This is a genomic window from Kitasatospora sp. MAA4, from assembly GCF_029893355.1.
In the GTDB taxonomy this organism is placed as follows: domain Bacteria; phylum Actinomycetota; class Actinomycetes; order Streptomycetales; family Streptomycetaceae; genus Kitasatospora.
Genome location: NZ_JARZAI010000016.1, coordinates 1 through 57,671, shown reverse-complemented (window position 1 = coordinate 57,671; position 57,671 = coordinate 1). Strand labels below are relative to the sequence as shown.

Annotated in this window: 48 protein-coding genes (1 of these 48 running past the window's edge); 19 read left to right on the top strand and 29 right to left on the bottom strand. The window is 71.6% G+C overall.

All coding sequences use genetic code 11. The features are described from left to right. A protein-coding gene (locus P3T37_RS21815) for a fumarate hydratase (protein WP_280725456.1) crosses the window boundary here: on the top strand, positions 1-1,408 show its 3' portion. The gene continues 263 nt to the left of window position 1, outside the view; the window shows 1,408 of its 1,671 coding nt (coding positions 264-1,671); the start codon falls outside the window, past its left edge; it ends in the stop codon at positions 1,406-1,408. 71 nt (positions 1,409-1,479) lie between these two features. Here the strand turns inward: P3T37_RS21815 and P3T37_RS21810 are convergent, their stop codons facing one another. Continuing rightward, positions 1,480-2,994, bottom strand: coding sequence for an ATP-binding protein (locus P3T37_RS21810; RefSeq protein WP_280725454.1), 1,515 nt, complete (start codon positions 2,992-2,994; stop codon positions 1,480-1,482). A gap of 613 nt (positions 2,995-3,607) precedes the next feature. Here P3T37_RS21810 and P3T37_RS21805 point away from each other — a divergent pair. The 3 genes from P3T37_RS21805 (at position 3,608) to P3T37_RS21795 (ending at position 9,664) form a co-directional block, all read left to right on the top strand. After that, positions 3,608-6,586, top strand: a complete 2,979-nt coding sequence (locus tag P3T37_RS21805; protein WP_280725453.1) for a BTAD domain-containing putative transcriptional regulator — start codon at positions 3,608-3,610, stop codon at positions 6,584-6,586. A gap of 476 nt (positions 6,587-7,062) precedes the next feature. After that, a complete protein-coding gene (locus P3T37_RS21800) occupies positions 7,063-7,809 on the top strand; it encodes a class I SAM-dependent methyltransferase (RefSeq protein WP_280725452.1) in 747 nt (248 codons plus the stop codon). Positions 7,810-7,888: 79 nt separating this feature from the next. Beyond that, positions 7,889-9,664 (top strand): SpoIIE family protein phosphatase, encoded by a 1,776-nt coding sequence (locus P3T37_RS21795; RefSeq protein WP_280725451.1) that lies wholly within the window; start codon positions 7,889-7,891, stop codon positions 9,662-9,664. Positions 9,665-9,669: 5 nt separating this feature from the next. Here P3T37_RS21795 and P3T37_RS21790 read toward each other — a convergent pair whose 3' ends face one another. From P3T37_RS21790 to P3T37_RS21770, 5 genes are all read right to left on the bottom strand, one after another. Next, a complete protein-coding gene (locus tag P3T37_RS21790) occupies positions 9,670-10,434 on the bottom strand; it encodes an SDR family NAD(P)-dependent oxidoreductase (RefSeq protein ID WP_280725450.1) in 765 nt (254 codons plus the stop codon). After that, the gene (locus P3T37_RS21785; RefSeq protein WP_280725449.1) at positions 10,431-11,789 is read right to left on the bottom strand and encodes an FAD-binding oxidoreductase; all 1,359 of its coding nucleotides are present in this window, start codon (positions 11,787-11,789) and stop codon (positions 10,431-10,433) included. The genes P3T37_RS21790 and P3T37_RS21785 overlap by 4 nt, the downstream gene beginning before the upstream one ends. Continuing rightward, positions 11,789-12,730: a decaprenyl-phosphate phosphoribosyltransferase gene (locus P3T37_RS21780; protein ID WP_280725448.1), complete on the bottom strand. Its 942-nt coding sequence runs from the start codon at positions 12,728-12,730 to the stop codon at positions 11,789-11,791. The genes P3T37_RS21785 and P3T37_RS21780 overlap by 1 nt, the downstream gene beginning before the upstream one ends. Further along, the gene (locus tag P3T37_RS21775) at positions 12,727-13,947 is read right to left on the bottom strand and encodes a phosphodiester glycosidase family protein (RefSeq protein WP_280725447.1); all 1,221 of its coding nucleotides are present in this window, start codon (positions 13,945-13,947) and stop codon (positions 12,727-12,729) included. The genes P3T37_RS21780 and P3T37_RS21775 overlap by 4 nt, the downstream gene beginning before the upstream one ends. Before the next feature lie 265 nt (positions 13,948-14,212). Next, a complete protein-coding gene (locus tag P3T37_RS21770) occupies positions 14,213-15,178 on the bottom strand; it encodes a LysR substrate-binding domain-containing protein (protein ID WP_280725446.1) in 966 nt (321 codons plus the stop codon). 199 nt (positions 15,179-15,377) lie between these two features. Between P3T37_RS21770 and P3T37_RS21765 the strand changes: the two genes are divergently transcribed. Together P3T37_RS21765 and P3T37_RS21760 are read left to right on the top strand one after the other, a co-directional pair. Then, positions 15,378-15,929, top strand: coding sequence for a peroxiredoxin (locus P3T37_RS21765; RefSeq protein ID WP_280725445.1), 552 nt, complete (start codon positions 15,378-15,380; stop codon positions 15,927-15,929). 4 nt (positions 15,930-15,933) lie between these two features. Continuing rightward, on the top strand, positions 15,934-16,464 hold the full coding sequence (locus P3T37_RS21760; protein WP_280725443.1) for a carboxymuconolactone decarboxylase family protein: 531 nt from the start codon (positions 15,934-15,936) through the stop codon (positions 16,462-16,464). Positions 16,465-16,470: 6 nt separating this feature from the next. On the opposite strand, the gene P3T37_RS21755 is transcribed toward P3T37_RS21760, so the two are convergent. From P3T37_RS21755 to P3T37_RS21730, 6 genes are all read right to left on the bottom strand, one after another. Continuing rightward, positions 16,471-17,202, bottom strand: a complete 732-nt coding sequence (locus P3T37_RS21755) for an HNH endonuclease (protein WP_280725442.1) — start codon at positions 17,200-17,202, stop codon at positions 16,471-16,473. Next, the gene (locus P3T37_RS21750; protein ID WP_280725441.1) at positions 17,199-18,500 is read right to left on the bottom strand and encodes an AAA family ATPase; all 1,302 of its coding nucleotides are present in this window, start codon (positions 18,498-18,500) and stop codon (positions 17,199-17,201) included. The genes P3T37_RS21755 and P3T37_RS21750 overlap by 4 nt, the downstream gene beginning before the upstream one ends. Before the next feature lie 9 nt (positions 18,501-18,509). Further along, positions 18,510-19,832, bottom strand: coding sequence for an AI-2E family transporter (locus P3T37_RS21745; protein WP_280725440.1), 1,323 nt, complete (start codon positions 19,830-19,832; stop codon positions 18,510-18,512). Between the two features lie 172 nt (positions 19,833-20,004). Next, positions 20,005-20,724 carry a transglycosylase SLT domain-containing protein gene (locus tag P3T37_RS21740; protein WP_280725439.1) on the bottom strand — a complete coding sequence of 240 codons (720 nt, stop codon included), beginning with the start codon at positions 20,722-20,724 and terminating at the stop codon, positions 20,005-20,007. A gap of 385 nt (positions 20,725-21,109) precedes the next feature. Then, entirely contained in the window at positions 21,110-22,444 is a 1,335-nt protein-coding gene (locus P3T37_RS21735) for a PhoH family protein (protein ID WP_280725438.1), read from the bottom strand. A 202-nt stretch (positions 22,445-22,646) separates the two neighbouring features. Beyond that, positions 22,647-23,441, bottom strand: a complete 795-nt coding sequence (locus P3T37_RS21730) for an isoprenyl transferase (protein WP_280725437.1) — start codon at positions 23,439-23,441, stop codon at positions 22,647-22,649. A 343-nt stretch (positions 23,442-23,784) separates the two neighbouring features. Between P3T37_RS21730 and P3T37_RS21725 the strand changes: the two genes are divergently transcribed. Next, entirely contained in the window at positions 23,785-25,371 is a 1,587-nt protein-coding gene (locus tag P3T37_RS21725) for a glycosyl hydrolase family 18 protein (RefSeq protein WP_280725436.1), read from the top strand. 58 nt (positions 25,372-25,429) lie between these two features. On the opposite strand, the gene P3T37_RS21720 is transcribed toward P3T37_RS21725, so the two are convergent. After that, on the bottom strand, positions 25,430-26,134 hold the full coding sequence (locus P3T37_RS21720) for a hypothetical protein (RefSeq protein WP_280725435.1): 705 nt from the start codon (positions 26,132-26,134) through the stop codon (positions 25,430-25,432). A gap of 125 nt (positions 26,135-26,259) precedes the next feature. Next, a complete protein-coding gene (locus P3T37_RS21715; RefSeq protein ID WP_280725434.1) occupies positions 26,260-26,955 on the bottom strand; it encodes an A24 family peptidase in 696 nt (231 codons plus the stop codon). 115 nt (positions 26,956-27,070) lie between these two features. Between P3T37_RS21715 and P3T37_RS21710 the strand changes: the two genes are divergently transcribed. Then, positions 27,071-28,285 (top strand): pyridoxal phosphate-dependent aminotransferase, encoded by a 1,215-nt coding sequence (locus P3T37_RS21710; protein ID WP_280725433.1) that lies wholly within the window; start codon positions 27,071-27,073, stop codon positions 28,283-28,285. 73 nt (positions 28,286-28,358) lie between these two features. Here the strand turns inward: P3T37_RS21710 and P3T37_RS21705 are convergent, their stop codons facing one another. Then, positions 28,359-30,185 carry a phosphoenolpyruvate carboxykinase (GTP) gene (locus tag P3T37_RS21705; RefSeq protein ID WP_280725432.1) on the bottom strand — a complete coding sequence of 609 codons (1,827 nt, stop codon included), beginning with the start codon at positions 30,183-30,185 and terminating at the stop codon, positions 28,359-28,361. A gap of 276 nt (positions 30,186-30,461) precedes the next feature. Between P3T37_RS21705 and P3T37_RS21700 the strand changes: the two genes are divergently transcribed. Further along, a complete protein-coding gene (locus P3T37_RS21700; RefSeq protein ID WP_280725431.1) occupies positions 30,462-31,157 on the top strand; it encodes a hemolysin III family protein in 696 nt (231 codons plus the stop codon). Here P3T37_RS21700 and P3T37_RS21695 read toward each other — a convergent pair. From P3T37_RS21695 to P3T37_RS21685, 3 genes are all read right to left on the bottom strand, one after another. Beyond that, positions 31,128-31,430: a hypothetical protein gene (locus P3T37_RS21695; protein WP_280725430.1), complete on the bottom strand. Its 303-nt coding sequence runs from the start codon at positions 31,428-31,430 to the stop codon at positions 31,128-31,130. The two genes, P3T37_RS21700 and P3T37_RS21695, sit on opposite strands and share 30 nt — an antisense overlap. 228 nt (positions 31,431-31,658) lie before the next feature. Continuing rightward, positions 31,659-32,540 carry a hypothetical protein gene (locus P3T37_RS21690; protein WP_280725429.1) on the bottom strand — a complete coding sequence of 294 codons (882 nt, stop codon included), beginning with the start codon at positions 32,538-32,540 and terminating at the stop codon, positions 31,659-31,661. 10 nt (positions 32,541-32,550) lie between these two features. Next, a complete protein-coding gene (locus P3T37_RS21685) occupies positions 32,551-33,210 on the bottom strand; it encodes a papain-like cysteine protease family protein (protein ID WP_280725428.1) in 660 nt (219 codons plus the stop codon). 257 nt (positions 33,211-33,467) lie between these two features. Here P3T37_RS21685 and P3T37_RS21680 point away from each other — a divergent pair, with 257 nt between their 5' ends. Beyond that, the gene (locus P3T37_RS21680; RefSeq protein ID WP_280725427.1) at positions 33,468-34,400 is read left to right on the top strand and encodes a helix-turn-helix transcriptional regulator; all 933 of its coding nucleotides are present in this window, start codon (positions 33,468-33,470) and stop codon (positions 34,398-34,400) included. Positions 34,401-34,415: 15 nt separating this feature from the next. Here the strand turns inward: P3T37_RS21680 and P3T37_RS21675 are convergent, their stop codons facing one another. From P3T37_RS21675 to P3T37_RS21665, 3 genes are all read right to left on the bottom strand, one after another. Beyond that, the gene (locus tag P3T37_RS21675; protein ID WP_280725426.1) at positions 34,416-35,255 is read right to left on the bottom strand and encodes a GNAT family N-acetyltransferase; all 840 of its coding nucleotides are present in this window, start codon (positions 35,253-35,255) and stop codon (positions 34,416-34,418) included. Between the two features lie 49 nt (positions 35,256-35,304). Further along, complete coding sequence (locus P3T37_RS21670) at positions 35,305-37,353, bottom strand: thioredoxin domain-containing protein (protein WP_280725425.1); 2,049 nt, start codon at positions 37,351-37,353, stop codon at positions 35,305-35,307. Between the two features lie 76 nt (positions 37,354-37,429). After that, complete coding sequence (locus P3T37_RS21665; RefSeq protein ID WP_280725424.1) at positions 37,430-38,212, bottom strand: GntR family transcriptional regulator; 783 nt, start codon at positions 38,210-38,212, stop codon at positions 37,430-37,432. Between the two features lie 259 nt (positions 38,213-38,471). Between P3T37_RS21665 and P3T37_RS21660 the strand changes: the two genes are divergently transcribed. Further along, the gene (locus P3T37_RS21660; RefSeq protein ID WP_280725423.1) at positions 38,472-40,862 is read left to right on the top strand and encodes an alkaline phosphatase family protein; all 2,391 of its coding nucleotides are present in this window, start codon (positions 38,472-38,474) and stop codon (positions 40,860-40,862) included. A 150-nt stretch (positions 40,863-41,012) separates the two neighbouring features. Here P3T37_RS21660 and P3T37_RS21655 read toward each other — a convergent pair whose 3' ends face one another. Together P3T37_RS21655 and P3T37_RS21650 are read right to left on the bottom strand one after the other, a co-directional pair. Further along, positions 41,013-43,400: an ABC transporter permease gene (locus P3T37_RS21655; RefSeq protein ID WP_280725422.1), complete on the bottom strand. Its 2,388-nt coding sequence runs from the start codon at positions 43,398-43,400 to the stop codon at positions 41,013-41,015. Beyond that, positions 43,397-44,092: an ABC transporter ATP-binding protein gene (locus P3T37_RS21650; RefSeq protein ID WP_280725421.1), complete on the bottom strand. Its 696-nt coding sequence runs from the start codon at positions 44,090-44,092 to the stop codon at positions 43,397-43,399. The genes P3T37_RS21655 and P3T37_RS21650 overlap by 4 nt, the downstream gene beginning before the upstream one ends. Positions 44,093-44,327: 235 nt before the next feature. Here P3T37_RS21650 and P3T37_RS21645 point away from each other — a divergent pair, with 235 nt between their 5' ends. The 4 genes from P3T37_RS21645 (at position 44,328) to P3T37_RS21630 (ending at position 48,786) form a co-directional block, all read left to right on the top strand. After that, a complete protein-coding gene (locus P3T37_RS21645; RefSeq protein ID WP_280725420.1) occupies positions 44,328-45,641 on the top strand; it encodes a histidine kinase in 1,314 nt (437 codons plus the stop codon). Beyond that, on the top strand, positions 45,638-46,339 hold the full coding sequence (locus tag P3T37_RS21640; protein ID WP_280725419.1) for a response regulator transcription factor: 702 nt from the start codon (positions 45,638-45,640) through the stop codon (positions 46,337-46,339). The genes P3T37_RS21645 and P3T37_RS21640 overlap by 4 nt, the downstream gene beginning before the upstream one ends. Positions 46,340-46,501: 162 nt before the next feature. Beyond that, entirely contained in the window at positions 46,502-47,833 is a 1,332-nt protein-coding gene (locus P3T37_RS21635; RefSeq protein WP_280725418.1) for a glycoside hydrolase family 18 protein, read from the top strand. A 101-nt stretch (positions 47,834-47,934) separates the two neighbouring features. Further along, positions 47,935-48,786, top strand: coding sequence for a maleylpyruvate isomerase N-terminal domain-containing protein (locus P3T37_RS21630; RefSeq protein ID WP_280725417.1), 852 nt, complete (start codon positions 47,935-47,937; stop codon positions 48,784-48,786). 153 nt (positions 48,787-48,939) lie between these two features. Here P3T37_RS21630 and P3T37_RS21625 read toward each other — a convergent pair whose 3' ends face one another. Then, positions 48,940-49,293, bottom strand: coding sequence for a helix-turn-helix domain-containing protein (locus P3T37_RS21625; RefSeq protein WP_280725416.1), 354 nt, complete (start codon positions 49,291-49,293; stop codon positions 48,940-48,942). A 153-nt stretch (positions 49,294-49,446) separates the two neighbouring features. Here P3T37_RS21625 and P3T37_RS21620 point away from each other — a divergent pair, with 153 nt between their 5' ends. Then, complete coding sequence (locus P3T37_RS21620; protein ID WP_280725415.1) at positions 49,447-50,871, top strand: MFS transporter; 1,425 nt, start codon at positions 49,447-49,449, stop codon at positions 50,869-50,871. A 113-nt stretch (positions 50,872-50,984) separates the two neighbouring features. After that, positions 50,985-51,698 (top strand): SDR family oxidoreductase, encoded by a 714-nt coding sequence (locus P3T37_RS21615; RefSeq protein ID WP_280725414.1) that lies wholly within the window; start codon positions 50,985-50,987, stop codon positions 51,696-51,698. Positions 51,699-51,751: 53 nt separating this feature from the next. Here P3T37_RS21615 and P3T37_RS21610 read toward each other — a convergent pair whose 3' ends face one another. Both P3T37_RS21610 and mca read right to left on the bottom strand, forming a co-directional pair. Further along, positions 51,752-51,946 (bottom strand): hypothetical protein, encoded by a 195-nt coding sequence (locus P3T37_RS21610; RefSeq protein ID WP_035798381.1) that lies wholly within the window; start codon positions 51,944-51,946, stop codon positions 51,752-51,754. Between the two features lie 79 nt (positions 51,947-52,025). Continuing rightward, positions 52,026-52,922 carry a mycothiol conjugate amidase Mca gene (mca, locus tag P3T37_RS21605; RefSeq protein ID WP_280725413.1) on the bottom strand — a complete coding sequence of 299 codons (897 nt, stop codon included), beginning with the start codon at positions 52,920-52,922 and terminating at the stop codon, positions 52,026-52,028. A gap of 120 nt (positions 52,923-53,042) precedes the next feature. Between mca and P3T37_RS21600 the strand changes: the two genes are divergently transcribed. Then, a complete protein-coding gene (locus P3T37_RS21600) occupies positions 53,043-53,459 on the top strand; it encodes a DUF4307 domain-containing protein (RefSeq protein ID WP_280725412.1) in 417 nt (138 codons plus the stop codon). 217 nt (positions 53,460-53,676) lie between these two features. Further along, positions 53,677-54,177 (top strand): transcription elongation factor GreA, encoded by a 501-nt coding sequence (greA, locus tag P3T37_RS21595; protein ID WP_280725411.1) that lies wholly within the window; start codon positions 53,677-53,679, stop codon positions 54,175-54,177. Positions 54,178-54,287: 110 nt separating this feature from the next. On the opposite strand, the gene P3T37_RS21590 is transcribed toward greA, so the two are convergent. The 3 genes from P3T37_RS21590 to ilvA form a co-directional block, all read right to left on the bottom strand. After that, a complete protein-coding gene (locus P3T37_RS21590) occupies positions 54,288-55,151 on the bottom strand; it encodes an ABC transporter permease (protein WP_280725409.1) in 864 nt (287 codons plus the stop codon). Between the two features lies 1 nt (position 55,152). Further along, positions 55,153-56,193 carry an ATP-binding cassette domain-containing protein gene (locus P3T37_RS21585; protein WP_280725408.1) on the bottom strand — a complete coding sequence of 347 codons (1,041 nt, stop codon included), beginning with the start codon at positions 56,191-56,193 and terminating at the stop codon, positions 55,153-55,155. 136 nt (positions 56,194-56,329) lie between these two features. Further along, positions 56,330-57,541, bottom strand: a complete 1,212-nt coding sequence (gene ilvA, locus P3T37_RS21580; protein ID WP_280725407.1) for a threonine ammonia-lyase — start codon at positions 57,539-57,541, stop codon at positions 56,330-56,332. Positions 57,542-57,671: the final 130 nt, after the last annotated feature.

Below are 57,671 nucleotides of genomic sequence, written 5' to 3'. Positions count from 1 at the left end.
GCTGGACCTGCTGAAGAACGTCAACATCTCGGCCGGCGGCATCCTGCCGATGTGCCAGGACACCGGCACCGCGATCGTGATGGGCAAGCGCGGTCAGAACGTGCTGACGGCGGGCGGCGACGAGGCCGCCATCGCCGGCGGCGTCTTCGACGCGTACACCAAGCTCAACCTGCGGTACTCGCAGATGGCCCCGCTGACCATGTGGGACGAGAAGAACACCGGCAACAACCTGCCCGCCCAGATCGAGCTCTACGCGACCGACGGCGACGCGTACAAGTTCCTCTTCATGGCGAAGGGCGGCGGCAGCGCCAACAAGTCGTACCTGTACCAGGAGACCAAGGCGATTCTCAACGAGAAGAGCATGCTGGCCTTCCTGGAGCAGAAGATCCGCTCGCTGGGCACGGCCGCCTGCCCGCCGTACCACCTGGCCATCGTGGTCGGCGGCACCAGCGCCGAGTTCGCCCTCAAGACCGCCAAGTACGCCTCGGCGCACTACCTGGACCAGCTGCCGACCAGCGGGGACGCGAAGACCGGGCACGGCTTCCGCGACCTGGAGCTGGAGGCCAAGGTCACCGAGCTGACCCAGAAGATCGGCATCGGCGCCCAGTTCGGCGGCAAGTACTTCTGCCACGACGTCCGGGTGATCCGCCTGCCCCGCCACGGCGCCTCGCTGCCGGTCGCGATGGCCGTCTCCTGCTCGGCGGACCGCCAGGCGCTCGGCAAGATCACCGCCGAGGGCGTCTTCCTGGAGCAGCTGGAGACCGACCCGGCCAAGTACCTGCCGGAGACCACCGACGAGCACCTCGACGACGAGGTGGTCCGGATCGACCTCAACCAGCCGATGGCGCAGATCCGTTCCGAGCTCTCTAAGCACGCGGTGAAGACCCGCCTCTCGCTCACCGGCACCCTGGTCGTGGCGCGCGACATCGCGCACGCCAAGATCAAGGAGCGCCTGGACGCGGGCGAGGGCATGCCGCAGTACCTCAAGGACCACCCGGTCTACTACGCCGGTCCCGCCAAGACCCCCGAGGGCTACGCCTCCGGCTCCTTCGGCCCCACCACGGCCGGGCGGATGGACTCCTACGTCGACCAGTTCCAGGCGGCCGGCGGCTCGATGGTGATGCTCGCCAAGGGCAACCGCTCCAAGCAGGTCACCGACGCCTGCGCCGCGCACGGCGGCTTCTACCTCGGCTCGATCGGCGGCCCGGCGGCCCGGCTCGCCCAGGACTGCATCAAGAAGGTCGAGGTGCTGGAGTACGCCGAGCTGGGCATGGAGGCGGTCTGGCGGATCGAGGTCGAGGACTTCCCCGCCTTCGTCGTCGTGGACGACAAGGGCAACGACTTCTTCGCCCCCGAGCAGCCGTCCAGCACCTTCGTGGGCAGCATCCCGGTCCGCTCGGCGCAGTAGCGGATCAGTAGGGCAAGACGCCCATCGGTGATACACCCACGGCTGGGGGTACCACCGATGGGCGTCTTCGCTCAGCGCCCGTAGAGCATGTCGATACCGACCAGCAGGACGTCCTCGCGCCGCGCGGCCAGCTGCTCCAGCTCCGGGCTGAAACCTGTGAGGGAGAAGACCGTGAGCATGGCGCCTTCGGCCTGGTGGCCCTCGGTCGTGAGCAACTGCCTGATCCGCTCCAGGCGTTCGATGTCACCGGGTGTGCGGCGCTGCAGCGTCGCCTTCGCCTCGCCGAGCAGCAGGATGCCCGCGCCGCTCGCGCCGGGTCGTTGGCCCGGTGCCAGCGCCACGACGTCGACCTCGTGCTTGGCCCGACCGGCGGCGTCGTGGACCGCGGTGGTCCCCACCGCGCCGACCAGGCGACCATCCAGTGCCTGCGCCCCGGCGAACTCCCGCGTCCAGGTGCGCGCGAGCTCCTCGAAGTGCGGGCCCAGGATCTGCGAGGCGAAGGTCGCCCTGGCGGCCTCCCACACCTGACGCGCCTCGCGCCGGTCCAGCAGGTCCGAATACGGCACGGTGATCAGCTGGTTGAAGCGGATGATCGGATCCGTGACGCTGATCGTCGGATTGCGCGCGTGCAGAAGGTCCTGGGCACGTCGCAGGTATCCCGCCGACTCCAGGACGGACAGCGGATGCGCCAGCGCCGTCCGCTCGCGGCCGATGACACCGCCGATCTTCGTCGGGGTGCCGGCTCCCCCCGCCACCGCGGTGAGGATGTCGTAGTAGAGGGTCCGCCGGGTGATCCTGGGGTCCTCCCGCAGCAGGTGCTCGGTCTCGTTGCGGGTGAACAGGCCGAGGTCGGGGTCGAGGAGGTTCTCCACGACCCAGTCGTCGAACTCCGCCAACGTGCTGGGCGGAGCGTCCTGCACCAACTGCCGGTAGCCGGGCGCCCCACCGAGTACGGCGTGCAGGCGCAGCGCCACCGCAGGCTCGTCCACCTCCCAGAACCGCCCTGCGGCACGGTAGTCGAACGGGCCGAGCCGCATGTCGAGCGCGGCGCGGCCTCGTAGCGCCTTGTTCCCCGACAGCAGTTCCGTCATCACGCTCATCGCCGAGCCGCAGAGCACAAGCCGGCCACCGGGCGCCTGGCCCGCCTGCGAGTCGTCGTAGAGATGTTGCAGCAGCGAGGGGATCTCGGGTGAGTGGTCGAGGAGGTAGGGAAGTTCGTCGATGATCAGCAGGGGTAGTGCGCCGACGGCTCGGCGGCGCTCCACGAGTTCCAGGGCGGTGGTCAGGATCTGCTGCCAGTCGTCGAGTTCCACCGATTCGGCCGGCAGGCCGGCGTAACCGGCGAGGGCGGCCGTGAACCGCTGCTGTGCGGCCAGCCGTCCTTCTTCCTGCACCGCCGTGACGTACAGGCCGCCGGTGGCCTCGGCCAGCGCTCGGAGCAGGAAGGACTTGCCGTGGCGACGCCGGCCCGACAGCAGGCCGATGTGCAGGGCGGGCCCGCCCCGTTGCAGGAAGCGGGTCAGCGAGGACCACTCCTGGTCGCGGCCCATGACCCGGGCGGGCTTGGGGATCGAGGTCGAAGGCATCTTGTATGACTCAATCTATACGGATCTGTATAAGTCGAACTATACAAGTATGGCACCGGCCGATGCCGGACCTTCCGGAGCGCCGCAAATTGACATACCCGACCAATTCTGGCGAATCACAAGGAAGTGCCCCGCACCGGCACATCCAGGGCGGGGCAGGACTGCGCAACAGCGGCCGGATCTAGTGCACGGGCGAAATCAGACCGAGCGGCTTGACATCGCCCTCACGAACGGACTGAGCCGATGCCTCTGCCTCTGCGGGGTCCGCCGTGGGCTGCTCGATAGCGGGCGCCCCACCCTGCGCGGGCACCAGAAGCTCGCCGTCCTCCATGGGGGGCACGGCGATCGCCGACGCACTGGACTCCTGGGGGACTGCGGTCAAGCTCTCGTTCTCGGCCATGGCAAGGCCTTTCTGGTCGTTAGATTCGCTTCCACCCCGATCGGGACCAGCCGGGGCGTAGGGACAGTATTGTAGGAATCGTTAAATGTCTTATAAACAGCCCTCCGCTCGCTCATCTCGCCGCCCGCACCGACCCTCACGTGGTGCGATGCACGACTTGATCGGGGAGGGCAGTGCTTTGTAGATGTACAGCCACCGGCCTCGGGGGATCTCATGGAGCTTCAGGCAACGCCGCACGACGCCGTGCTGCGGTTCCAGGTGCTCGGGCCCGTCCAGGCATGGCGTGGTGACCAGGCGCTGGCCCTCGGATCGCCGCAGCAGCAAGCCGTCCTGACGGCTCTGCTGCTGCACCAGGGCCGCCCGGTCACCACACAGGAGCTGGTGGACGGGCTGTGGGGCGACCGACCGCCGCCGCAGGCCGTCGCGGCGCTGCGCACCTACGTCTCGCGACTGCGGTCCGTCATCGAGCCCAACCGCGAGGTCCGGGCCCCCGCGGAAGTCCTCGTCTCGGTTCGCGACGGCTACGTTCTACGCGTGTCAGCCGACGCGCTCGACCTGTCGGTGTTCAACGCCCGTTCCGCCGATGCCGCGGCGGCCCGCCAGAGCGGAGACGCCGAGACTGCGCATCAGCTCCTGGTCTCCGCGCTCGCCCTGTGGAGCGGCCAGCCGCTGGCCGGCATCCCCGGGCCGTTCGCCGACTCGCAGCGCCTGCGTCTCACCGAACGACGGGTGACGGTCTGGGAGGACCGCTTCGCGGCAGCACTCGACATCGGCCTGCACGCCGAGGTCACCGCCGAACTGAACTCGCTCGCCACCGAGCACCCGCTGCGCGAGCGCCTGCGCGAGCTGCTGATGCTGGCGCTCTACCAGTGCGGTCGGCAGGCCGAGGCGCTCAGCGTCTACGCGGCCACCCGCAAGCTGCTGATCGACGAACTCGGTGTGGAACCGGGGATCGGCCTGGCCGCCATGCACTCCCGGATCCTCTCCGCGGACCCGACGCTGATGTACGCACCGCCGGAACCGCAGGCCCCGACACCCGAGACCGCATATACCGCCCCGACCGCGCCTCCCGCCCAGCTTCCCGCCGATGTCTCGGACTTCAGCGGCCGCGAGGCGCTGGTCGCCGAACTGCGCGGCACTCTGCGCAGCGCCTCCGGCCAAGCAGTTGTGGTCACCTCCCTCGCCGGAATCGGCGGCGTCGGGAAAACCACGCTCGCCGTCCATGTCGCGCATGGAGTCCGGCACGAGTTCCCCGACGGCCAGCTGTACGTGGACCTGCGAGGTGCGGGGGCGACGCCGGCCGATCCAGCCGTGGTCCTCGGCGACTTTCTCTTCGCCCTGGGTGTGGGCGAGGCGCCCGAGCCCTTCGAGCAGCGCGTCGCCCTCTACCGCTCGCTGCTGGCCGACCGCCGGATGCTGATCCTGCTCGACAATGCGCACGACGTCACCCAGATCGCGCCGCTGATCCCCGGGGTGGCCGGCTGCGCGGTGCTCGCGACCAGCCGCTCCCGGCTGGCCGGACTGCCTGGTGCCCATCTCGTGGACGTCGAGGAGCTGACCCCTCAGGAGGCCCTGGAACTCTTCGCGGCGATCGTCGGGCAACAGCGGATCGACGCCGAACCCGAGGCCGCCCTGGCCGTGGTCACGGCCTGCGGCTTCCTGCCGCTGGCCGTCCGGATCGCGGCCGCCCGGCTGGCGAGCCGGCCGCGCTGGAGCGTCTCCGACCTGGCTCACCGGTTAGCGGACCAGCGTCGGCGGCTGGACGAACTCCAGCTGGGCAACCTGGCCGTAGAGACCACGCTCGGTGTCGGCTACGGCCAGCTCCAGCCCGACGAGGCCCGGGCGTTCCGCATGCTCGCGCTGGTCGACAGTCCCGACCTGCCCCTGGCCGCGGTGGCAGCCCTGCTAGGTACGACCGAGGAGCGGGCGGAGGACCTGGCGGAAGCTCTGGTCGAGGCCAACATGCTGGAGTGCTTCACTCCGGGTCGCTACCGCTACCACGACCTGCTCCGGCTCTTCGCGCTGAAGCAGGCCGAAAAGACCAAATCCCAGGAGGAGAAGGAGCCCGGGCTGCTGCGCCTGCTCGACCTGCTGCTGGCCACCCTGCGCAACGCGGCCCAGACCCTCGAACCCGACGACCTGCTGGCAGAATCGCTGCACCACCCCGCGCAGGCGGGCATCCGGTTCGAGACCATCGGAGCGGCCCGAGGCTGGCTGCGGACCGAGTTCGCGCTGCTCCTGGCCGCGATCGAAGGAGCCGTGGAGGACTCCTCCGAACTGATGCGCCGGGCGGTCGACGTGCTCATCATCCTCAAGTCCCTCGTCGAGGAGCGCATCCACGGCGAGCGCTTCCGCCGCATCCTGGACATCGCCGGTCGAAGCGCCGCTTCGCGTGCCGACAACGGTGCGCTGGCCCGTATTCGCTTCGCGTTGGGGGTGCTCGGCATCATGGCCGGCGACTTCCCAGGCGCCGAGGCCTCCCTGCGTGACTGCCTTGACCTGCTGAGCCCCACCGAAACGCCCATTCTCCGTTCGGCCGTCGCCAGCCTGCTGGGGAACGTGCTGATCTCGACGAACCGGCCGGCCCAGGCCCTGCCGTTCTTCGAACAGGCCCGGGAACTGCTGGAGAGCCTGGAGGCCAAGAGCAGCGAGGCCCGGGTGCTCGGCAACATCGCGCGCGCCCACCTCGCCCTGGGCCAGCGTGAACGGGCCGTCAGCTCGGCCGAGTCGGCCCTGGTCACAGCGCGGCTGTCGAACAACGCCTACTGCCTGACCGACACGCTCTACCAACTGGGCGTGGTGCTCGGGACCGCCGGTTCGCCGGCGCAGGCGGCCACCCACCTGCGGGAGGCGTACCAGCGTTACCAGGAGCAGCAGCAGCGGTTCTGGGAGGGGCTCTCGCTCGCCCGGCTGGCCGGCTGCCTACTGACGGACGGCCAGGTCGCCGCGGCCGCCACCGCCGCCGAAGAGGCGCTGACCATTGCCGAGGAGGTCGACAACGCCTACTGCCAGGGCCTGGCGAACGCCGCGCTGGGCGAGGCGCTGCTGCGTCAGGGCAATCCAGGGCGCGGGATCGGCCACCTCCAGGAGGCCCATCGCATCTTCACCCGGCTCGGTGTGCCCGAGGCCCTGTCCGTGCAGGGCCTGATCGATGATCAGCACACCGAGCCCCCTACCACCCCTGCGCCGTGACCACCGGGGCCCCCGTGACCCCCGTCATCCCCGGTCCCCCGCTCGGGAAGCACACCCCCGATTCCCCCTGTTCCCCCCGGAACAGCGGTGACCCCGCAGCCCCCCGGCTGCGGGAGCACCTCTTTGCGCTTCCCCGGCGCTGATAGAACTCTGACACCCGGCGATTGACGTTCGATAAACGACGGCGAAACCACCCACCCCCTCGCGCCACGCGGCGTGCGGCGGTCGGTCTCACCACCCCCGTCCGCCCCAGTGTGCTTCCGTCTCCTGCTGGGTATTCGCCCTGGCGGGCATGAGTTGGCCGGAAACGGACTCCATACCGCGGTGATCACGCATATTCTCAGAGGCCAGGTGGCACGTGCGGCGAGCGAGCGGTACGGGCGCGCGGTTCGGGCAGGGCGGACGGGGAACGCGGGGAGCGGAAGGCCACGACTGTAGCGGCGGTCGGTGCCATGGTGGAAAGGTGCCTCTCAATCGTGACGACGGGACAGATAGCGGACCCCGCCCAGGGCGGTCCGGCCGGCCCGCAGGCCCCCGGGTGCCGTAGCGCCGAGCGCGCCCTGCAGGCGGTGGCCTTCGACGCGATCGGCGCCCGGTACAGCGCGGCGTTCCCCGCCAAGGCCGGCCAACTCGCCGCCGGGCAGAGGCTGCTGGACGAACTCCCGACCGGTGCGGCGGTGCTCGACATCGGCTGCGGGATCGGCGATCCGACCACCCTCCAGCTGGCCGCCGGCGGCCTGGACGTCACCGCGATCGACCTCTCCGACGGCATGCTGACGCTGGCCCGCCGGCACCTGCCCGACGCCGCCCGGTACCACCGGATGGACATGTACGACCTCGCCACCGAGCGTGCCGAGAAGGCCTGGGGCCTGCCGCAGCTCGGCCCGGCCGGGGCCGGCAGCTTCGACGCCGTGACCGCGTTCTTCTCGCTGATCCTGCTCCCGCAGGACGAGATCCCGCTGATGTTGGACCGGATCCGGACACTGCTGCGGCCGGGCGGCCTGCTGGTGCTCGGCATGGTCGAGGCGGACCTCGACCACTATCCGCTGCTCTTCCTCGGCCAGGAGATCCGGATCACCGGCTACCTCAGGGAGGAGCTGGTCCAGCTGCTGCACCTGGCCGGCTTCACCGTCGAGGCGTGCAGCGACCGCCCGTACGCCCCCGCGTGCACCGCACTCCCCCCGGAGGAGCAGCTCTTCCTGCACTGTCGCCGTACCGTCTGAACCCGCCCCCAGCGAAAGCCGTACCGGCCGTACCCGAGTCCGACCCGCCGTCACCCTCGACCAGTAAGAACGGGCAGCCGTGCGCGACCACCTCTCCCCCCAGGCCGGCCAGCCGCCCGCCGTCCCGGCCCAGCGCCGCCCGCCCACCGAGCCCGGGGCTCCGGCACCGCCGTTGAACCTGCGGGTCCGCCAGGCCCTCAACGAACGGCTGGAGTACCTCAACGGCGCCACCCGCCGGATCAACAGCACCCTCGATCCGGACGGCACGGTCCGCAGCCTGGTCAAGGTCCTGGTCCCGGTCCTGGCCGACGCCGCCCTCGTCCACCTGCGCGAGCCGATCCCGGTCAACGAGCGCGAGCGCACCCGTCCGCCGTCCGCGCTGCGGCTGCACCGCGCCGAGGGGACGCGGCTGGGCCGGCGCCGCGAGGCGGTCACCGCGCGACCCGGCGGCGCACTGGCCGAGGCGCTGCTCCAGCAGTCGCTGGTCGGCCCGCTGGTGCTGGGCGGTCGGGGCAGCGAACGGCTCCAGCCGCTCTTCACCGAGCTGTACGGCGCCCGAGCGCTGGCCCGGCTCGCCCGCGGCACCGCGCTGCTGGCCCTGCCGCTGCACGGCCGCGGGGCCGTCCTCGGCCTGCTGGTGCTGATCCGCCGCCCGCGCGCCGGCGACGGCAAGCCGGCCCGCTTCGACAGCGCCGACACCCACACCGCCGCCCACCTGGCCACACTGGCCGGCCTGGCGGTGGACACCGCGCTGCGCTACACCCGCGAGTCGGAGATCGCCGACCAGTTGCAGCGCAGCATGCTGCCCGCGCACCTGCCGCAACCGCACGGCGTCCGGCTCGCCCACCGCTACCTGCCCGGCGAGAGCGACGCCCAGGTCGGCGGCGACTGGTACGACGCGATCCCGCTGCCGGGCAACCGGGTTGCCCTGATCGTCGGCGACGTGATGGGGCACTCGCTGACCTCGGCGGCCGTGATGGGACAGCTGCGGACCAGCGCGCAGACCCTGGCCGCCCTCGACCTGCCTCCGCACGAGGTGCTCTACCACCTGGACGAACAGGCCCAGCGGCTGGGCCGCGAACAGCATCTGGCCACCTGCGTCTACGCGGTCTACGACCCGATCGCCAACCGCATCGTGGTCGCCAACGCCGGCCACATGCCGCCCGCTCTGATCCACCCGGACGGCCGGGCCGAACTGCTCGACCTGCCGGCCGGCGCACCGATCGGCGTCGGCGGGGTCGACTTCTCCTCGGTGGAGCTACCCGCGCTGCCCGGCTCGGCCCTGCTGCTCTTCACCGACGGGCTGGTGGAGACCCGCCGGCGCCCGATCAGCAGCGGCCTGGAGCTGCTGCGCGCCCGGCTCAGCACCGCCCACCACCACTCCCCCGAGCAGCTCTGCCAGGAGGCGCTGAAGATCCTGCCGCCCGGCGACCGCGGCGACGACATCGCGCTGCTGGCCGCCTCCTTCGACGGCATCCCGGCCGAGGACGTCGCCTACTGGTACCTCCAGCCCAAGCACGAGACCCCCGGCCGGGCGCGCCGGCTGGCCGGGCACGCGCTGCGCCGCTGGGGTCTGGAGGAACTCGCCGACAACACCGAGCTGATGGTCAGCGAGCTGGTCACCAACGCCATCCAGCACGCCACCCGCCCGGTCACCCTGCGGCTGGTGCGGACCTCGCACCTGCGCTGCGAGGTCGGCGACGACAGCCCGCAGCTCCCCCGCCGCCGCCCCGCCGGCCCGGAGGACGAACGGGGGCGCGGCCTGCACCTGGTGGCCAAGTTCGCCGAGCGCTGGGGCGCCACCCGGCTGGGCGGCGGCAAGGTGGTCTGGTTCGAGCAGCGGCTGCCGAGCTGAGAGTGCTAGCGGGGCAGCTTGCGCCAGAGCGGGCGCGGGATCAGCCGCATCACGCCGGCCAGCACGCCCATCCGGCGCGGCACCCACACCACGCTCGCGCTGCTCGCCAGCGCCGCCGCGACCGCCGCGCCCACCGCGGCCGCGGTGGTGGACGCCGGGGCGGGCGCCATGCCGGCCGTCATCCGGCCGATCACGAAGCCCGGCCGGACCAGCAGCAGTCGCACCCCGCTGCCGTGCAGCGAGTCCGCCAGCCCGCGGGCGAACGCGTCCAGGCCCGCCTTGGTCGCTCCGTAGACGAAGTTGGCCTTCCGCGGGCGCACCGCCGCGACCGAGGAGAGCACCACGATCATGCCGCGGCGCTGGGCGCGCAGGTGCTGGGCCACCGCCAGCAGGGTCGTCACATGGCCGGTCAGGTTGGTCTGGACGAGCAGTCCGGCGCGCAGCGGGTCCTTGTCCAGCAGCTCCTGATCGGTCAGCACGCCGGCCGCCGAGATCACCAGGTCGACCGGGCCGCCCGCGAAGATCCCGTCGACGAAGGGCTGGTGGGTGTCCAGCGCGGTGGCGTCGTAGAACGCGGTCCGCACCCGGAACGGCAGGCCCTCGGCGCTCTGCGCCATCCGCTGCTCGTCGCGCCCGGCCAGGATCACCTCGGAGCCGGGCGGCGGGTCCAGGGAGAGCAGGATCTCGCGGCCGATCTCGCTGCCGCCGCCGAGCAGTAGCACGCGGCCGGGCCGCCGGGTCCGCGGGTGCCGCCGGGTTCGCTGGTTCATCGGCACAGTCCCAGTCTCCGTCCGAGGTCGGATCGCATCGTATCGGCGGGGTCCAGCCGCGCCCGGGCGGCGCGCCAGTCCTCCAGTGGCCCGTACATCGCGTCGAAGGCGACGCGGCCGAGCCGGGCGTCCTTGGCGAGGTAGACCCGGCCGCCCGCGTTGGCCACCTTGCGGTCCAACTCGTGGAGCAGCTCCGCCAGTCGGGGTCCGCCCGGAGGCATGTCGACGGCCAGCGACCAGCCGGGCAGCGGGAAGGAGAGCGGGCCGCCACGGGAGGGGCCGAAACGCTTCAGGGTGCCCAGGAAGGGCGCCGCCCCGACGCGTTGCAGGGACTCCAGGACGTCGGCCACCACGTGCCGGGCCCGCAGCGGCACGGCGAACTGGTACTGCAGGAAGCCGCGCGGGCCCAGCGCCAGGTTCCACCGGTCCACCGCGTCCAGCCGGTGGAAGAACTCCGGGAGGCCCTGGAGGGAGCAGCGCTCGCGGGGGGCCCTGCGGTACCAGAGTTCGTTGAAGGCCCGGGCGGTGACCGGGTTGAAGAGGCCCAGCGGCATCCGGGGGGCCAGCGGCGCGCGGGTCGGGCCGTAGCGCAGGCCGTCCGGCTCGGCGCTCGGATCGGGCGCGGCGAGGTGGTCGCCGAGGTCGACGACGCCGCGGCCGAGCGAGCGGCCGGTGGCGGTGGTGTCGATCCAGGCGACCGCGTAGCGGCTGGTCGCCGACTCCAGCTCGGCCATCAGCGCGTCCAGGTCCGGGCAGCGGCGGACGGTCACCCGCAGCAGCGAGCTGCGGATCCGGATCAGCCGCAGGGTGACCGCGAGGATGACGCCGGTCAGGCCCATGCCGCCGACCGTGGCCCGGAACGCCGGACCGTCGCCGTCCACCGTCAGGGTCCGCAACTCGCCGTCCCCGCAGAGCAGTTCGATACTCTCCAGCCAGTGGAACAGGGTGCCGTCGACGCGCTGGTTCTTGCCGTGCACGTCGGCCGCCACCGCTCCGCCGACCGTGACGTGGCGGGTGCCCGGCAGGACCGGCAGCAGCAGACCGTGCGGGACGAGGTGCTCCAGCAGTTCGGCGAAGGTGGTCGAGCCGGAGACCCGCACCCGGGCCGCGGCGGCGTCCAGTTCGATCCGGGCGGGCGTGACGGGCGCCAGCACCAGCCCGCCGGCGTTCTGTGCGGCGTCGCCGTAGCTGCGTCCCGCACCGCGGGCGAGCAGTCCCCGGCCGGGCCGTCCGGCGATCAACTCCCGTAGCGCGTCCGGTTCCAGGGGACCGATCACCTGGGACCGGCTCCCGGTGGTGCGACCCCAGCCCTGGAGCAGCCGGTCCGGTACGGCCGCCCGAAGTACCGTTCCCATCAGCGCATCCCCACCACGAAGAGGGCCAGCCACAGGAGTTCGCAGCCGAGCATCGGGCCGTCCCGGGTGATCAGGTCCTCGACCCGGGTCATTCCTGCCCGGGAGGTGAGCCAGTCGAACCGGACCAGCGCCGCGGTCAGCGGGATCGCCGTGACCAGATGCCAACCAGCCGCCCAGGGGCCGCCGTTGAGCAGCGCCCAGCCGAGGTAGGCGCCGACCATGGCGGCGCTGACGAAGCGCTGGGCGAACCGCAGGCCGGTCGGCGTGTACCCGCGCAGGCATGGCCGGTGCCCGGCCGCGGTGGCGCCGAGGCCGGCAAGTTCGGTGTACCGCTTGGCGATCGCCACCAGCAGCGCGCCCAGGCTGCAGACCAGCACGAACCAGCCGGACGGCGCCACCTGGGCGGCCGCCGCGCCGCCCAGTGCCCGCAGCACGAACCCGGAGGCCACCACGGTCAGTTCGAGCACCGGGATGTGCTTGAGCGTGGAGGAGTAGAGGAACGAGACGGCCAGGTAGGCGGTGACCGTCAGGGCCAGTCCGAGGCTGGAGATGGCCAGCGCGCCGCTCTCGGCCAGCAGTACGAAGACGGCCGCCAGGACGATCGCGTGTCCCACCGCGAGCTGGCCGGCCGCGATCGGCCGGGTCCGCTTGCTCGGGTGGTGCCGGTCGCGCTCGACGTCGACCACGTCGTTGACGAAGTACACCGCGCAGGAGGCCGCGGTGAACACGCCGAACGCGACCAGCGCGTAGGCCAGTCCATCGGCCCGGCCGCGCTCGGCACCCGCCACCGGGGCGGCGAACACCAGTAGGTTCTTGGGCCACTGGCGGGGCCTGGAGGTGCGCAGCACCGCCAGCGGCCAGCCGAACCGCAGCGGCCGGGCGGCGCTCTGGACGGGATCGGCGAACTCGGGCGCCGGCAGTACCGGGGGCTGCGCGGTCATCTCGCGTACACCGCGGTGAAGTCGCGGCTGGTCGGCTCGAAGTAGCGGTCGGCCGGCCGCTCCTGGTCGGAGAGCAGCTTGGTCGGCGTCGGGTTCTGCGGGTCGGACCCCGGCTGGTAGTAGTTGAACGACATCCAGGCCGGGTTGATGTCCAGCTGCATCGCCGTCACGCAGCCGGCCTGCTGGAGCAGGTTCGCCAGCGTGCGGACCGACAGCGCCGGACCGTAGGCGAAGACGAGCCGCCCGTCGGGCGTGACGCCGATGCCCGAGCGCCAGACGAAGTACGCGCCGCCGATGGTCAGGCCCCAGCCGCTCTCGATGTGGCTGTCGACGTCGTCCGGGACGGCGGACTGGTCGACGATGAGCCGCAGGTTCTGCCGCACGCCCACCACGTCCGGGGTCATGCTCACGCCGTCGTCCCAGGTGCCGACCGTGGCGTGGCCGTCCTTGTAGTAGACCAGCGAGGCCGCGCCGGAGGTCAGCGTGCCGTGCGTGACGCCGTTGAGGAAGAAGCCGCCGCGGGCCTCGTTCACGTTGACCTTGAACCCGCCGTTGAAGCTGGCCAGCAGGCCGGTGCGGTCCTCCGGCGGGATGTTCGGCGGCACGCCCCAGTTGTCCGGCCCGGGGTCGTCGGTGCCCGGGTGGAGCTGGAAGCGGACCAGCCGGGGGTCCATCGAGACCACGCCGGCCAGGTAGGAGGTGTGCGCGGCGTCAGGGCGCAGCTCGGCGGCCTGGATGGCCGGGGTGCCGCGGACGCTGCTGAGCACGTGCCAGGTGCCCTCGCCGGGCAGCGGGTCGCCGCCGGCCGGCGAGGTGAGCGGCGCCAGCGGGATCGGGGGCAGCGCCGGGGCCGGGCCGTGGTTGGCCGGGTCCACGGCCGGGGCGGCCGGCGGCAGGCCGATTGCGGCGGGTGTGCCGCCGACCTTCGGCGGGTCCATCTTGTACTGGGCGGTCTCCAGCATCGTGACGACCGGACCCAGGTGGTGGTCACGGCCCCACTCGGCCAGCCGGGCGGCCGTGCTGTCGTTGCCCGGGGCCAGCAGCGCACCGCCCACCGACCAGCCGAGCCAGGCCAGGAAGGCGGCGAAGACCGCCACCACCACCCGCACCGTCGGTCGGGCGAGGAGCCGGCGCAGTCGGCCGGGCGGACGCCGTACGGGTTTCGGATCCCCTGCCGCGACGTCCTGATCCGTTTCGGGTTTGGTCGACGGTGCCACGCCACTCTCTCCCTCCCGCGGCACGCAGGTGCGCGCGAGATGCTGCGATGTCGGACCTGCTCAGCGTCACGCCGATCGGCGAGGTCGGCCACGCAGCGCGGGGGCGGCGGCGGCCCGCGGAGCGGCACCCGGTGCACTGACGGGCAGTCGGGGGCTGGAGTCAAACATCGTGTTGGGGAGGCGAGTTGGCTGATCATCAGCCGATAGGACAACAGGACGCCGATCGCTCGGCCCGGGTTACTCCGTCGGGCGGACGCGGCAGCGGCTAGGAGCTGACGATCCGTACGGGCAGCTCGGCCAGCACCTCGCGCAGGGAGTCGGCGAAGCGGTCGTACTCCGCGCTGCGGGCCGAGCCCGGCCGGGCGGCGAGGCCGATCCGGCGGCCGGGTGCGGGGGCGGCGAAGCGCACCGCGGCGAGCCGGTCGGTGCGGCCCGCCTCGACGTCCAGGGCGGTGGCGGGCAGCAGGGTGACGCCCAGCCCGCCGGCCACCAGCTGGACGAGGGTGGACAGGCCGGCCGCCCTGGTGGTGCCGCCGCCGGCCTCGGCGCCGACCTCGCGGCACAGGTCGAGCGCCTGGTCGCGCAGGCAGTGGCCCTCTTCGAGCAGCAGCACGTCCAGGTCGAGCAGGGCGTCCCGGGGCACGTCGACGCGGCCCGCCAGCTCGTGATCGGGCGGGGTGACCAGGACGAAGTCCTCGTCGAAGAGCGGGATGTCCCGGGTCGGCGCGGCGCCTCCGGCGGGCAGGGCGAGCAGCAGCAGGTCGAGCCGCCCGGCCGCCAGGCCCTCCAGCAGCGAGGGGGTGCGCTCCTCGTGGACGTGCAGTTCGAGGTCGGGGTAGCTGTCGCGGACCAGTCGCAGCACTGCCGGCAGCAGGTACGGCGCGACGGTGGGGATCACCCCGAGGTGCAGCGGGCCGGTAAACGGCCGGCGGGCGGCCTCGACCTCGCCGGTCAGGTCCTGGAGTGAGGCAAGCACCCGGCGCGCGTGGACGGCGACGCGCTCCCCCAGAGAGGTGATGATGACCTTCCGGGTCGTACGCTCGACCAGCTGCGCGCCGAGCGCCTCCTCCAGCGCCGCCACCGCGCCGGACAGACCCGGCTGGCTGGTGCCGATGGCCGCGGCGGCGTCCCGGAAGTGGCGGTGCTCGGCGACCGCGACGAAAGCGCGCAGCTGGGCGACGGTCGGCGTGCGGGCCGCGCGGGCCGATCCGGCGGCTGTGGTGCTCGCCACACCGGTCTCGGGTTTGCGGGCGCGGTCGGCGCGTGGCCTGGGCTGCTGAGTACTGATAACTCTCTCCGATCAGATCTAACGAGTCTAGCTATTTCACTGATCAGTGCGCGCTGTGTCACTGTTGATCACGTCGGGATTACGCCGAACCATAGGCAATTCGGACAATCCTCCCTCACTTACAAGCCCAGGAGAAGCGAACGTGCTCACGATCGGTGACAAGTTCCCCGAGTTCGACCTCAAGGCCTGCGTTGACCTCGACGCCGCGAGCGCCTTCGCCGACATCAACCACAAGTCCTACGAGGGCAAGTGGAAGATCGTCTTCTTCTGGCCGATGGACTTCACCTTCGTCTGCCCGACCGAGATCGCCGCGTTCGGCAAGCTGAACGAGGAGTTCGCGGACCGCGACGCGCAGATCCTGGGCGTCTCCGGCGACTCCGAGTTCGTCCACCACGCCTGGCGCAAGGACCACGCCGACCTGCGTGACCTGCCCTTCCCGATGCTCGCCGACATCAAGCACGACCTGATGCGCGCCTGCGGCGTCGAGGCCGAGGACGGCACCGCCCAGCGCGCCGTCTTCATCGTGGACCCGAACAACGAGATCCAGTTCACCATGGTGACCGCGGGCTCCGTCGGCCGGAACCCGAAGGAGGTCCTGCGGGTGCTGGACGCCCTGCAGACCGACGAGCTGTGCCCGTGCAACTGGACCAAGGGCGAGGCCACCCTGGACGCCGGCGCCCTGCTGGCCGGCTGATCCGATGGCCCTCGACGAACTCAAGTCGGCACTGCCGGACTACGCCAAGGACCTCAAGCTCAACCTGAGCGCGGTCATCGGCAACTCCGAGCTCCCGGCCCAGCAGCTCTGGGGCACCGTGCTCTCCTGCGCGATGGCCACCGGCAGCAAGGCCGTGCTGAGCGAGCTGGAGCCGCAGGCCAAGGAGATCCTCTCCGAGCAGGCGTACACCGCCGCCAAGGCCGCCGCCGCGGTGATGGCGATGAACAACGTCTACTACCGGACCATGCACCTGCTCTCCGACGAGGAGTACAGCAGCATGCGCACGGGTCTGCGGATGAACATCATCGGCAACCCGGGCGTCGAGAAGGTCGACTTCGAGCTGTGGTCGTTCGCGGTCTCCGCGATCAACGGCTGCGGCCGCTGCCTCGACTCGCACGAGGGCGTGCTGCGCAAGGCCGGCGTGGAGCGCGAGGTCATCCAGACCGCCGTGCGGATCGCCGCGGTGCTGCAGGCCGTGGCGTCCGTGCTGGACGCCGAGGCCGCGCTGGCCTGAGGCCGGTCAGCCTCTGAAAGGGCCCCGCTCTGTCGAGCGGGGCCCTTTCAGCAGGTTCAGGCCCGCCACCGCCTCGGCGCCGAAGACCAGCGCCGCGCGCGGTGCGGTGCTCAGCCGCAGCATCTCGTAGAGCACGTCCGCGAACGGCTGGACGGTCAGCGCGTGCGCGACCGCGGCGGCCTCGGCGCGCTCCCCCGCGGCGGTGGTCCGGGCCAGGTCGCGCAGCATCGAGCGGCAGCGGACGTACGCCTGGGCCCGGCCGCGCTCCAGCACCGGGCGGTCCAGGCCGAAGATCAGGATGGTCTCGTGCCCCTTGGGCGTGCGCGGGCGGTAGGCGCCGGTGGAGAGCACCAGGTTCAGGTGGTCGGCCGGCTCGTCGGTGGTGGGGTCGATCAGCAGCGCCAGGCCGTGCCGGTCGGTCGGGTAGCGGTCGCGCTTCTGGTTGCTGTTGCAGAAGGCGCAGGCCCACAGGTGGTTCAGCCAGTCGAAGGCGCGCATCGGGGCCAGCGCGATCGGCTGGAAGTGGTCGATGCTGGTGCCCTCGCTGTCCCCGCAGTACATGCAGCGGGAGAGCCCGGCCGCCATCGCGACCAGGTGGGCGCTCAGGTCCCGGCGGACCGTACGGCTGTCGCGCCACAGCTCGCGGGCGCCGCCGCCGCGGTCGGCCAGCCGCTCGGTGCGGGCGGCCAGCCGGGCCGAGAGGTCCTCGGGTAACGGCCCGCGCTGGAGCGGGATCACGCGCGTCTCCCCAGACGGGCCGCGACCTCGTCGACCCGGGCCGAGAGCGAGCTCATCAGGCGGTCGCTCAACTCCTGGTACTCCACCAGCTCGTCGTCGGTGGAGTCGCCGGCCAGCACCCGGCCCTCGATGTCGCCCAGGCGCCGACGGGCGTCCTCGGCGCGGTCCGAGTAGGGCGTTTCGAGGCCGAAGAGCTCGGAGAGCACCGCATCGTCCCCGCTGCCGTAGACGATCCGGCGGTAGAGCTCCTCGCTGACCGGCTGCGGCGGGAAGTCCTCGTCCACGCCGGCTATCCGGATCAGCCCGCCCGGGTCGGCGGCCTGGCAGATGTACGGGCTGTGGGTGGAGACGATGAACTGCACCAGTGGGAAGTGCGCCTTGAGCCAGGGGCCGATCCGCTGCTGCCAGCTGACGTGCAGGTGGGCGTCGATCTCGTCGATCAGCACGATGCCCGGGAGCCGGACGGCGCCGGCCTCGTCCAGCGGGAGGAGGCCGTAGGAGGACTGGAACTGCCGGACCAGGTCGAGCACGAGGGCGGCGACGGTGCGGTAGCCGTCGCTCATCTCCCGGAGCGGGAAGTCGGGCCCGTCGACTCTGCGGACCCAGAGGCCGTCGGAGTCGACTCGGGCGACGGTGTACCCGTCGGGCAGCAGGCCGTCCGAGAGCAGCGCGCTCACCACGTCCAGCGCCTGCTGGGCGCCGGGGCGGCCTTCGAGGCGGCGGACGTGCTGGTCGACCAGCCAGGAGACGCCCTCGGCGAGCGAGGCCTCCTCGTGGAAGAGCGTGGCGAGCCGGCCGACCGGGCCGGCCGAGAGCATCAGCCGCTGGCTCTCGCCGGTACCGCCGAGCAGCCGGCGGAACGGGCCGTAGCCGGCGAAGAACCAGCCGCGCGGGTTCTCCGCCCAGGCGCCGCGCTCGGGGTTGGGCGAGCCGAAGGAGGTCAGCTCGGGTCGCGGTCCGCCCGGCGGCAGGGTCCAGCGCAGGCCGAGCCGCAGGTCGTACTTGGGCGCCTTGCCGCTGCCGGCCAGCCGGTCCACCGACCAGTCCGGGCGCACGAACGCCTGCACCCAACCGGTGGTCTCCCCCGCGGTGATCCACCCGGAGAAGTCGCTGACCAGGCTGCGCGCCACCGAGGGCCCGCCGAGCGCCAGCGCCAGCGCGCGCAGCAGCGTCGTCTTGCCCGCGCCGTTGCGCCCGGCCAGCACCGTCCAGCCCGCCTGCGGCAACTCCAGCTGCCGCACCTCGCGCGCCGGCGTGAAACCCCGGATGCCCGAGATGCCCAGCCTCGTCACATACATGACTCCATGTTAGGAGGCAGGGGACTCCGTTGGGGAGGTGTCGTGCGGGGCGGCTGCTTCCTGGGCTGCTTCCAGGGCCGTGAAGACCTCGTGGCCGGCGGCGGTGCGCTGGCGGAGGTAGCCGACCACGGTGTTGGTGACGGCGATCAGCGGGACCGCCACGATCGCGCCGCCGATGCCGCCGATGATCGAGCCCGCGGCCACCCCGAGCACCACGCCGAGCGGGTGGACCCGGACGGCTCGGCCGAGGATCAGCGGCTGGAGGATGTGGCCCTCCAGCTGCTGGACGGCGATCAGCACCACCAGGACCAGGCCGGCCGTGGTGACGTCCTTGGTGACCAGCGCGATCAGCACCGCCAGGGTGCCGGTGACCAGCGCGCCGACCAGCGGGACGAAGGCCCCCAGGAAGATGATCACCGCGAGCGGCATGGCCAGCGGCACGCCCAGCATCTGGATCCCGATGCCGATGCAGAGCGCGTCGATGAAGGCCACGAAGACGGTGCCGCGCACGTACGCGGTCAGCGTGGCCCAGGCCTTGGGCCCGGCGCCGGCCATCGCGTACCGGGACTGCTGCGGCAGCCCGCGCAGCAGGAAGCTCCAGATCCGGGCGCCGTCGTAGAGCAGGAAGAAGGTGGTGAAGACGGCCAGCAGCACACCGGTCAGCACCTCGATCGCGATGCTGACGCCGGTGAACCCCAGCGAGGTGATCTGCTGGGTGTTGGTCCCGATCGCGTCCTGTATCTGGTGGGTGAACTGGGTGATCTGGGCCTGCGTCACGTGCATCGGGCCGGTGATCATCCAGTCCCGCAGCTTGCCGATGCCCTGCTGGGCCTGGTGCGAGACGTTGTCGAGGTTGCTGGTCACCTGCCAGACCACGAACCAGCCAACCAGGCCGATGCCGGCCAGACCGCTGAGGAAGGTGCCGGCCGCGGCCAGCGAGCGCGGCACGCCGTGCCGGCGCAGCCAGGAGACCGAGGGTTCGAGGAGCGCGGAGACCAGCAGTCCGGCCAGGATCGCGAAGGCGACCAGCCGCAGCATGTCGACCACCGAGAAGAGCACGTACAGCGCCGCACCGAGCAGCAGCAGCCGCCAGGTGGACTCCGCGGCCACCCGCAGCCCCCACGGCACCGCCTCGGCGGGGGTGGCAGGACGGCCCAGGTGGGGCGCGCGGCCGTACGGGAGGTACGCCCGGGGCGCGGCGGGACCGGCCTCGCGCGGGGCGGGGATCGGCTCCGGGACTGCGGTCTCCTGCTCGGCCGCCTCGGCGGCGGCCCGGCGGCGCTGCTCCAGACCGGCGGCCGCGCGGGCCGCGACCGACGTCGACCAGGCCATGGCTCTGAGCGCCCTGGGGCCCTGTTGCCCTCCCCGTGCCATCTGCGGTCCGTCCTCCCGGTCGCGCGGTTCTCAGGGATGACGCTACCCGGGCCCGGACCCGGACATGGCAGGGGGTTCGAAAACGACTGATGCCCCCGACCGCGTGGTCGGGGGCATCAGGGCCGGAACTCTAGTACCAGCTGTGGGCCTGCCAGAACGACCAGGCGCCGCACGGGCTGCCGTAACGGTCGTTCATGTAGCCCAGGCCCCACTTGATCTGGGTCGCCGGGTTGGTCTTCCAGTCCGCGCCGACCGAGGCCATCTTGGAACCGGGCAGCGCCTGGACCAGGCCGTACGCGCCGGACGGGTTCATCGCCGTGTAGTTCCAGCCGCTCTCGCGCGTCACGATGTTGCTGAAGCACTGGAACTGGGTGCTGTCGCCCACTATCCCGGCCGCGATCGCCTGCACCGAGCCCGGGCTGTACGAGGACGCGTCCGGCGCCGACGAGCCGGGCGCGGACATCGAGGACGTGGCCTTGGCGCGGGCGGCGGCAGCGGCGTCGGCCGCGGCCTTGTCCGCCGCGGCCTTGGCGGCGGCGGCAGCGGCCTTGTCCGCGTCGGACTTGGCCTGCGCGTCGGCGGCAGCCTTCAGCCGGGCGGCCTCCTCGGCCGCCTTCTGGGCGGCCGCGTCTGCCGAGACCTGCTGTGCGGTGGCCTGACGAACGAAGCTGTCACTGACGGCCTGCGCCTGGGTTGCTGAGGGGACGTCGGCGAACAGGGTCGCGCCGGCGACCTCGGTCGCCTGCGCAGTCGTCGCCTCGCTGCCCGAGGCCACACCCACGACGGCACCAACTGCGGTGACGGCGGTGGCGGAGGCCACAGCAACTCCCCGGACCGAGATCCGAGTCACATGGTTTCCTTCCAGCGTCGCCCACGCGTGACCGTGAAGGCGCAACATGCCCCTGGTCACGGGCCTCCACCGGTGCTGGTCACGGGAGGCGCTGGCCCGGCGCTCGCACCGTGACAAACCGGTGCGGACGTGGAGTTCGGGCGGCGTACGGTCCTTCGCTTTTCAGTTGTCGCCCAACAGGTGGGCCGTACGCGGGGCCTGACAGAACCCTCACCATGCCGCAAGGTGACGCGAGTGCGCAATTCCCGGTTGCGTGGCGAAGCTCACATCCTTCGGCGGCACAAGAATTGCCCGGTTGGTGGACAACCGGCGGTGCGATGTGATGACGATCCGCCCGGCGGCCGGGGAATTCCGGCTGCCGGACGGATCGTTCGTGGCCGTAGTCCTACGGCTGGATGTCCTCCAGCATCTCGGTCACCAGCGCCGCGATCGGCGAACGCTCGGAGCGGGTCAAGGTGATGTGTGCGAAGAGCGGATGCCCCTTCAGCTTCTCCACCACCGCGACGACGCCGTCGTAGCGCCCCACCCGGAGGTTGTCCCGCTGGGCCACGTCGTGGGTGAGCACCACCCGCGAACCCTGGCCGATCCGGGAGAGCACGGTGAGCAGCACGTTGCGCTCCAGCGACTGCGCCTCGTCCACGATCACGAAGGCGTCGTGCAGCGAGCGCCCGCGGATGTGGGTGAGCGGCAGCACCTCCAGCATCCCGCGGGAGATCACCTCCTCGATCACGGCCGGCGTGGTGACCGCCGACAGGGTGTCGAAGACCGCCTGGGCCCAGGGGCTCATCTTCTCGTGCTCGGAGCCCGGCAGGTAGCCCAACTCCTGGCCGCCGACCGCGTAGAGCGGGCGGAAGACCATCACCTTGCGGTGCTGCTGGCGCTCCAGCACGGCCTCCAGGCCGGCGCAGAGCGCCAGCGCGGACTTGCCCGTACCGGCCCGGCCGCCGAGCGAGACGATCCCGACCTCGGGGTCGAGCAGCAGGTCCAGCGCGACCCGCTGCTCGGCGCTGCGGCCGCGCAGCCCGAACGCCTCCCGGTCGCCGCGCACCAGCCTGACCCGGCCGTCGCCGGCCACCCGGCCGAGCGCCCGGCCGCGCTCCGAGGTGAGCACCAGGCCGGTGTGCACCGGGAGCTCCTCGGCACCGTCGATCTCCACCGCGCTGTCGTGCGGGGCGCCGAAGAGTTCGTCCACCTGGTCGCCGGAAACCGGCAGTTCGGACATTCCGGTCCACCCGGAGGTGATCGCCAGCTCGGCCCGGTACTCCTCGGCGAGCAGACCCACCGCGCTGGCCTTGATCCGCATCGGCAGGTCCTTGGAGACGACGGTGACGTCGTACCCCTCGGCCTGCAGGTTGCGGGCGACCGCGAGGATCCTGGTGTCCGCCTCGCCGCCGCCGAGCCGGTAACCGGCCGGCAGCACGGAGGTGTCCGAGTGGTTCAGCTCCACCCGGATCGAGCCGCCGGTCTCCCCGACCGGGATCGGCTCGTCGAGTCGGCCGTAGCGGACCCGGTAGTCGTCGAGCAGGCGCAGGGCCTGGCGGGCGAAGTAGCCCAGTTCGGGATGGTGCCGTTTGGCTTCCAACTCGGTGACCACGACCACCGGGAGCACGACCTCGTGCTCCTCGAACCGGGTCATGGCGAGCGGGTCCGCGAGGAGCACGCTGGTGTCGAGCACGTACGTGCGCCGGTCTGGTGTCCGGCGGCTCTTGGAACTGACCACTAGGCCTCCAGGGCGGGCGACCCTGCGTCACCCGCGGCTCACCGGCCCCCGCGACCCCGATGGTCAGGATGCCGGTCTGGCATGTGTATTCCCTGACGGGGCCTGGTACATGCCCGCGGAAGCGAACTCGCGGATCACTGCGGATGAACGTTTGCCCCAAGTGGCCAGCGGGGTAGGAGGGACGAACCGGCCCGACGGAGTGTCAGCCTCCGTATCGGCGGTTGCGCTCCTCGTAGGCGCGCAGCGCGCGGAGGAAGTCGACCTTGCGGAAGGCCGGCCAGTACGCCTCGCAGAAGTAGAACTCGCTGTGCGCGCTCTGCCAGAGCAGGAAGCCCGAGAGCCGCTGCTCGCCCGAGGTGCGGATCACCAGGTCGGGGTCGGGCTGGCCCTTGGTGTAGAGGTGCTCGGCGATGTGCTCGACGTCCAGGATCTCGGCCAGCTCCTCGATCGAGGTGCCGCGGCCCGCGTGCTCCTGGAGCAGCGAGCGGACGGCGTCGGCGATCTCGTGCCGCCCGCCGTAGCCGACGGCCACGTTGACCGTGATGCCTTCGAGGTGCTCGGTGGCGGCGGCCGCGTTCTTGAGGATCTCGGCGGTCTTCTGCGGCAGCAGGTCCAGCGCCCCGACCGGGCGGACCTTCCAGCGCTTCGCCTCGGCCAGACCGGTCACCGCGTCCTCGATGATGCCGAGCAGCGGGACGAGTTCGCCCGCCGGGCGGGAGAGGTTGTCGGTGGAGAGCATCCACAGGGTGACGACCTCGATGTTGGTCTCGTCGCACCACCCGAGGAACTCGGAGATCTTGTCCGCGCCGCGGCGGTGGCCGTAGACGGTCGAGTTGCCGACCGCCTTGGCCCAGCGGCGGTTGCCGTCCAGGATCACGCCGACGTGGTGCGGGGTGCGGGCCAGGTGCGCCTCGACGCGCTGGCCGTACAGGTTGTACATGCCGCCCAGCAGGGTACGCAGCCCCGGCGTGCGGTCGACGACGTCGCGCAGACCCATGACGTTCAGCCCCTCCGAGCTCGTACCCCCTGACCCAGGCTCCCACTGCGAAGGTCCGGAGGCAGCCTACTCCCGCCCCGCACCGAGCAGGAAAGCCGCAGGTGGGATGCGTTTTCGAAACGTTGACTACGGACCGTGGGGGTGTGGTGACGGTCACAGTGGGACCGGACACGGCGAGGTCTCCGAATCCTTAAGGGAGCCGTAAGCCGGCGGACCGGTCCTTGACGCGTGCCAATGGTCTAGTCCAGCTTGTTCGCAAGCTCGTCTGCTGTCCCCTCCCCCACACGAGCCGCCGCGCCCCCACCGCGGCGGCTCTCCCCTCCTCCCCACAGGAGAGTTCGTCATGGCCCGTTCGGTTCCCCCCACCCACCGTCGCCGCCGCAGTGCACTGCCCGCCGTCACGGCCGGCGCCACCGCGCTCGCCCTGGCCGGCACCGGACTGGCGCTCTTCGCCGGCGGGGCCAGCGCCGCGGCCGGCAACCTGGTGGCCAACGGCGGCTTCGAGACCGGCACGCTGGCCGGCTGGACCTGCACCGCGACCGCGAGCGCCGTCAGCACCCCGGTGCACAGCGGCTCGTACGCGCTGCAGGCCGTGCCGACCAGCTCGGACAGCGCGCAGTGCACGCAGACCGTCTCGGTCCAGCCGAGCTCCAGCTACACGCTGAGCAGCTGGGTGCAGGGCCCGTACGTCTACCTGGGCGCGAGCGGCACCGGCGGGACGGACCCGAGCGCCTGGTCGAACCAGACCTCCTGGAACCAGCTGAGCACCAGCTTCACCACCGGCGCGAGCACCACGAGCGTGACGCTCTACCTGCACGGGTGGTACGGCCAGGGCGCCTACACGGCGGACGACGTGACGCTGACAGGCCCGGCGGGAGCCGGCACCCCGACGCCGACGCCCAGCACCGCTCCGCCGACCACCGCGCCGCCCACCACGGCACCCCCGACCACCGCGCCGCCCACCACGGCACCCCCGACCACCGCGCCGCCCACCACCGCGCCGCCGACCACCCCGCCGCCGTCCTCGGGCAGCCTGCCCAAGCACCTGCTGACCGGCTACTGGCAGGACTTCGACAACGGCGCGACCGACCAGAAGCTCTCCGCCGTCCAGAGCGCGTACGACATCATCGCGGTCTCGTTCGCCAACGCCGACCCGGCCAAGGCCGGCGGCATCACCTTCGCCATCGACCCGGCGCTCGCCACCGGCCTCGGCGGCTACACCGACGCCCAGTTCCGCGCCGACATCGCCGCCAAGCACGCGGCCGGCAAGAAGGTCGTCCTCTCGGTCGGCGGCCAGAACGGCGCGATCACGGTCGGCGACGCCACCTCGGCGGCCAACTTCGCGGACAGCGCCTACGCGCTGATCCAGAGCTACGGCTTCGACGGCGTCGACATCGACCTGGAGAACGGCGTCAACGCGACCTACCTGGCGCAGTCGCTGCACACCCTGGCGGCCAGGGTCGGCCCCGGCTTCGTCCTGACGATGGCTCCGCAGACCATCGACATGTACAACACCAGCGGCGCCTACTTCCAGCTCGCGCTGGCCACCAAGGACATCCTGACCGTCGTCAACACCCAGTTCTACAACTCGGGCGGGATGAACGGCTGCGACGGCAAGGTCTACAACCAGGGCACGGTGGACTTCATCACCAGCCAGATCTGCACCCACATCGAGGGCGGCCTCGACCCGTCCCAGGTCGGCATCGGCGTCCCGGCCTCCGGCAAGGCGGCGGGCAGCGGCTACGTCTCCTCGACCGTGGTGAACAACGCGCTGGACTGCCTGGCCACCGGCACCAACTGCGGCAGCTTCGTCCCGCCGGCCAAGTGGCCCACCATCCGCGGTGCGATGGCCTGGTCGACCAACTGGGACGCGGCCAACGGCAACGACTTCTCCACCAACGTGGGCGCCCACGTCCACGCCATGCCGTAACGCACGGAAAAGGGGGCCCGCCGCACCGAGCAGGTGCGGCGGGCCCCCTTCGTGTCCGCTACTTCCAGTAGAGGCCCTTGTCCATCGTGAACGGGTCGCCCCAGTACTCGGCCGAGGCGACCTTCACCGCGGACGACGGCGCCAGCGAGACCGAGCAGCCCTGCGCGGTCTGGCCGTTGGTGAAGCCGCTGGGCAGCGAGTCGTTCGGGCACTTGTCGAACGTGCCGATCAGCATCAGGTCCTGCGCGTCGGTCCCGTCCGGCAGCAGGCCCTTCATGTGGTCCACGGTGGAGAAGGAGAGGTCGGTGTTGCCGACGTTCTTCACCGAGTAGTGGATGTAGTAGGGGACCATCCCCTTGACCTGGTCGCCCAGCTTGAGCGAGTCCAGGTCGGACGAGGCGCCCATCTGGATCGAGGTGACGGTCAGCGAGATCGTCCCCTTGGTGCTGCCGTAGCTGAACGGAAGCGTGGCCGCCTGGCCGATCTTGAAGCTCTGGCCCGCCGTGGCCGTCGCCCCGCCACCGCCGCCGGCGGGTGCCGGTGCGGCCGTGGGTGCGGAGCTGGGCGTGCTCACGGCGCTGGGCGTGCTGCTGTCGCCGCCGGTGGAACCGCCGCCGAAGCCGCCGCCCGAACTCGGCTGGGAGGAGGCGGACTTGGTCGGGGTGGGGTCCGGGGTGTCGGGCCCGCAGGCGGTCAGGGCGAGTGCGCCGATGGCGAGTCCGATGATCGCCTGAGCGGTCTTTGCCGAAGTGGAACTGGTCATGCTTTTTGAGCCCCCGTGATGCTGTGGGTCGCCGAATCGCGACTGTTGCCACCAGAGTTGATAGCGTGACAGGAGAGGTTTCGCCAGTTACCGGACGTGTTCGTGACCGATATCACCTGACGCGACTACCGCGCGGCCAGCACCGCCACCAGTGCGCCCAGCAGCATGCAGGGGCCGAACGGGATCGGATCGCGGGCCCTGGCGCGGCGGGTCACCAGCAGCGCGAGCCCCCAGAGCGCGCCCAGCAGGAAGCCCGTGAAGACCCCGCTGAAGACCGTGCGCCAGCCGTACCAGGCGAGCAGCGCGCCCAGGACAGGCGCGAGCTTGGCGTCCCCCAGGCCCATCGGGCCGAGCATCGCCAGTGCGCCGTAGACCACCCCGAGTACCGCGGCGGCGAGCAGGCAGCGGAGCAGCACGCCGGGACGGTGGTCGAGCAGGGCGGCCACCGGGAGCAGCACGGCGACGCCCAGGGCGAGCCGGAGGGTGAGCGCGTCCGGGAGGCGGTGCACGGCGACGTCCACGAAGCCGAGCACCACGCCGAGGAGCGCGATCCAGGCGAGCAGCGGGAGCAGCGGCCAGGGCGCCGCCGAGCCGACCGCCGCACCGACCGCCGCCGCGACCAGCTCCACCGTCAGCGGGCCGGGTCCGCTCTGCCGGCCGCACCCCGGGCAGCGCCCGGTCGCCGGCAGCCACCGGCGTACCGCCGCGCAGTCGCAGCCCGCCGGCGGCTCGCCGAACGGCACCGCGCGGCGGGTCGCCTCGGCCCGCAGCACGGGAGCCGCGAGCAGTCCCGCACCGACCCCGGTCAGCAGTCCGATCACGTCTCCCCCTTCACGACGCCCGACCCCCGCGAGCCTAGACCGCGCCTGCACCCGTTCCGGTGTGCGTGGCCAAAAACACCCCCGGTGGCGTGTTCGGGCGCCGTACAGTGACCGCATGCAGGTGATCCAGTCCAGCAAGCTCGCCAATGTCTGCTACGACATCCGCGGCCCGGTGCTCGACGAGGCGATGCGACTGGAGGACCAGGGGCATCGCATCCTCAAGCTGAACACGGGCAACCCGGCGGCCTTCGGTTTCGAGGCCCCGCCGGAGATCCTCCAGGACATCCTGCGCAACCTCTCCAACGCGCACGGCTACGGCGACTCCAAGGGCCTGCTCTCCGCCCGCCGCGCGGTGGTCATGCACTACGAGGAGCGCGGCCTGCACGGCCTGACCGTGGAGGACGTCTTCCTCGGCAACGGCGTCTCCGAGCTGATCCAGCTGGCGATGACCGCCCTGCTGGACGACGGCGACGAGGTGCTCGTCCCCGCGCCGGACTACCCGCTCTGGACGGCCTCGGTCAGCCTGGCCGGCGGCACCGCCGTGCACTACCGCTGCGACGAGCAGTCGGAGTGGTACCCGGACCTGGCCGACATCGAGTCCAAGGTCACCGACCGCACCCGGGCCATCGTGGTGATCAACCCCAACAACCCGACCGGCGCGGTCTACCCGCGCGAGGTGCTGGAGGGGATCGCCGAACTGGCCCGCCGCCACAAGCTGGTGGTCTACGCGGACGAGATCTACGACAAGATCCTCTACGACGACGCCGAGCACGTGCCGCTGGCCACGCTGGCACCGGACCTCTTCTGCGTCACCTTCAACGGACTGTCCAAGGCCTACCGGGTGGCGGGCTTCCGCTCCGGCTGGATGGTGCTCTCCGGTGACCGGCAGCGCGCCGGCAGCTACATCGAGGGCCTCAACGTGCTGGCCAGCATGCGGCTCTGCGCCAACATGCCGGCCCAGCACGCGGTGGCGGCGGCACTCGGCGGACGGCAGTCGATCAAGGACCTGCTGCTGCCCGGCGGACGGCTGCTGGAGTCCCGGGACGCGGCGTACAGGCTGCTCAACGAGATCCCCGGGGTCAGCTGCGTCAAGCCGAAGGGCGCGCTGTACGCCTTCCCGCGGCTCGACCCGCAGGTGTACAAGATCAAGGACGACGCGCAGATGGTCCTCGACCTGCTGCGGGCGCAGCGGATCCTGATCGTCCAGGGCACCGGCTTCAACTGGCCCGACCCGGACCACTTCCGGCTGGTCACGCTGCCGCGCGCGGAGGACATCGAGGACGCGGTCACCCGGATCGGCGACTTCCTGCAGGGCTACGCGCAGCCGTAGCGCCGTGCGGACCAAACGCAACGGGCCGGCCGCCACGCGTCAACGCAGTGGCGGCCGGCCCGTGTTCCCGGGGTCAGCCCAGGCGCTTGACCAGCGCCCGGTACTCGTCCCACAGCTCGGTGGGGGTGTGCTCGCCGAACAGCTCCAGGTGGGCGGGGATGAGCGCCGCCTCCTGGCGCCAGATGTCGGCGTCGACGTTCAGCAGCAGGTCGAGGTCGTCCTGCGCGAGGTCCAGGCCGTCCAGGTCGAGCGAGGACTGCGTGGGCAGCACGCCGATCGGGGTGTCGACGCCCTCGCCGGTGCCCTCCAGGCGGTCGACGATCCACTTGAGCACGCGGCTGTTCTCGCCGTAGCCGGGCCAGACGAACTGGCCGCCGGCGTTCTTGCGGAACCAGTTGACGTAGTAGATCTTCGGCAGCTTCGCGGCGTCGGCCTGGGCGCCCAGCTTCAGCCAGTGGCCGAAGTAGTCACCCATGTTGTAGCCGCAGAAGGGCAGCATCGCGAACGGGTCGCGGCGCAGCTCGCCGACGGTGCCCTCGGCGGCCGCGGTCTTCTCGGAGGCGATGTTCGAGCCGAGGAACACGCCGTGCTGCCAGTCGAAGGACTCGGTGACCAGCGGGACGGCGGTGGCGCGGCGGCCGCCGAACAGGATGGCCGAGATCGGCACACCCGCCGGGTCCTCCCACTCGGGGGCGATGGTCGGGCACTGCGCGGCCGGGACGGCGAACCGGGCGTTCGGGTGGGCGGCGGGGGTGCCGCTCTCCGGCGTCCAGTCGTTGCCGCGCCAGTCGGTCAGGTGCGCGGGCGCCTCGTCGGTCAGGCCCTCCCACCAGACGTCGCCGTCGTCGGTCAGCGCCACGTTGGTGAAGACCGTGTTGCTGTGCAGCGTCTCGATGGCGTTGGCGTTGGTGTCCACGCCGGTGCCCGGGGCGACGCCGAAGAAGCCGGCCTCCGGGTTGATCGCGTAGAGGCGACCGTCGGCGCCGAAGCGCATCCAGGCGATGTCGTCGCCTATGGTCTCGACCTTCCAGCCCGGAATGGTCGGCTGGAGCATCGCCAGGTTGGTCTTGCCGCAGGCGCTCGGGAAGGCCGCCGTGACGTACTTGACCTCGCCGCTGGGCGGGGTGAGCTTGAGGACGAGCATGTGCTCGGCCAGCCAGCCCTCGTCGCGGGCCATCGTGGAGGCGATCCGCAGCGCGTAGCACTTCTTGCCGAGCAGGGCGTTGCCGCCGTAGCCCGAGCCGAAGGACCAGATCTCGCGGCTCTCCGGGAAGTGCGAGATGTACTTGGTGGTGTTGCACGGCCACGGAACGTCGGCCTCACCCTCGGCCAGCGGCGCACCGACGGTGTGCACGGCCTTGACGAACTCGCCGTCCTCGCCGAGCTGGTCGATGACGGCCTGGCCCATGCGGGTCATCACGCGCATCGAGACGGCGACGTACGCGGAGTCGGTGATCTCCACCCCGTAGGCGGCCAGCGGCGAACCGACCGGGCCCATCGAGAAGGGCACGACGTACATCGTGCGCCCCTTCATCGCGCCCCGGAACAGGCCGTTCGCACCGGAGAACACCTCCCGCATCTCGGCGGGGGCCTTCCAGTTGTTCGTCGGGCCGGCGTCCTTCTCCTGCTCGGAGCAGATGTACGTCCGGTCCTCGACACGCGCCACATCGGTGGGGTCGGAGGCGGCGTAGAAGGAGTTGGGCCGCTTCTCGGGGTTGAGCTTCTTGAAGGTGCCCTGGGCGACCAGCAGCTCGGCGAGTCGCTGGTACTCCTCCTCCGAGCCGTCGCACCACTCGACGCGGTCCGGCTGGGTGAGCTCCGCGATCTCGCTGACCCAGGCCAGCAGGCGCTGGTGTCGGGTGGGTGCGCCTGCGCTGAGGGCAGAGTTCTCGTACGACACGATCGCTCCGTTTCACGCCTGTTCGTCCTTGACCAGGCGTCCGGGGGTTTGAGGGTTCTTGCAGCGTAGCCCGGCCATTCGGGCGACAACATGGCGTCATGGCGGTTTTGCCGCAAGTTTTGCTACATCCTGGCCATAAACTCAGCGGATTTCCGGCTGTTCCGGCAGAGGTCAACCCCTCCCGTCACAGGGGCGAACACTCCAGAACGGCTAAAAGTGATGAGAGCCACTACCTACTTAGCGGTAACCTACGGACCCGTAGGTAGCATGACCCCCATGACTGCGGACGAGACGCCGAGCGTCACCCAGCCCCTGCGGCCCAGCACGGCTCCGGCCGCCAAACCGGTGTGGCGCGGCTGGCTGCACGCCGGGATGTTCCCGGCCTCGGTGGCCGCCGGGATCGTGCTGATCTGCCTGGCCGACTCCCCGCAGGCCCGGATCGCCTGCGCCGTCTACTCGGCGAGCGCCTGGCTGCTGTTCGGCGTCAGCGCGGTCTACCACCGGTTCACCTGGGGCCCGCGGGGCGACGCGATCCTGCGCCGACTGGACCACGCGAACATCTTTCTGATCATCGCGGGGTCCTACACGCCGTTCACCATCCTGCTGCTGCACGGCGGACGGCAGCAGCTGCTGCTCTGGCTGGTCTGGTGCGGCGCCCTGGCGGGGATAGCGTTCCGGGTCTTCTGGGTCGGCGCCCCGCGCTGGCTCTACACCCCGTGCTACATCGCGCTCGGCTGGGCCGCCGTCTTCTTCCTGCCGGACTTCCTGCGCACCGGGGGCGCCGCGGTGGTCACCCTGCTGATCATCGGCGGACTGCTCTACAGCGCCGGCGGCGTGGTCTACGGGCTGAAGCGGCCCAACCCGTCACCGCGCCTGTTCGGCTTCCACGAGGTGTTCCACGCGCTGACCCTGGGGGCCTTCATCGTGCAGTACGTGGGCGTCTCACTGGTGGCGTACAACGCGATCGGCTGAGCCGGCCCGCTCACGGGCCCGATGGCGGGCCCGAAGGCAGCGCTCGCAGTGCGCGGCGTCAGCGGACACGGCGTGCTCGGCGGGTTCGCGGCGCCGGACCAGGTACCGGAACCGGCGCCCGACGTAGACCATCACCAGCAGCACCTCGACCGACGCGACCGCCCAGACCAGCGGCGCCCCATCGGCCAGGTACCCCGCGACCACAGCCAGCGCGGCGCCGACCACGGCCACCCCGCCCCAGAGCTGCAGGTCGCGCGCGTCTCCTCCGGCCATCGCCCCACCCCTTTCCGCTTTGACCCAATGACACATGGTATCTACCGACCGTGACAGGGCGTAGTCATCGACGGGCGAACGGCGCATCAATGTTTCATCAACTCCAGGTGCTGACGCGGTTCTTGTTCGAACTGGAGCGAACGAAAGCAGAACGGGCGCGAACGGGAGCGCCCCCGCGGTGACGCTGCGGGGGCGCTCTGTCCTGCACTGTTCACTCAACCCCTGCGGCTAACCCCTGCGGCGCCGCACGGCCAGGCCGACACCCGCCAGCGCCGTCACCCCGAGCGCCGCCGCGGCTGTCAGCGCGGTGTCCGCCTCCGGGGCAGCGGCCGCCGCGGTGTCGGCTGTGTCGGCTGTGTCGGCTGTGCCGGCTGTGTCGGCTGTGTCGGCGGTGTTCGCCGAGAAGCCGCCGCCCAGGCCGGCTCTGTCGTACGCCGAGCCCGGCAGCTTGTCGCCGTACCGCTGGTGCACCAGCCGCTCGTACGCGGCGAGCGACTCACCGCCGGCGCCGACCGAGCTGCGCGCCTCGGCGTCCAGCGGCAGCACCCGCCCGCCGCGCAGCACGTACCAGGCGTTGACCTGCGGCTCGCGGAACACCGTGCCACCGCCGCTGCTCGCGCCCTGCGCCGCGTAGTCGGTCTCGTCGCTGCCGGAGGCGATGTTGACCACCTGCCAGCCGCCGCCGTCCTGCCGGACGGTCCAGACCGACGCGTGCTGGCCGTCCGCGGAGACCGCCGCGGTGGCCGCGAAGTCCATCCGGGCCACCGGCGCGCCCTTCGTCCCCGCGACGAAGCCGGGGTCGAGGGTGTAGACCGGCACCGTCGCGCCGGTGAGCCGCGGTGCGGCCAGCGCGGCGGCCTTGGCCTCGTCCGCCGCGCCGAGCTGCACCGACTGGTTCGGCGGCACCCCTCTGCGGGCGAAGAAGTGCCCCAGCTGGTCGAGCACTGCCGGGGCCTGGACCGCACTGCGGGCCGCGGCCAGGTCGCTGGGCGCAATCGCGGCCGGGACCGCGTCCGAGCCGGCTGCGTGGGCGAGCGGCGCAGCCAGCAGGCCGAGGGTCACCGCGAGGAGCACCGTCGCAGCCCTCTTTGTCGTCGTGTCAGCTGTCATGGCTGCCTCCTCACGCGCCGATCTGGTAGAGGGAGTGGGTCCATTCGAACGAGCCGTTGCTGACGTAGTAGCTGTAACTCGCCCAGTTGTAGCGATAGTCGGAGGGCCACGGATCGCCCCAGTACACCCAGTTGTTGCTGGTGTCGTAGCCGTACAGGACCTCCATGTGCCCGCCGCCGGAGGACCACTGGATGCGCGACTCGACCGGGCGGTTGTTGTCGATCTCGTTCTGGACCGTGCTGTAGTACAGGTACCCGGTGACGTAGTCGCCCGGGTTGATGCCGATCCAGCTCAGCGCGTTCTGCACATCGTCCAGCGCGGCCTCGTTGTTGGGGCAGGCGGAGTCGAGCGAGCGCCCGAACGCGGCGTCGCAGAACTGGTTCTGGGTGTAGGAGTAGCCGAACCAGCTCGCGATGGTGTCGCCGCTGGCCGCCCAGCACCAGTTGGTGTTGGACTGCTGCTGCATGCTGATGTTCAGCGTCTTCGAGGTGCCGGTGGCCAGGCTGCCGGCCGCGCCGACGGGACGGACCCGGGTGGGGACCGGGTTCGACGCCGCCGAGGCCGGCGTGCCGGTGGCCGCGGTGAGCGCCGGGGCCAGGACGCCGAGCGCGAGGGCGGCAACCGCCTTGCGGAGCCTGGCTCTTGGACGGGTCGGAGGGGAAAGGGACATGGCGTTTCCTCCTTGCGGACCGCAGGGAAGGGAAGTGGGGGACACGCGAGCCCCGGCGCCGTCCGGATCGGCGGCGGGGTGTGAGGAAGCATCGACCCGTTGACCGAATCCGGTCAACGGCCTTCGGAGCGCCCGCAGATCGATGTGAACGCGGCCTTCCAGATGTGAACGAGCGCCGCCGCTGCGCTCCGAAAAGAGTGACAGGCGGCCGCAGGCGTGTGAATATTCACCACCACCACGGGGACGGAGGGCCGGCCATGCAGCGCAGTTCGCATCCCGAACTGGCGACGGTCCTGCGCACCGGCCCGTTCCATCTGGCGCTGCGCACCGCCCTGCGGGCGCGCGGACTCGCGCTGCACCGGGTGCAGCAGCACCTGGCGCAGCGCGGCGTACACGTCGGGGTGACCAGCCTCAGCTACTGGCAGCAGGGCCGCCGCCGCCCGGAGCGCCCCGAATCCCTGCGTGCGGTACGGGCGTTGGAGGAGGTGCTCGACCTCCCCGCGCACTCGCTGACCCGGCTGCTCGGCCCGCGGCAGGCGCTGGCCGGCAGCTCGGCCGCCGTGCCGACCCGCCCCTACCGGGACCTCATCGCCCCCGCCGGTGCCGTGGACGAGCTACTCGCCGAACTGCACGGACCGCGCGACACCGGCCTGCACACCGTCACCCACATCGAGCGGATCCGGCTCGGTGCCGACCGCCAACTGCTGCGCCGCGACTCGCAGCACGCGCTGCGCGCGCATCGCGACGGCATCGACCGCTACCTCGCCATCTACCAGGGCGACCCGGGCTGCGATGTGCAGCGGGTCGCGGTGCGCGCCGAGGAGAACTGCCGGCCCGGACGGGTCCGGCGCGACCAGGGCTCCCGACTCGTCGTCGCCGAACTGCTGTTGGACCGACGCCTGCGCACCGGCGACACCCACCTGCTCAGTTACGGCTTCGACGACGCCCCCTCCACCGCGCCCACCGACGAGTACGTCCGCGGCTTCCACTCCGGTGCCGGGCAGTACGTCCTCCAGGTCAGCTTCCACCCGGATGCGCTGCCGGTGCGCTGCCACCGGTTCGCCAGCCGGGCGCCCGGCGAGGTTCCCTTCGAGAGCGAGGAGCTCACGCTGGACGGCCACGGCTGCGTGCACCTGGTCGCCGGCTCTCTGGCGCCGTGCCTGCTGGGGGTCGGCTGGGACTGGGAGTGAGCGACTGCCGTTCCGTCAGGCGGTGAACTCCAGCTCCGCCGTCCGGCCCACCGGGAGGTAACCGAGCCGACGGTAGACGGAGTTGGAGGTCGGGTTGGCGAGGTCGGCGTGCAGCAGCACGTCGTCCGCACCGCGGGCCAGGCCCTCGATCGAGACACCTGCGGTGACGGCGCCCCCGTAGCCGCGGCCGCGCAGGTCCGGCGGCGTGTAGACCGGACCGATCCGGACCATGCCCGCCAGTAGTGAGGACACTCCGCCCAGCGCGACCGGCCGTCCGCCGTCCTCCCAGAAGTGGACGGCGCCCTCCGCGAGCCGCCGCTCGGCCATCCGTGCCGCGTCCGGCATCGCCGAGCCCACCTCGGCGTCGAAGGCCTTGAACCAGTCCGTCGCCAGGGCGCGGTCGGCCGGGTCGGACGCGTCGGCCGGGCGGAGCCGTCCGGAGACCTGCGGCACCGCCAGCGTGCCCAGCCGGTACAGGCACATCCGCTGCCGCACCCTGACGCCCCCGCCGGTCGCCCGGACCCAGGCCTCGGCGAAGGGCTCGGTCGCCGCCGCGTCACCGGACACCCCGGTCAGCGGCTCCCCCGCGAGCCGGGCCGCCAGCTCGACCGCCGCCTGCGGCGGCATCAGGCCCAGCTGCATCGGCTGTGGTCGCGTCTGGACGAAGGCCCCCTGCACCGGTCCGCCCTCGGCGGGCCGCCACCAGCCGAAGCGCGGGGCCGGGGCGTCGTCCGTCGCGTTGCTGAGCCGGTGCGCGATGGTCAGCAACACGGTGTTCCGCACCGGGTGTTCGGCGAGAAAGCCGCTCGCCGCCGCGGTGTACTCGGCCAGGGACTCGCTCAGCATCCAGGTCATGCGCCTGATCCTGTCCCACCCACCGCCCCGCGTGCAGCCCAATATTGCGCTATTCGACGAGCCGGGCGCCGACCTTCCGCGCCAGCTCCGCCGCGTCCGCCGTCGGCGCCTCGCAGGTGAAGTGCCGGCAGACGTACGCCGCCGGGGCGCCGCCCAGCAGCGGGCGGTCGGCGAGCAGCGGCACGGCGGTCGAGGCGGCCGGGTCGCCCAGCGCGACCACCGCGCCGGGGGCGGTGGCGAGCAGCGCCGTGCGGTGCAGCGCGGCCGTCCGGGGGTCACCGGCCGGGCCGACCACCGCCACCTCACGCGGGCCGTCCGCCAGCGCCTCGGCGGCGGCCAGACCCCAGCCGATGAACCGCGACGCCTTCGCCGCCAGCGCGCCGACCACGCCCAACGCCCTTTCCGCGGCGGTGCGGTGGCGCTCGGAGCCGGTGTACGCGGCGTACGTCAGCAGCGCCTGCGCGGCGGCCGTCCAGCCGGAGGGGGTCGCGTTGTCCGTCGGGTCCTGCGGCCGGCGGATCAACTCCTCGGCGTCGTCGGCCGTGTCGTACAGCGAGCCGGACGCCTCGTCGGTGAAGTGGCCGATCACGGTGTCGAGCAGGCCGCCGGCGAGGTCGAGCCAGGCGTCGTCGCCGGTCACCGCGTACAGCGCGAGGAAGCCCTCGGCGGTGTCCGCGTAGTCCTCCAGGACGCCGGCGTTGGCGCCGGGACGGCCGTCGCGCGAGGTCCGCAGCAACCGGCCCTCGGCGGTCAGGTGGACCGAGAGCAGCAGGTCGGCGGCCCGGGCGGCGGCCTCCACCAGGTCGGGACGCTCCAGCAGCGCGCCGGTCTCGGCCAGCGCCGCGATGGCCAGTCCGTTCCAGGCGGCCACCACCTTGTCGTCGCGCGCGGGTGCGGGGCGCTCGGCGCGGGCGGCGAGCAGCCGGGCGCGGATCCGCCGGTACGCCTCGTCGTTCTCGGGCTCCTGGAGCAGTTGCAGCACCGAGGCACCCTCCTCGAAGGTCCCCTCCTTCGTCACGCTGAACAGTTCGGCGGCCAGGGCGCCGTCCTGCTCGCCCAGCACCTCGGCCAACTGCCCGGGCGTCCAGGCGTAGTAGGCCCCCTCGGCCGACTTCCCGGTCGCCGGGTCCAGGCTGTCCGCGTCCAGCGCGGAGGCGAACCCGCCTTCGGGAGTGCGCAGTTCGGCCAGCAGGAAGTCCGCGCTCTCCAACGCGATCCGGCGCGCCTGCGGGTCGCCGGTGGCCCGCCACAGGTGCAGGTAGACCCGGATCAGCAGCGCGTTGTCGTACAGCATCTTCTCGAAGTGCGGCACGATCCACTCGGCGTCCACCGAGTAGCGCGCGAAGCCGCCGCCGAGCTGGTCGTAGATCCCGCCGCGGGCCATCGCGTCGCACGTCCGCGTCACCATCGCCAGGGCGCTCTTCTCCCCCGTGCGGGCGTGGTGGCGCAGCAGGAACTCCAGCACCATGGACGGCGGGAACTTGGGCGCTCCGCCGAAGCCGCCGCGCACCGGGTCGAAGCTGCGTGCGAGCGCCGCCGCCGCCTGGTCCAGGTCGGCCCCGGCCGGCGGGTGCATCCCCGCGCCCGCGCTGTACACCGAGGCCCGCTCCGCCAGATCGGCCCGAATCCGGGCCGCCACCTCCCCGACCTCGTCCCGCCGCTCCAGCCAGGCCGCCGACACACCCTCCAGCACCTGCCGGAACGCCGGCATCCCGTGCCGGGGCTCGGGCGGGAAGTACGTCCCGAAGTAGAACGGATCCCGCTCGGGCGTCAGGAACACCGTCATCGGCCACCCACCCTGCCCGGTCGCCGCCTGCACCGCCTCCATGTACACGGCATCAACGTCCGGCCGCTCCTCGCGGTCCACCTTCACCGCGACGAACTGCTCGTTCAGGTACTCGGCGACACCGGAGTCCTCAAAGGACTCATGCGCCATCACATGACACCAGTGACACGCCGCGTAGCCGACACTCAGCAGCACCGGCACCCCCCGGCGCTCGGCCTCGGCAAAAGCCTCGGGCCCCCAGGGCCACCAGTCCACCGGGTTGTCGGCGTGCTGGAGCAGGTACGGAGAGGTGGCGTCACCGAGTCGGTTCACATGGTCAGCCTCTCACGTCGGACACCGTCGAACGGTGACCCACCGCGACCAGGTGTCGAGGTGCCCTGCGCAGGCTCTAGTCCTGTTCCGGGGTCAGTCGGGTGGTGAAGCTGAAGCGGTCGCCGCGGTAGAGGGATCGGACGCACTCGATGGGGCTGCCGTCGCGATCGCGGGAGACGCGGTTCATCAGCAGCATGGGCAGGGCCGGGCTGGTGCCGATCAGCTGTACCTCGCGGGGGGAGGCGAGGACGGTCTCGATGCGCTCGTCCGCTTCGGCGAACTGCACTCCGGCCGCGCGCAGGAACGCGTAGAGGGAGGTGGCCGGGTCGAAGTGGGTGGCGAGGGTCGGGAAGCGCTGCACCGGGAGGTAGGTGCTCTCCACGCCGATCCGCTCGTCGTCGGCGAGCAGCAGGCGTTCGAGGTGCACCACGGCGGCGGCGACCGGGATCTGGAGGAGTTCGGCGAGGTCGGGCCCGGCCGGGAGCTGTTCGAGGGTGAGCAACTGGCGGCCGGGGCGCCGGCCCTGCCTGCGGACGCCTTCGGTGTAGCTGGCGAGGATGAGCGGCTGGACGAACTTGGGGCCCGCGACGACGGTCGAGCGGCCGCGGCGCTGGAGCCTGCCCTCCAGGCGCAGCTCCCTGATGGCCTGGCGCACGGTCATCCGGGAGACGCCGAAGCGCTCGGCCAGATCCCGTTCGGTGGGCACCGCGGCGCCTTCGCTCAGGGTGTCCAGGACTGTTGAGATCTTGTGCTTCACCTGGAAGTACTTGGGCGGTTCGCCGTGGTCGGGCAGGCCCTCGCGGGCGGCCCGCAGCGCGGCGGACGGTGGGGCGCTGGCCTCGGCCGGGCGTGTGGTCACTCCGTCAACGGTAGCCGAGGCGGGTCCCCGGGATGCCGTGCGGCGGGGCCCGGCCCCGGGTGCGCGGGACGGCGTTCGCCCAGCCGTCGTCTGCCGGGCAGATCCCGTCCGCGCGCCGTCCGCCCGCCACCGCGATCCTCTACGCAATTGGGCTAGCCCAATTGTACGTACGGACGCCCTGTGGTTCGGATCCCGCATCCCTCGGAGGAACTCGATGTACGGCAGGCTCAGATCAACCAGTCCTTGGACAAGCCGGGCGGTGGCGGCCGTGCTGCTGGGCGCGGCGCTCTCCACCCCGGCCGTCGTCCCGGCCGCCGCCGCAACCAGCAGCGCCAACCTCCTGCTCAACTCCGGCGCGGAGACCTCGCAGTGCAGCCCCGGCGGCTGGGAGGAGACCACCCTGCCGGGCTGGCAGATCACCTCCGGCGACCCGGTGATCAACTGCTACAACGCGACGAACGGCGCCAACACGAGCACCCCCGGCTCCCCGACCAAGGGCACCGCGTACTTCCAGGGCGGTTCGCGCGGCTCCTCGGAGATGACGCAGAGCACCGACGTCTCCTCGGCGGCCTCGGCGATCGACGCGGGCGGTGTGCACTCCACCCTCTCCGGCTGGCTCGGTGGCGTCGGCAGCTACAACGACGCCGCCGCAGTGAAGATCACCTACCTCGACGCATCCGGCACCTCGCTCGGCACCTCGTCCATCGGGCCGGTGCTGGCCGCCGACCGCTCGAACACCACTGAGTTCCTGCAGCGCAGCGCCACCGCCACGGTTCCGGTCGGCACCCGCTCGGTCCTGACGGCGGTCGACTTCACCATGACCGGGACGCAGAACGACGGGATGGCCGACGACCTCTCGCTGACCCTCGACACCGCGGCCACCGCCCCGACCCTGGCCGTCCCCGCCTCGACAGTGCCCGGGTACGACCACGTCTTCGTCGTCATGATGGAGAACAACAACTACTCCGCGACCTCGAACACCGTCGACGGCGGCGCCGGAGTCATCGGCAACTCCGCCGCCCCGTACGTCAACAACACGCTGCTCCCGATGGGCTCGTTGCTGACGAACTACCACGCCAACACGCACAGTTCCGACCCGAACTACGAGGCGATCGCGTTCGGCAACTCCTTCGGGCGCAGCAGCAAGAGCTCTCCCGGGGCCGACTGCATCACCAATCCGGCCTGTGCCGCGACGAACAACGGCCTGAACGACAACCTCGACGCGGCCGGCAAGAGCTGGAAGCAGTACGTCCAGAGCCAGACCAGCAACTGCCAGACCACCAGCAGCGGCAACTACGAGAACGACGACGTGCCGTTCTACTACGACCCCAAGATGCAGAGCGACAACGCCTACTGCCAGGCGCACTGGCAGCCGCTGCCGCAGCTGCTCAACACCGACCTGGCCTCCACGGCCACCACCCCTGCGTTCGTCTGGGCCGACGCCGACTCCTGCTCCGACATGGAGGGCTGCGGCATCGCTTCCGGGGACACCTGGCTGAGCCAGACGCTTCCCACGCTGTTCCAGTCCCCCGCGTGGACCCAGCAGAAGTCGCTGCTCGTCCTCACCTGGGACGAGGACGGCGCCAACTCCCCCGGCGGCTTCGGTCCCGGTCAGACCAACCAGGTCGCCACCGTCCTCATCGGATCGCAGGGCACGGTCAAGGCCGGGTACCAGGACGCGAACCGGTACGACCACTACAGCACCGCCCGGGTCATCGAGAGTGCTCTCGGGCTGAGCACGACGATGACCAACAACGACAAGTGGGCCACTCCGTACAACGAGGTGTTCACGGGGAGCAGTACCGGCGGTAACACCGTCACCCTCGCCAACCCCGGCGCGCAGACCTCAACCGTCGGCACCGCGATCAGCCCGCTGCAGATCCAGGCCTCGGACTCGGACGGCGGCCAGACCCTGACGTACGCCGGCACCGGACTGCCCGCCGGCCTCGCGATCGACGCGGGCACCGGTCAGATCACCGGCACTCCGACCGCCGCGGGGACCTCCACCGCGACCCTCACCGCCACCGACACCACCGGCGCGATCGGCAGCGCATCCTTCAGCTGGACCGTCGGCTCCGGCACGGGATCCACGTACTCGGTCCCGATCGTCAACCCCGATGCCGAGAGCGGGAGTTGCCAATCCTCCATGGGCACCGGAACCCCGGCCCAGGGCTGGACGCTGACCAACTCGCCGCAGCAGGTCTGCTACGGCGCGTCCGGCGGCTTCCCGACCTCCGCGCAGGGACCGACGTCCCCGGCGTCCCCGGGCAACGCGTTCTTCGACGGCGGGAGCAGCGCCAGCGCCTCGATGACCCAGACCGACAGCGTCGCGGCCGAGTCCAGCCGAATCGCCGCCGGAAACCTCCCGTACACCCTGTCCGCCTGGATCGGCGGTTACTCGAGCCAGGGGGACAACGCCGGAGTTGTCGCCACGTTCCTCAGCTCCTCGGGCGGGTCGCTCGGCACCGCCACCCTGGCCCCCGTCACCGCGGCCCAGCGCGGCAACCAGACCGAGCTCCTCTACGAATCGGTCACCGGCACCGTGCCCACCGGCACCGCCTCGGTAAAGTTCACCGTGAACTTCACGCGCCAGGTGGGCACCGGCGACGACGGCTACGTCGACGACATCGCCATGAACTTCACCGGCTGACCTGCACCGGCTGACCTCGCGAGCTGACGTCGCCGGCTGACCGCACCGGCTGGCGATCGACACGGCCGGCGCGAGCGGCGGGGCTGATCCGATCTCTCGGCAGCCCCGCCGCTCGCGCCGCACGCCCATAGCGGTCCGCTATCGGCCCGGTCACTCCGTGCGCAGCGCCGTGGCTGTCCGGGCCTTGGCCGCCCAGCCGGCCGGGAGCAGCGCCCCGCACACCGCGATCGACACCCCGCCCACCGCGAGCAGTACCAACTCCACTACCCCGTACACATTCTGGACCTGCGCCGGGGTTCCGCTGCCGGCCGCCCGCATCACCAGCGGGATGACGAAGTCGTGCAGCGCGAGCCCGACCGGCACGCCGACCGCTCCGCCGACCAACCCTGCCCCGGCGACCGAGGTCAGCACCTGGGTGACGGTCTGCCCCGGCGTCATCCCGATGGCCTTGCAGACGCCCAGGTCATGGACCCGCTCCCGGGTGTCGAGGACCACCGAGTTGAGCACCCCGAGCCCGGCGACGGAGACCAGCATCAGGGTGAGCAGCACGGCCATCGCGTCGAAGGCGACGACGGTGGGGTTGAGGTGCCCCGCCTGGGTGGCATCGACATGGGCGCTGGTCGACTGCAGTGCCGCCCTGAGCCCGTTGACGTAGCCGGCCACCGAGGTACCGGGCTTGAGCGTCACGTCGTAGAAGTCGGGGTGCAGCGTGGGTTGGGCGGCGGCGAGGGTGGCCATGTCGGTGTTGATGACGAGCCCGGCGTTTCCGGGGTCGAAGTCCTCGCCCACGATCCGCGCCGGCACCTGCACCCCCTGGTCGACCAGGGTGATGCTGTCGCCCACCTTGTGTCCTGTGGTGTCCAGGAAGTGCGTCGGCACCACCACCTCGCCGGGGCCGTTGAACCAGCGGCCGGATATCAGGGCGAAGGCCTCCACGCTGGAGTGCCCCTGGTAGAGCCGCACCCGGATCGCACCGGTGCCGCCGGCGACGGTGACGACGCCCTGGCTCTGCCCGATGGCGTCCGCCGTGCCCGGCTGGGACTGGATCACGGCGAGCGTCTTGGCGGGGTCGGCGGCGCCGCCACCGCTCTTGGATGCCGGGCTCCCCGGATCGCCGGGGGAGGCGAGGAAGACCGAGACCGGGATGCTCTGGCCGGGCTCCCGTGCCGTGGTCACCGCGCTTGCGGAGGAGGTGAGTCCGATGGCGAAGGTCGCCGCCGTGGTGCCGAACAGCACCGCGGCCAGCAACGCCGCCGAGCGGACCGGACGGGCGAAGGGCGAGGCGAGCCCGAGGGTCACGGCCCTGGGCAGTGGCAGCCGGGCGGCGAGCCGCTGGGCCCACTGGCCGCGCCCGCTGCGGGGCGCGCGGCCGACCGCGAGCGCCTCGATGGTGCGCAGCCTGCCGGCCCGCAGCGCAGGCACCAGCGCCGCCAGGGCGACCACGCCGAGCGCCGCGCCGGGCACCGCCAGGTCGATCCACCAGGGCACCCCCGGCGACCCGCCGCCGTACATCTGCCCGGCGTCGCCCATCAGAGGCATCGCCAGCAGATTGCCGAGGACCACTCCGACGACCGCCCCGACAGCCGAGGGAACCAGTGCCTGGGCCAGATAGGCGCGGACGACCTGCCCCGGTGTCAATCCGATGGCCTTGAGGATGCCGATCCTGCGGATCTGCGCGCCGACGGCCCCGCTCACCACACTGGCGATGATGATCACGGACATCAGCAGGCCCAGCACGCCGAACGCCGTCATCACCGGGACGAACAGCGCCGTGTTCTCGTCGGCTGCCAGCTTCACGTCGAGATAGGACTGCGCTCCCACGATCGCGCCCGCCGGCAGCGCGGCGGCGACGGCATCCCGGTCGGCGTTGAGCTCGGCCGTGGTGGTGGCGGTGCTGAATCGGTAGAGCATCTGGGCGGTAGCGGGAGTTCCCGGCGCCCGTAGTGCGGTGATCTCTGCCGGGACGACCCAGCCGTCGGCGCTGTCGGTGATCGAGGAGGCCAGGCCGACGATGGTCAGGGTGGGGCTGTCGGCGGCGGGGGAGATCTTCAGGGTGCCGCCGAGCGTGGTGTCGGGGCCGACCGAGTTCGCGTCCGTCGAGAGCACGATCTCGCCCGGCGCGGTCGCCCAGCGCCCGGAGCGCAACACGATGTCATCCACGCCGCCGGTGGGGGCGGACCTGCCGACCACCGTCTGCGACTGCTGCATGTCGAGCCCTCCCGGGCCCGGCGGGTCGATCTGCGCCGTCTGGTAGGGGCCCGAACTCGCGGTGACCTGCGGCAGGTGCCCGGTGGCGGCGATCCGGTCGGCCCCGGTGGCGCTCTCGTCGATCTGTGCGGTGAGCTGCGCGCCGTGCTGCTGCGCGAACGCGGCATCGAACGGCGCCGACGCGCTCACCATCAGCGCCCCGGCGACGACGGCGGAGGCTACCGCCATCAGCACGGACAGCGTCATCACGATGGTCTGCACCCGCCGCCGGCCGACCCGGCCCAGTCTGATCCGGGGGCCGGCGGTGGAGTTCCCGCGGAACACGCTCATCGCACGACCTCCGCGTTCCTGCGGTCCACCGCGATGTTCCCGTCGACCAGTTGGACGGTGCGCTCGGCGCAGGACTCGGCGAGCGCCAGATCATGGGTGACCAGGACCACGGTCTGCCCGCTGCGGTGCAGGTCGACCAGCAGCTGCCGCACCTCGTTCCCTGACGCGGTGTCGAGTGCGCCGGTGGGCTCGTCCGCCAGCAGCAGCGCCGGACGGTTGATCAGCGCCCTGGCGACGGCGACCCGCTGCCGCTCGCCACCGGACAGCCGCCCCGGATAGGCGCGGCCGTGCTTGGCGATGCCCAGGACCTCCATCAGCTCGGCCGCCCGCTCCATCGCCCGACCCCGGGCCGAACCGGCGAGTTGGGCCGGAAGCAGGATGTTGTCGACGACGGTCAGATCGTCCAGCAGGTTGAAGAACTGGAAGACCATCCCGATCCGCTCCCGGCGGAACCGCGCCAGTGCCTTCTCGCCCAGGCCGTCGATCCGCAGACCGCCGACCGAGACCCGGCCCTCGCCCGGCTTGTCCAGGCCCGCCACCAGGTTCAGCAGCGTCGACTTGCCGCTGCCGGACGGGCCGGTGATCGCGACGGCCTCCCCCTCGGCGACGGTCAGGGAGAGCGGCCCCAGTGCGGGGGCGCCGGCGCTGTCGTACTGCTTGACCACGCCTTCCAGTTCGATCACATTCCCCATCGGAGGGTCCGTCCTTGTCCTCGTCGCTGCACTGCCGCGGCTTGTTCCCGGCCTCAACGAAGCTACGAGGAGGGCGGGGTGGCCCGCGTCGGCCGTCGAATGGACCTTTCGTCGGCCGAGCGGACGAGCGCACCGAAGGGTCATCCCTGCGATGTACTCCGCTCGGCGTCGAAGACGGCGAAGAGGGATATGGAGGCGGATGCGCGAGGCTTCGGGCCGCCCGGAGAATGGCGCCATGGACAGACGGGAAGGGCGCGACTGGCGCCGAGAGGTACGCGAAGTGTTCCGCCCGGAGGGGCAGTCGGCCGGACTGACCAGCCGGTCGCTGTGGATCGACACGGCGTTCGCGGTGCTGGTGACGGTCGTGGTGCTGCTCTCCATGCGCCACAGCGTGATCGCCTGGCAGGGCACCGGGCCGGTGCCGCCTGCCTCCGGCATGCCGCCGGTACCGACCGGCCCCGCCGAGTTTCCCGGACCGGTGAACCCGGTGCCGCCTGATGCCAAGGACTACGCCGTCGCCGCCCTGGCGGCCCTGACCCTGGCAGCACGGCGGAGGTTCCCCCTCGCCACCTTCTGGGTGGTGCTGATCGCGGCCCGCGTCGACTTCTTCCTGCCGACCTTCATCACCGTGCTGACCTGCTGCATCGCCATCTGCGCCGCGGTGCTCCACAGCCGCAACACGGTCCCGGTGATGGGCAGTTTCGCCCTGGGCGCCCTGCTGGTCACCTCGACCTTCCAGAACGCCGGGCAGGGCCAACGGGAGCTCCTGGTGATCCTGCTGATCCTCGGCATGCTCGGCAGTGCGGCGCGGTTCTGGCAGCTGCGCCTGGACGCCACCCGGCAGCGTTTCGCCGAGTTGGAGGAGGAACGGGACGCCGCGATGCGCCGGGCCGTGGAGGAGGAGCGCTCGAGGATCGCGAGCGAGCTGCACGATGTGGTCACCCACAACGTGAGCGTGATGGTCATTCAGGCCGGGGCCGCCCGCACGGTACTGGACAGCTCGCCGGAGCTGGCCAAGGAGGCCATGCTCGCCGTCGAAGCCGGCGGCCGCGCCGCGATGGCCGAACTGCGCCATGTGATGGGCCTGCTGGCAGTCTCGGGGACGGGCCCGGGCAGAGAGACGGCCAGCGGTCTCCCGTCCTCCGACGAGCTCGAACCGCAGCCCGGTCTCGGCCAGCTCACCGCCCTGGTGCAGCGGGTGCGCGCCGCCGGGCTGCCCGCCACCGTCTCCATATCGTGCCCGCCCGGGCCCATGCTCCCCGGCGTCGACCTGACGGCCTATCGGGTCGTCCAGGAGGCCCTGACGAACACCATCAAGCATGCCGTCGGGGCCGAGTCCACCATTACCATCGACCATGACGACCAGTGGCTGACCGTCGAGGTCGTCGACACCGGCGGCACCCCCGGGGTCCAGTCCCTGTCCGGCAACAGCCGCGGCCTGATCGGCCTGCGCGAACGCCTGACCGTCTACGGCGGGACTCTGGACGCCGGGCGTACGATCGGCGGCGGTTACCGGCTGAAGGCCCGAATCCCCTGGAGCACCCCGTGACTCAACCACCCCTGCGCGCCGTCATCGCCGACGACCAGGCGCTGGTCCGCACCGGTTTCCGGATGATCCTCGCCGCCGACGGCATCGAGGTCGTCGCCGAGGCCGTGAACGGCGCGGAGGCCGTCGCCGCCGTCCGACGCACCCGACCCGACGTGGTGCTGATGGACATCCGGATGCCCGAACTGGACGGCCTTGAGGCCACCCGACAGATCATGGCGGGCGGCGCGAACGGCGCGGACCACGCGGACGCCACCAAGGTCCTCATCCTCACCACCTACGACCTGGACCACTACGTCTACGCGGCCCTCACCGCCGGCGCCAGCGGCTTCCTGCTCAAGGACGTCACCCCCGAACACCTGGTGGCCTCGGTCCGCCTGGTCCGCTCCGGCGACGCCCTGCTCGCCCCCACCATCACCCGCCGTCTGATCGAGCGCTTCGCCCCACGCGACGAGGCCAAGTCCACCGTGCACCGCGACCTCTCCGAGCTGACACCCCGTGAACTGGAGGTACTGCGCCTGCTGGCCACCGGCCTCAGCAACGCCGAGCTGGCCGACCGGCTCACCCTCAGCGCGACGACGGTGAAGACCCACGTGGCCCGCATCCTCTCCAAACTCGGCCTGCGCGACCGAGTCCAAGCCGTCGTCCTCGCCTACGAGACCGGCCTGATCTCCCCCGGCGCCCCCTCCGACCGCGGATAGCCACTCGCCGAACGTGCGGGGGCCATTGACCCCGGCGGCGGTGGACTATACCTTCCCTCTCATTGGTCTATGCCAATGACGAGCTCCCGCGCCTCCGCACGCCTGGCGAACGCCAATTCCCCTACCGTCGCTCCTGTTTGCGGCACCCGCCGAGGAGAGTTCATGCCCGCGATCCGCTCCACCTCCGCCCGCAGAGCCGGCCTCACCGCCGCCGCCCTGGCCTGCGCCCTCACCCTGCTGGGCGCCGTGTCCGCCGGCGCCGTCGCCGCCACGCCCGATCACACAGGTGGTGGATCGAGCGGCAGCCAGAAGGAGTTGACCGGCTACTTCACCCAGTGGGGCATCTACTCCGGCTTCATGGAGAAGAACCTGGTCACCAGTGGCGAGATGAAGCACCTCACCGAGCTGGACTACGGTTTCAGCGCCGTCTCGGCGGACGGCCTGTGCAGCAGCGGCGACAGCTGGGCCGACTACCAGCGCCCCTTCAGTGCGACCGAGTCGGTCAACGGCCAGGCGGACCAGCCCGGCCAGGCGCTGCTGGGCAACCTCAACCAGCTGCGGGAACTCAAGGCCGCGTACCCCAAGTTGAAGATCGTGATGTCGATCGGCGGGTGGTCCTGGTCCGGGCACTTCTCCCAGCTGGCAGCCACCGCGGCGGGCCGGCAGCAGTTCGTCGCCTCCTGCCTGGACCAGTACGTCACGGGCAACCTGCCCGGCCTGCCCGCAGGCGCCGCGGCCGGCATCTTCGACGGGTTCGCGGTCGACTGGGAGTACCCGGGCGAGCCCGGCAACGGCAACCCGTACGGTCCGCAGGACACCCCGGACTACACCGCCCTGATGCAGGAGTTCCGCCACCAGTTGGACCAGGCGGGCCGGCCGACCGGGCGGCACTACCTGCTCACCGCCAACACCTCCGCCAACCCGGACTTCGCCGACAAGCTGGAACTGCCCGAGCTCGCCCGGGTGGTCGACTGGTTCAACGTCATGACCTTCGACTACCACGGGAGTTGGGAGCCACCCGGCCCGACCGACCTCGCCTCGGCGCTGTTCCAGGACCCACGCGACCCGAACCCGGCGAACAAGCAGTACAGCGTGGACCAGGCGGTCAAGTACTACGAGGGCCATGGCGTCCGAGCCGGCCAGATCGGCCTGGCCGTCCCGTACTACGCCCATGAGTGGACCGGCGTCACCGCCGGACCGAACGGTGACGGGCTGTTCCAGAGCGCGGCGGCGGGAGTTGCCACCACGCCGGGCTACAACCAGGTGGTCACCGCCCCGGGCAAGACCTACTGGGACCCGCTGGCCGCCGAGCCGTACAAGTACGACGCGGCCAGCGGCAATTTCTACACCTACGACAGCCCGGCCTCGGTCTGGATCAAGGGCCAGTACATCCGCGAGCAGGGCCTGCGCGGCACCTTCGTCTGGTCCATGGACGAGGACACCGCGGACGGCAGCCTGACAGCAGCCCTGGGCGAGAGCCTGAACGGACACTGAGCCTGCGACGGGCGACTTTCCTGTTACCGGCGGGTAGACAGGCGCTCCCCCCGCTTCTAGGCTCTGCCCACGCCGCCGGCAGCCGCCCCTGGGAGACCCGCATGGACCAGAGTGATCGCACGGCAGCTCGCCTGGCGCTGACCGAGGCCGGCGCCAGGCTGGTGACCCTGCTCCGGCAGAGCGCCCCGAACGCCGCGGTGGTCGACTCGCAGTGGCGGGTAGCCGACGTGGCATCCCATCTCGCCTATGTCTTCCAGGGGTTCACCGCCGCAGCGGCCGGCACCAGCGGCGAGTTCGCGCACTACGTGCCGGACGAGCCGGACTTCCACGAGCGACTGGCCGCCGTCAACGCGACGCTGGTCCAGGAGCTCGCCGACAGCGCCGGCGACCGCCAGCTACCCGTCGCCGTCGACACCATCGAGCAGGGCCTCGCCGCCTTCCTGGCCGCCACCGCGGACCTCGATCCGGACGCCGCGCTGGCCACCCCCTGGTACGGCCCGGGCGTGACCCGGACGCCGGACACCCTGACCGCGCTGGCGCTGGGCGAGCTGCTCGTGCACGGCCTGGACGTCGCCCGCACCACCGGGACCCGCTGGCCGATAGCGCGGGCCGACGCCACCCTGGTGGCCCGCGAGGTCTTCGCCCGGATGCTGCCACTCATGCTCACCGACGCCGGACGCGGCGCGACCATCTCGTACCGGATCAGCTGGCGCGGCGCGGCACGCGGCACGCCCGACCTCGTCCTCAGGCTCGACGCCGGCACCGTGACCGCCGGCCCGGCCGTCGCCGACGAGCGGGTCGACTGCGTGATCTGGGCGGACCCGGTGGCCTTCCTGCTGATCGGCTACGGCCGGGCCGCGACCTGGCGCGAGATCCTGAAGGGCCGCATCCTCTCCTGGGGCCGCCGCCCGCTGGCCGGCACTCGGCTCCCGGCCCTCTTCTGCCGACCCTGAGCACCCGGCACCGTGAGCGCCTGACACCCTGAGCGCCCGACACCCCGGGCCGCCGCCGCACGGCGTACGGCGTACGACGGCGACACACCCCCGGGCGTTTCCAGATCTCGGCCAGACCTCGACGGCCTCAACCAGACCTCGGCCAGACCTCGACTAGACCTCGACGTCCTGGGCCCGCAGAACGGCGTCCAGCAGCCCGGGGAAGCGCGCGTCGAACTCCGCTCTGCGCAACCGGTTGAACCTCCGCGGCCCGGCATCACGCTGCTCGATCAGCCCCGCGGCACGCAGCACCGCGAAGTGGTGGCTCAGCGCGGCCTTGCGGACCGGGACGTCGAAGCTGCCGCACGAGCGCTCCCACTCCTGCGCCGAGGCCACCTCGCGGATCAAGGTGAGCCGGACCGGGTCAGCCAGCGCGGCGAGCGCCGCCTCCAGCGTGACCTCGGCCAGCGCGGCGTGCTCGGGCGGGGTCCGGTGCCGCGGCGTCGCGGCGGGTGGGTCGATGGGCATGTCGGCCTCCCTGGTGGCGGATTACTCGATCTTCATTGATAAGTGTTCGATGGTTGCCATACACTCAAAACTGTTCGCGACTCATCGAACAGTCTACCCCGGGGGGACCACACCACCATGCCTCAAAACGAACTCCCGCTCATAAACCGGAAGTTGACGCTGCTTGCCGCGTGCCTCGGCTTCGTGGTCGTGATCCTGGACGTGAGCGTCGTCAACGTGGCAACCGACGCGCTGCGCCGCGACCTCGGTGGCAGCATCTCCGGCCTGGAGTGGGTGATCAACGGCTACACCCTCACCTTCGCCGCCTTCCTGCTCACCGCCGGCGCCTTCGGCGATCGCTTCGACCTGCGGCGGATCTTCCAGCTCGGCTTCGCCCTCTTCGCGCTGGCCTCCTTCGCCTGCGGCGCCTCGGACACCCTGGTGATGCTGATCGCCGCCCGGATCGTGCAGGGCGTCGGCGCGGCGCTGATCGTGCCGTCCTCACTGGCGCTGGTCAACCGGGCCTTCCCGGACCCGGCGGAGCGCGGCCGGGCGGTCAGCCTCTGGGCCGCGGCCGGCGGCCTCTCGCTCGCGCTCGGCCCGGTGGTCGGCGGCGTGCTGATCTCGCAGCTCGGCTGGCAGTCGATCTTCTTCGTCAACGTGCCGCTCGCGGCGGCCGGCATCTGGCTGATCGGCGCCAACGCCCCGCAGGCCGAACCCCGGACCGGACCGGCCCGCTCCTTCGACCTGCCCGGCCAGTTCCTCGCGGTGGTCGGCCTCGGCTCGCTCACCGCCGCCGTCATCGAGGCCAACGGCCTCGGCTGGTCGGCGCCGCTGGTCCTGGCCTGCTTCGCACTGTTCGTGCTCGCGGTGGCGGGCTTCGTCGTGGTCGAGGGGCGCAGCGCCGACCCGATGCTGCCGCTGGCGCTCTTCCGCAGCCGGGCGTTCACGGCCTCCTCGCTGATCGGCGTTTCCGTCAACTTCTCCTTCTACGGCCTGATCTTCGTGTTCAGCCTCTTCTTCCAGTCCGTCTGGCACTACTCACCGATCCGGGCCGGCCTCGCATTCCTGCCGATGACCGCGACGATCATGGCGGCGAACCTCCTCTCGGGCCGTCTGGCGCGGCGCCACGGAGCACGGCCCGTCCTGATCGCCGGAAGCCTGCTGGCCGCCCTGGGTTACCTCGCGATGCTGCCGGCCGTCGGCACCGGTAGCTACCTCTCCATCGCGCTCCAACTGCTGCTCGCCGGAGCCGGGATCGGCCTCGTGGTGCCGGCCATGACCAACGCCATGCTGTCGGCGGTCGACCCGGGGAACGTCGGCATCGCCTCCGGCGTGCTGAACGCCTCGCGCCAGCTCGGCGGGCTGATCGGCGTCGCGATGACGGGGTTGCTGGTCGGCCACGCCACCGGGGGCGGCTTCCTGACCGGCCTGCGGTACGCGCTCGTCGCGGCGGCCGCCGTGCTGGCGCTCGGCGCCCTGCTGAGCGCCGTCGGAATCCAGCGAGCCCGCCGTCCCGTCCACCCCGCCCAGCCCCACCCCGCTCAGCCCCACCCCGCCCCGCTGGACACCAACTCCGCGGCACTGCCTGCGAACTGACCAGCGGCCAGCGAACCACCCCGCCCCACCCATGGGCTCGCATAGGCTGACCCGGCCGGCGGAGAACCGAGATCACCGCGCCGGCCGCGCCCGACAGTTGAGGAGTGAGTGCCGTGCACACGTTCGAAGGACAGCGGGTCCTGGTGGTCGGAGGAACCTCCGGCGTGGGCCTGGCGACAGCGGCCGGATTCGCCGCGGCGGGCGCGGAGGTCACCGTAGTCTCGCGCTCCCAGCAGAAGATCGACGAGGCACTGAAGTCGCTCGGGGACCGGGCGCAGGGCCGCACCCTGGACATCCGCGACGACGAGCAGGTCGAGCACTTCCTCGAAGCGGCGGGCACGTTCGACCACGTGGTGGTCTCGGCCGCGGTGACCCCCGCGGGCCGCGCCGACACCCTGCCGCTGGCCGACGCCTACGCCGCGATGGACAGCAAGTTCTGGGGCGCCTACCGGATCAGCCGCCGGGTCTCGATCCGTCCGACCGGCTCACTGACCCTGGTCTCGGGCTACCTCTCGGTCCGTCCGGGCCGGGCCTCAGCCCTGCAGAGCGCCATCAACGCGGCGCTGGAGGCGCTGGCCCGCGCGCTGGCCCTGGAGTTCGCCCCGGTCAGGGTCAACGCGGTCTCGCCCGGCCTGCTGGACACCCCGATCTGGGACGGGCTGCCCGAGGCGAACCGGCAGAGCATGTTCGAGGCCGCCGTCCAGAAGCTGCCCGTGCGACGGGTCGGGCAGCCCGAGGACGTCGCCGAGGCGATCCTCTACCTGGCCCGCAGTGCCCACAGCACCGGCACGACGCTCTTCGTCGACGGCGGTGGCTCGATCGCCTGACCCGCTCGCAGTCGACGCGCACCACCACGCAGTCGACGCGCACCACCAGAGGGCTACTCCTTGGGCGCTTCGGGCTCCTCGACGAAGTCGACGCGCTTCATCTGCCGGTTCATCGACTTCAACAGGAACCAGGTGGCCACGCCGAGCGCGGCGAAGACGACGAAACCCAGCAGGCCGGGCGTCACCTTGTCGTTGTTGTCCAGCACCGCGGTGGCGGCGAGGTGGGTCAGGTTCGCGGAGGTGCTCATCCCCCCATGGTGACCCGGCTCCATTCGAGCCGGGTCACCGGGGGGTGCGTGTCGCGCGCGATCCGAAGCCGGGCGAGCGCTACTTGGCGCTCTCCCCCGCCAGGCTGCTCGCGCGCAGCCCTGCGAACAGGTCGTCCTCCGGCAGGTCGGTGTCGACCAGCGAACGGGCGAGCTCGTAGTCCTCGGTCGGCCAGACCTCGCGCTGAACGTCCAGCGGCACGCGGAACCACGGGCCGTCCGGGTCGATCTGGGTGGCGTGCGCGATCAGCGCCCGGTCCCGGGTCTCGAACCAGTCGGCGGCGTGCACCCGCGTGGTGATCTCGCGGTCCTTGCGCCCGCTCTTCTCCCAGCCGGCGATCCACTCGCCGTAGGGCGAGTCGAAGCCGTGCTCGGTGAGGTACGCGTGCAGGGCGCGGATCCGGCCCATCGGGAAGCCGTGGTTGTAGTACAGCTTCAGCGGCTGCCAGGGCTCACCCGCTTCGGGGTAGGCGTCCGGGTCACCGGCGGCGTCGAAGGCCCGCATGGTGATCTTGTGGGTCATGATGTGGTCGGGGTGCGGGTAGCCACCGTTCTCGTCGTAGGTGGTGATCACCTGGGGCTTGAACTCGCGGATCAGCCGGACCAGCGGCTCGGCCGCCGTCTCGACGTCCAGCAGGGCGAAGCAGCCCTCCGGGAGCGGGGGAAGCGGGTCGCCCTCGGGCAGCCCGGAGTCGACGAACCCCAGCCAGGCCTGCTCGACCCCGAGGATCTCGCGGGCCGCGTCCATCTCCTTGCTCCGCACCTCGTGGATGTTCTCCTCGATGTACGGGTCCCCCTGGAGCTTGGGGTTGAGCACAGAGCCGCGCTCCCCGCCGGTGCAGGTCGCAACCAGCACCTCCACGCCCTGGGCGACATACATGGCCATGGTGGCCGCACCCTTGCTGGACTCGTCGTCCGGGTGCGCGTGCACCGCCATCAGCCGCAACTGCTCAGTCAACGCCTGGTTCCTTCCGGGAATGTCCGGCTCAGCATCGTTCCCCCTATAGTGACGGACTGGAGGACCCGAGCATTCCCGCGCACCACCCCGAGGGCCTTCCGGGAAGGACTGATTCCAGCCATGAACGGCACCACGACGGCCCCGGCCGGCGTCCCCGAGGGCCGGTACGGCAGCCGCGGGGACCGCGAGGCCGACCGCAGGCTCAAAGTCGTCGGCGCGGTTCTCGGCGTCCTGGCCCTCGCCCTGATCGCCTGGCTGGGCGGCACCTACCTGCTCCAGCAGTCGAAGCTGAACGGCACCGTGGTCGCCTTCCAGGTGGTCTCGGACAGCCAGGTGCAGGTCCAGCTCTCGGTCAACAAGGACTCGGGGACCGGCGGGATCTGCACCATCCGCTCGCAGTCCCCGGACGGCACCGTGGTCGGCCAGACCGATGTGGCGATCCCGACCCACGGCACCACGTTCGAGCAGGTCGCGACGATCCGGACCACCGCCCGCGGCACCACGGGCGAGCTACTGAGTTGTACGCCGACGAAGTAACCCGTCCTGATGGACCGCAGGCCCCCGTCACGAGCCGCAGAACCGTACGCCCCGGCAAACGGAGCGACAACGCCACGTCAACGGCTCTCCCGTCCGTGACCGGAGATTGTTAGGCTCGTGGTTTGGCCCCGCCACACCCCGCCACACCCCGAACCACCGCGCACCACTTCTGCTGACGACAACCCTCAGCACCGCCCAGCACCGACGAGGAGCACCTGTGACCCAGACCAGCGAAAACGTGACCTGGCTCACTCAGTCCGGCTACGACAAGCTCAAGGCCGAGCTGGAGTACCTGACGGGTCCCTGGCGCGTCGAGATCGCCCAGAAGATCGAGGCGGCGCGCGAAGAGGGTGACCTGAAGGAGAACGCCGGCTACCACGCCGCCAAGGAGGAGCAGGGCAAGCAGGAGCTGCGCATCCGCCAGCTCAACCAGCTCCTGGAGCGCGCCAAGGTCGGCGAGGCCCCCGAGGACTCCGGCGTGGTCGCCCCGGGCATGGTCGTCACCGTCGCCTTCGGCGGCGACCCGGACGACACCATGTCCTTCCTGCTCGGCTCGCGCGAGGTGGCCGGCGTCGACGAGCTGGACGTCTACTCGCCGCAGTCGCCGCTCGGCCGCGCCATCGACGGCAAGAAGATCGGCGACGACGCGTCGTACGAGCTGCCGAACGGCAAGAAGGCCGGCGTGCGGATCCTCGAGGTCAAGCCGCACGCGGGCTGAGCCCCGTACGCATCGAACAGCCCCGGACCTCAGGGAGGTCCGGGGCTGTTCCACGTCTTGTCCCACCGCGGAGCGGCCCCGTGTTATCCGACCGCGGAGCGGCCCCCGTGTTATCCGACCGCGGAGCGGTACTTGCGCACCGACAGCCAGGAGAACACCGCCAGGATCACCAGCGACCAGCCGATCGACACGACGACCGCGTGCTGCATCGGCCAGGAGGAGTCCACCGGCCCGATCTGGTTGCCGAACAGGTTGCGGCAGGCCTGCACCGTCGCGCTGAACGGGTTCCAGTACGCGATCGGTCGCAGCCAGTGCGGCATGCTGCTGATCGGCACGAAGGCGTTGGAGATGAACGTCAGCGGGAAGAGCCAGATCAGCCCGGCCGAGGTGGCCGCCTCGGGGCTGCGCACCGAGAGGCCGATCAGCGCGCCGATCCAGGAGAACGCGTAGCCGAGCAGCAGGAGCAGCGCGAAGGCCCCCAGCATCTTGGGGAACCCGTTGTGGATCCGCCAGCCCACGGCGAGGGCGACGAGTGCCAGCACCAGCAGGGTGAACGCGGTCTGCACCAGGTCCGCCAGGGTCCGCCCGACCAGCACCGCGGAACGGGTCATCGGCAGCGACCGGAACCGGTCCACCAGGCCCTTGGTCATGTCCTCCGCGATGCCCGCCGAGGCGCCCGCCACCGCGAAGGTGACGGTCTGCGCGAAGATGCCGGCCATCAGGAACTGGGTGTAGATCGACGAGCTGGCCCCGGCCATCGGGATCTGGATGGCCCCGCCCATCACGTACGAGAAGAGCAGCACGAACATCACCGGCTGCATCAGCCCGAAGACCACGATCTCGGGGATCCGGGTCATCCGCCGCAGATTGCGCTTGGCGACCACCCAGGAGTCGTGCAGGATCGCGGCGACCCCGTGGCGCTGGCGCGGGACCGCGCCGCCGATGGCGTGCTCGGTGGCAGTGGACGTGGTCATCTCAGGCCTCCGTTCCGGTGTCGGCGGCCTTGCCGTGGCCCTTGCCGTGGCCCTTGTCATTGCCCTGGCTGTTCTCGTCGCCGTTCTCGTCGCCGTTCTCGGCCGCGGTGACGTGCCCGGTCAGCGACAGGAAGACGTCGTCGAGGGTGGGCCGGCGCAGGCCGATGTCGTCGATCTCGATGCCGCGCCCGTCCAGCTCGCGGATCACGTCGGCGAGCACCTTGGCGCCGCCGGTGACCGGGACGGTGATCTTGCGGGTGTTCTTCTCCACGCTGGGATCGCCCACCGCGTAGACCTTGAGCGCCTCGACGGCGGTGGCGATCAGCTCGCGGTCGTGCACCACGACCTCCACCCGCTCGCCGCCGATCTGCGCCTTGAGCTGGTCGGCGGTGCCGCGCGCGATCACCCTGCCGTGGTCGACCACGGCGATGTCGTTCGCGAGCCGGTCGGCCTCCTCCAGGTACTGGGTGGTCAGCAGCAGCGTGGTGCCCTGCTCGACCAGCGTCTCGATGACCTCCCACAGGCCCAGCCGGTTGCGCGGGTCGAGACCGGTGGTCGGCTCGTCCAGGAACATCACGGGCGGCCGGACGACCAGCGCGGCCGCCAGGTCGAGTCGGCGCCGCATGCCGCCGGAGTACGTCTTGGCGGTGCGGTCGGCGGCCTCGCTGAGGTTGAACCACTCCAGCAGCTCGCGCGCCCGGGCCTTCGCGTCCCGCACGCTCATCTGGTAGAGCTCGCCGACCATCTGGAGGTTCTCACGGCCCGTCAGATACTCGTCCACGGCCGCGTACTGGCCGGACAGGCCGATCAGGCTGCGGACCCGGTTCGGGTGCTTGAGCACGTCCACCCCGGCCACCACGGCACGGCCGGAGTCCGGGCGCAGCAGGGTCGTCAGGATCCGGACGGTGGTGGTCTTGCCGGCGCCGTTCGGGCCGAGCAGGCCGAGCACCGTCCCCTCCGGCACGTCGAGGCTGACGCCGTCGAGGGCCCGTACGTCACCGAACGTCTTGACCAGGTTCTCGGCTTGGATGGCTGGCGCCATGGGCCTGCCTCATCTCCCTCGGGGTCGAAAGTGGACACGTCCACTCTGGCCCGGCACCCGGACCACAGCGAGCCGAACACTAGAGAGACGCGATATATCGCGTCAAGCGGTTTTCGACATCCCGCACATCCCCGTGTCAGCGCGACACGACGTACCCGGCATCGCCCAACTCCCCCACCACCGCGAGGCAGTGCTCCGGACCCTTGGTCTCCAGATGCAGGTCGACCTCCACCTCGGAGAGGCCGAGCCGGGGGTCGGTGCGCACGTGCGCGACGTCCAGCACGTTGGCGTCCACCGAGGAGAGCACGCCCAGCAGGGTGGCCAGCGCGCCCGGCCGGTCGGTGAGCCGCACCCGCAGCGAGAGGTAGCGGCCGGCCGCCGCCAGGCCGTGCCGCAGCACCCGCTGCATCAGCTGCGGGTCGATGTTGCCGCCGGAGAGCACCGCCACCACCGGGCCCTCGAAGCTGTCCGGCTGCTCCAGCAGTGCCGCGATGGGGCTCGCTCCGGCTGGTTCGACCACCAGCTTCAGCCGTTCCAGGCCGAGCAGCAGCGCCCGCGAGAGCGACTCCTCGGAGACCGTGCGGACGCCGTCCGCGAGCGTGTTGATCAGCTCGAACGGGATGTCGCCGGGTCGGCCGACCATGATCCCGTCGGCCATCGTGTGGAACGAGGGCAGCGTCACCGGGCGGCCCACCGCCAGCGAGGGCGGGTACGCGGCGGCGGCCGCCGCCTGCACGCCGATCACCCGGATGTCCGGCCGCACCGCCTTGATCGCCACCGCGATCCCCGCCAGCAGCCCGCCGCCGCCCACCCCGGCCAGGATGGTGCGCACCTCCGGGCACTGCTCCAGGATCTCCAGGCCCACGGTGGCCTGGCCGGTGATGATGTCCTGGTGGTCGAAGGGGTGGATGAAGACCGCCCCGCTCGTCTCGGCGTAGCGCTGCGCGGCGTCCAGTGCCTCGTCCACCGTCGTCCCGTGCAGCCGCACCTCCGCGCCGTAGTCGCGGGTCGCCGCGACCTTGGGCAGCGGCGCGGTGCGCGGCATGAAGACGGTGGAGTGCACCCCCAGCAGCGAGGCCGCCAGCGCGACCCCCTGCGCGTGGTTCCCGGCGCTGGCCGCGACCACGCCGCCGGCCCGCTGCACCGGCGAGAGCCCGGCGATCCGCACGTACGCGCCGCGCAGCTTGAACGAGCCGGTGCGCTGCAGGTTCTCGCACTTCAGGTGGACGGGCGAGCCGACCAGCGCGGAGAGGTGGCGGCTGCTCTCCATCGGAGTGACCCGGGCGACCCCGGCGAGCATCTTGTGGGCACCGCGCACGTCGTCCACGGTGATCGGCCAGCTCTGCATACGGCCAGCCTAGAGCCGTGGGGGGGGGGGGGGGGGGCGGCCCCCCCCCCCCCCCCCCCCCCCCCCCCCCCCCAACCCCCCCCCCCCCCCCCCCCCCCCCCCCCCCCCCCCCCCCCCCCCCCCCCCCCCC

What these genes read in the sequence shown, in the direction of transcription:
- P3T37_RS21810 (WP_280725454.1), bottom strand. Translation starts at nt 2,994, where the DNA reads ATGCCTTCGACCTCGATCCCCAAGCCCGCCCGGGTCATGGGCCGCGAC.
- P3T37_RS21805 (WP_280725453.1), top strand. Translation starts at nt 3,608, where the DNA reads ATGGAGCTTCAGGCAACGCCGCACGACGCCGTGCTGCGGTTCCAGGTG.
- P3T37_RS21790 (WP_280725450.1), bottom strand. Translation starts at nt 10,434, where the DNA reads ATGAACCAGCGAACCCGGCGGCACCCGCGGACCCGGCGGCCCGGCCGC.
- P3T37_RS21785 (WP_280725449.1), bottom strand. Translation starts at nt 11,789, where the DNA reads ATGGGAACGGTACTTCGGGCGGCCGTACCGGACCGGCTGCTCCAGGGC.
- P3T37_RS21780 (WP_280725448.1), bottom strand. Translation starts at nt 12,730, where the DNA reads ATGACCGCGCAGCCCCCGGTACTGCCGGCGCCCGAGTTCGCCGATCCC.
- P3T37_RS21760 (WP_280725443.1), top strand. Translation starts at nt 15,934, where the DNA reads ATGGCCCTCGACGAACTCAAGTCGGCACTGCCGGACTACGCCAAGGAC.
- P3T37_RS21750 (WP_280725441.1), bottom strand. Translation starts at nt 18,500, where the DNA reads ATGTATGTGACGAGGCTGGGCATCTCGGGCATCCGGGGTTTCACGCCG.
- P3T37_RS21745 (WP_280725440.1), bottom strand. Translation starts at nt 19,832, where the DNA reads ATGGCCTGGTCGACGTCGGTCGCGGCCCGCGCGGCCGCCGGTCTGGAG.
- P3T37_RS21730 (WP_280725437.1), bottom strand. Translation starts at nt 23,441, where the DNA reads ATGGGTCTGCGCGACGTCGTCGACCGCACGCCGGGGCTGCGTACCCTG.
- P3T37_RS21725 (WP_280725436.1), top strand. Translation starts at nt 23,785, where the DNA reads ATGGCCCGTTCGGTTCCCCCCACCCACCGTCGCCGCCGCAGTGCACTG.
- P3T37_RS21720 (WP_280725435.1), bottom strand. Translation starts at nt 26,134, where the DNA reads ATGACCAGTTCCACTTCGGCAAAGACCGCTCAGGCGATCATCGGACTC.
- P3T37_RS21710 (WP_280725433.1), top strand. Translation starts at nt 27,071, where the DNA reads ATGCAGGTGATCCAGTCCAGCAAGCTCGCCAATGTCTGCTACGACATC.
- P3T37_RS21700 (WP_280725431.1), top strand. Translation starts at nt 30,462, where the DNA reads ATGACTGCGGACGAGACGCCGAGCGTCACCCAGCCCCTGCGGCCCAGC.
- P3T37_RS21695 (WP_280725430.1), bottom strand. Translation starts at nt 31,430, where the DNA reads ATGGCCGGAGGAGACGCGCGCGACCTGCAGCTCTGGGGCGGGGTGGCC.
- P3T37_RS21690 (WP_280725429.1), bottom strand. Translation starts at nt 32,540, where the DNA reads ATGACAGCTGACACGACGACAAAGAGGGCTGCGACGGTGCTCCTCGCG.
- P3T37_RS21685 (WP_280725428.1), bottom strand. Translation starts at nt 33,210, where the DNA reads ATGTCCCTTTCCCCTCCGACCCGTCCAAGAGCCAGGCTCCGCAAGGCG.
- P3T37_RS21680 (WP_280725427.1), top strand. Translation starts at nt 33,468, where the DNA reads ATGCAGCGCAGTTCGCATCCCGAACTGGCGACGGTCCTGCGCACCGGC.
- P3T37_RS21675 (WP_280725426.1), bottom strand. Translation starts at nt 35,255, where the DNA reads ATGACCTGGATGCTGAGCGAGTCCCTGGCCGAGTACACCGCGGCGGCG.
- P3T37_RS21655 (WP_280725422.1), bottom strand. Translation starts at nt 43,400, where the DNA reads ATGAGCGTGTTCCGCGGGAACTCCACCGCCGGCCCCCGGATCAGACTG.
- P3T37_RS21650 (WP_280725421.1), bottom strand. Translation starts at nt 44,092, where the DNA reads ATGGGGAATGTGATCGAACTGGAAGGCGTGGTCAAGCAGTACGACAGC.
- P3T37_RS21645 (WP_280725420.1), top strand. Translation starts at nt 44,328, where the DNA reads ATGGACAGACGGGAAGGGCGCGACTGGCGCCGAGAGGTACGCGAAGTG.
- P3T37_RS21635 (WP_280725418.1), top strand. Translation starts at nt 46,502, where the DNA reads ATGCCCGCGATCCGCTCCACCTCCGCCCGCAGAGCCGGCCTCACCGCC.
- P3T37_RS21630 (WP_280725417.1), top strand. Translation starts at nt 47,935, where the DNA reads ATGGACCAGAGTGATCGCACGGCAGCTCGCCTGGCGCTGACCGAGGCC.
- P3T37_RS21625 (WP_280725416.1), bottom strand. Translation starts at nt 49,293, where the DNA reads ATGCCCATCGACCCACCCGCCGCGACGCCGCGGCACCGGACCCCGCCC.
- P3T37_RS21610 (WP_035798381.1), bottom strand. Translation starts at nt 51,946, where the DNA reads ATGAGCACCTCCGCGAACCTGACCCACCTCGCCGCCACCGCGGTGCTG.
- P3T37_RS21600 (WP_280725412.1), top strand. Translation starts at nt 53,043, where the DNA reads ATGAACGGCACCACGACGGCCCCGGCCGGCGTCCCCGAGGGCCGGTAC.
- P3T37_RS21590 (WP_280725409.1), bottom strand. Translation starts at nt 55,151, where the DNA reads ATGACCACGTCCACTGCCACCGAGCACGCCATCGGCGGCGCGGTCCCG.
- P3T37_RS21585 (WP_280725408.1), bottom strand. Translation starts at nt 56,193, where the DNA reads ATGGCGCCAGCCATCCAAGCCGAGAACCTGGTCAAGACGTTCGGTGAC.
- ilvA (WP_280725407.1), bottom strand. Translation starts at nt 57,541, where the DNA reads ATGCAGAGCTGGCCGATCACCGTGGACGACGTGCGCGGTGCCCACAAG.